Source organism: Paenarthrobacter sp. 4246 (assembly GCF_040546855.1).
Classification (GTDB): domain Bacteria; phylum Actinomycetota; class Actinomycetes; order Actinomycetales; family Micrococcaceae; genus Arthrobacter.
Genome location: NZ_JBEPOP010000008.1, coordinates 1 through 54708, shown reverse-complemented (window position 1 = coordinate 54708; position 54708 = coordinate 1). Strand labels below are relative to the sequence as shown.

General features: G+C 64.0%; 61 protein-coding genes and 2 pseudogenes (1 of these 63 only partly in view). 39 read left to right on the top strand and 24 right to left on the bottom strand.

The window, feature by feature from the left end:
- Positions 1-150, bottom strand: the 5' portion of a protein-coding gene (locus ABIE35_RS15700) for a fumarylacetoacetate hydrolase family protein (RefSeq protein WP_354516320.1). The gene continues 1362 nt to the left of window position 1, outside the view; the window shows 150 of its 1512 coding nt (coding positions 1-150); the start codon lies at positions 148-150; its stop codon lies off the left edge, out of view.
- Positions 151-290: 140 nt separating this feature from the next.
- Between ABIE35_RS15700 and ABIE35_RS15695 the strand changes: the two genes are divergently transcribed.
- Entirely contained in the window at positions 291-1013 is a 723-nt protein-coding gene (locus tag ABIE35_RS15695; RefSeq protein ID WP_354516318.1) for an alpha/beta fold hydrolase, read from the top strand.
- Here ABIE35_RS15695 and ABIE35_RS15690 read toward each other — a convergent pair.
- A complete protein-coding gene (locus ABIE35_RS15690; RefSeq protein WP_354516317.1) occupies positions 1010-1456 on the bottom strand; it encodes a hypothetical protein in 447 nt (148 codons plus the stop codon). The two genes, ABIE35_RS15695 and ABIE35_RS15690, sit on opposite strands and share 4 nt — an antisense overlap.
- A gap of 584 nt (positions 1457-2040) precedes the next feature.
- Here ABIE35_RS15690 and ABIE35_RS15685 point away from each other — a divergent pair.
- From ABIE35_RS15685 to ABIE35_RS15675, 3 genes are all read left to right on the top strand, one after another.
- A complete protein-coding gene (locus tag ABIE35_RS15685; protein ID WP_089596629.1) occupies positions 2041-2310 on the top strand; it encodes a GlsB/YeaQ/YmgE family stress response membrane protein in 270 nt (89 codons plus the stop codon).
- Positions 2303-2563: a hypothetical protein gene (locus ABIE35_RS15680; protein ID WP_354516316.1), complete on the top strand. Its 261-nt coding sequence runs from the start codon at positions 2303-2305 to the stop codon at positions 2561-2563. The genes ABIE35_RS15685 and ABIE35_RS15680 overlap by 8 nt, the downstream gene beginning before the upstream one ends.
- 238 nt (positions 2564-2801) lie before the next feature.
- Positions 2802-3671 (top strand): AraC family transcriptional regulator, encoded by an 870-nt coding sequence (locus ABIE35_RS15675; protein WP_354516315.1) that lies wholly within the window; start codon positions 2802-2804, stop codon positions 3669-3671.
- Here ABIE35_RS15675 and ABIE35_RS15670 read toward each other — a convergent pair.
- From ABIE35_RS15670 to ABIE35_RS15645, 6 genes are all read right to left on the bottom strand, one after another.
- Positions 3668-4237 carry a cysteine hydrolase family protein gene (locus ABIE35_RS15670; protein WP_354516314.1) on the bottom strand — a complete coding sequence of 190 codons (570 nt, stop codon included), beginning with the start codon at positions 4235-4237 and terminating at the stop codon, positions 3668-3670. The genes ABIE35_RS15675 and ABIE35_RS15670 overlap by 4 nt on opposite strands.
- Positions 4238-4259: 22 nt before the next feature.
- Positions 4260-5186, bottom strand: a complete 927-nt coding sequence (locus ABIE35_RS15665) for an SDR family oxidoreductase (protein ID WP_354516312.1) — start codon at positions 5184-5186, stop codon at positions 4260-4262.
- A gap of 97 nt (positions 5187-5283) precedes the next feature.
- Positions 5284-6084 carry a DUF1206 domain-containing protein gene (locus ABIE35_RS15660; RefSeq protein ID WP_354232572.1) on the bottom strand — a complete coding sequence of 267 codons (801 nt, stop codon included), beginning with the start codon at positions 6082-6084 and terminating at the stop codon, positions 5284-5286.
- Positions 6085-6221: 137 nt separating this feature from the next.
- Entirely contained in the window at positions 6222-6410 is a 189-nt protein-coding gene (locus ABIE35_RS15655) for a hypothetical protein (protein WP_354516310.1), read from the bottom strand.
- Positions 6411-6530: 120 nt separating this feature from the next.
- The gene (locus tag ABIE35_RS15650; protein WP_354516308.1) at positions 6531-8432 is read right to left on the bottom strand and encodes a DUF2264 domain-containing protein; all 1902 of its coding nucleotides are present in this window, start codon (positions 8430-8432) and stop codon (positions 6531-6533) included.
- 97 nt (positions 8433-8529) lie between these two features.
- Positions 8530-8808, bottom strand: coding sequence for a hypothetical protein (locus tag ABIE35_RS15645; protein WP_280624472.1), 279 nt, complete (start codon positions 8806-8808; stop codon positions 8530-8532).
- Between the two features lie 185 nt (positions 8809-8993).
- On the opposite strand from ABIE35_RS15645, the gene ABIE35_RS15640 reads away from it, so the two are divergent.
- The 14 genes from ABIE35_RS15640 (at position 8994) to ABIE35_RS15575 (ending at position 18830) form a co-directional block, all read left to right on the top strand.
- Positions 8994-9494: an Asp23/Gls24 family envelope stress response protein gene (locus ABIE35_RS15640; protein ID WP_354516306.1), complete on the top strand. Its 501-nt coding sequence runs from the start codon at positions 8994-8996 to the stop codon at positions 9492-9494.
- Positions 9491-9682 (top strand): DUF2273 domain-containing protein, encoded by a 192-nt coding sequence (locus ABIE35_RS15635; protein WP_207595387.1) that lies wholly within the window; start codon positions 9491-9493, stop codon positions 9680-9682. Before ABIE35_RS15640 ends, ABIE35_RS15635 begins: the two co-directional genes overlap by 4 nt.
- Complete coding sequence (locus ABIE35_RS15630) at positions 9679-10068, top strand: hypothetical protein (RefSeq protein ID WP_354516304.1); 390 nt, start codon at positions 9679-9681, stop codon at positions 10066-10068. The genes ABIE35_RS15635 and ABIE35_RS15630 overlap by 4 nt, the downstream gene beginning before the upstream one ends.
- On the top strand, positions 10065-10646 hold the full coding sequence (locus ABIE35_RS15625; RefSeq protein ID WP_354516302.1) for a hypothetical protein: 582 nt from the start codon (positions 10065-10067) through the stop codon (positions 10644-10646). The genes ABIE35_RS15630 and ABIE35_RS15625 overlap by 4 nt, the downstream gene beginning before the upstream one ends.
- The gene (locus ABIE35_RS15620) at positions 10643-11284 is read left to right on the top strand and encodes a hypothetical protein (RefSeq protein ID WP_354516300.1); all 642 of its coding nucleotides are present in this window, start codon (positions 10643-10645) and stop codon (positions 11282-11284) included. Before ABIE35_RS15625 ends, ABIE35_RS15620 begins: the two co-directional genes overlap by 4 nt.
- Positions 11285-11362: 78 nt before the next feature.
- Positions 11363-11593 carry a CsbD family protein gene (locus ABIE35_RS15615; RefSeq protein WP_354516298.1) on the top strand — a complete coding sequence of 77 codons (231 nt, stop codon included), beginning with the start codon at positions 11363-11365 and terminating at the stop codon, positions 11591-11593.
- Positions 11594-11675: 82 nt separating this feature from the next.
- Positions 11676-12260 carry an RNA polymerase sigma factor gene (locus ABIE35_RS15610; RefSeq protein ID WP_207595392.1) on the top strand — a complete coding sequence of 195 codons (585 nt, stop codon included), beginning with the start codon at positions 11676-11678 and terminating at the stop codon, positions 12258-12260.
- On the top strand, positions 12257-12892 hold the full coding sequence (locus ABIE35_RS15605; protein ID WP_354516296.1) for an anti-sigma factor family protein: 636 nt from the start codon (positions 12257-12259) through the stop codon (positions 12890-12892). The genes ABIE35_RS15610 and ABIE35_RS15605 overlap by 4 nt, the downstream gene beginning before the upstream one ends.
- A complete protein-coding gene (locus ABIE35_RS15600; RefSeq protein ID WP_354516294.1) occupies positions 12889-13251 on the top strand; it encodes a hypothetical protein in 363 nt (120 codons plus the stop codon). Before ABIE35_RS15605 ends, ABIE35_RS15600 begins: the two co-directional genes overlap by 4 nt.
- Positions 13252-13331: 80 nt before the next feature.
- A complete protein-coding gene (locus ABIE35_RS15595; protein ID WP_354516293.1) occupies positions 13332-14435 on the top strand; it encodes a substrate-binding domain-containing protein in 1104 nt (367 codons plus the stop codon).
- Between the two features lie 140 nt (positions 14436-14575).
- On the top strand, positions 14576-15889 hold the full coding sequence (locus ABIE35_RS15590; protein WP_354516291.1) for an ABC transporter substrate-binding protein: 1314 nt from the start codon (positions 14576-14578) through the stop codon (positions 15887-15889).
- A 60-nt stretch (positions 15890-15949) separates the two neighbouring features.
- Positions 15950-16921 (top strand): carbohydrate ABC transporter permease, encoded by a 972-nt coding sequence (locus tag ABIE35_RS15585; protein WP_354516289.1) that lies wholly within the window; start codon positions 15950-15952, stop codon positions 16919-16921.
- Positions 16918-17829 (top strand): carbohydrate ABC transporter permease, encoded by a 912-nt coding sequence (locus tag ABIE35_RS15580; protein WP_354516287.1) that lies wholly within the window; start codon positions 16918-16920, stop codon positions 17827-17829. Before ABIE35_RS15585 ends, ABIE35_RS15580 begins: the two co-directional genes overlap by 4 nt.
- Positions 17826-18830 carry a hydroxyacid dehydrogenase gene (locus tag ABIE35_RS15575; RefSeq protein WP_354516285.1) on the top strand — a complete coding sequence of 335 codons (1005 nt, stop codon included), beginning with the start codon at positions 17826-17828 and terminating at the stop codon, positions 18828-18830. Before ABIE35_RS15580 ends, ABIE35_RS15575 begins: the two co-directional genes overlap by 4 nt.
- 327 nt (positions 18831-19157) lie before the next feature.
- Here the strand turns inward: ABIE35_RS15575 and ABIE35_RS15570 are convergent, their stop codons facing one another.
- From ABIE35_RS15570 to ABIE35_RS15560, 3 genes are all read right to left on the bottom strand, one after another.
- A complete protein-coding gene (locus ABIE35_RS15570; RefSeq protein ID WP_354516283.1) occupies positions 19158-20246 on the bottom strand; it encodes a DUF998 domain-containing protein in 1089 nt (362 codons plus the stop codon).
- Positions 20243-20620: a DUF7793 family protein gene (locus tag ABIE35_RS15565; protein ID WP_354516281.1), complete on the bottom strand. Its 378-nt coding sequence runs from the start codon at positions 20618-20620 to the stop codon at positions 20243-20245. Before ABIE35_RS15565 ends, ABIE35_RS15570 begins: the two co-directional genes overlap by 4 nt.
- Before the next feature lie 152 nt (positions 20621-20772).
- On the bottom strand, positions 20773-22182 hold the full coding sequence (locus ABIE35_RS15560) for an MFS transporter (protein ID WP_354516280.1): 1410 nt from the start codon (positions 22180-22182) through the stop codon (positions 20773-20775).
- 78 nt (positions 22183-22260) lie between these two features.
- On the opposite strand from ABIE35_RS15560, the gene ABIE35_RS15555 reads away from it, so the two are divergent.
- Positions 22261-23490, top strand: a complete 1230-nt coding sequence (locus ABIE35_RS15555) for a GAF domain-containing sensor histidine kinase (RefSeq protein WP_354516279.1) — start codon at positions 22261-22263, stop codon at positions 23488-23490.
- Positions 23491-23540: 50 nt separating this feature from the next.
- Here the strand turns inward: ABIE35_RS15555 and ABIE35_RS15550 are convergent, their stop codons facing one another.
- Together ABIE35_RS15550 and ABIE35_RS15545 are read right to left on the bottom strand one after the other, a co-directional pair.
- Positions 23541-24914 (bottom strand): serine/threonine-protein kinase, encoded by a 1374-nt coding sequence (locus ABIE35_RS15550; protein ID WP_354516277.1) that lies wholly within the window; start codon positions 24912-24914, stop codon positions 23541-23543.
- A gap of 232 nt (positions 24915-25146) precedes the next feature.
- Entirely contained in the window at positions 25147-25788 is a 642-nt protein-coding gene (locus tag ABIE35_RS15545; RefSeq protein WP_354516275.1) for a TetR/AcrR family transcriptional regulator, read from the bottom strand.
- Between the two features lie 112 nt (positions 25789-25900).
- Here ABIE35_RS15545 and ABIE35_RS15540 point away from each other — a divergent pair, with 112 nt between their 5' ends.
- The 5 genes and pseudogenes from ABIE35_RS15540 to ABIE35_RS15520 all read left to right on the top strand — a co-directional run bounded on the left by ABIE35_RS15540 (position 25901) and on the right by ABIE35_RS15520 (position 31850).
- Entirely contained in the window at positions 25901-27355 is a 1455-nt protein-coding gene (locus ABIE35_RS15540; protein ID WP_354516274.1) for a purine-cytosine permease family protein, read from the top strand.
- Positions 27352-28578 carry a serine hydrolase domain-containing protein gene (locus ABIE35_RS15535; protein ID WP_354516272.1) on the top strand — a complete coding sequence of 409 codons (1227 nt, stop codon included), beginning with the start codon at positions 27352-27354 and terminating at the stop codon, positions 28576-28578. The genes ABIE35_RS15540 and ABIE35_RS15535 overlap by 4 nt, the downstream gene beginning before the upstream one ends.
- Complete coding sequence (locus tag ABIE35_RS15530) at positions 28575-30200, top strand: amidohydrolase (RefSeq protein ID WP_354516270.1); 1626 nt, start codon at positions 28575-28577, stop codon at positions 30198-30200. The genes ABIE35_RS15535 and ABIE35_RS15530 overlap by 4 nt, the downstream gene beginning before the upstream one ends.
- A gap of 63 nt (positions 30201-30263) precedes the next feature.
- Positions 30264-31088: pseudogene (locus ABIE35_RS15525) on the top strand (alpha/beta fold hydrolase); the annotation flags it as partial.
- A 168-nt stretch (positions 31089-31256) separates the two neighbouring features.
- Complete coding sequence (locus ABIE35_RS15520) at positions 31257-31850, top strand: histidine phosphatase family protein (protein WP_354516569.1); 594 nt, start codon at positions 31257-31259, stop codon at positions 31848-31850.
- Positions 31851-31939: 89 nt separating this feature from the next.
- Here ABIE35_RS15520 and ABIE35_RS15515 read toward each other — a convergent pair whose 3' ends face one another.
- The 5 genes from ABIE35_RS15515 to ABIE35_RS15495 all read right to left on the bottom strand — a co-directional run bounded on the left by ABIE35_RS15515 (position 31940) and on the right by ABIE35_RS15495 (position 34505).
- Complete coding sequence (locus ABIE35_RS15515; protein WP_354516268.1) at positions 31940-32191, bottom strand: hypothetical protein; 252 nt, start codon at positions 32189-32191, stop codon at positions 31940-31942.
- 17 nt (positions 32192-32208) lie between these two features.
- Positions 32209-32790 (bottom strand): hypothetical protein, encoded by a 582-nt coding sequence (locus ABIE35_RS15510; RefSeq protein WP_354516266.1) that lies wholly within the window; start codon positions 32788-32790, stop codon positions 32209-32211.
- Positions 32787-33353: a hypothetical protein gene (locus tag ABIE35_RS15505; RefSeq protein WP_354516264.1), complete on the bottom strand. Its 567-nt coding sequence runs from the start codon at positions 33351-33353 to the stop codon at positions 32787-32789. The genes ABIE35_RS15510 and ABIE35_RS15505 overlap by 4 nt, the downstream gene beginning before the upstream one ends.
- Before the next feature lie 167 nt (positions 33354-33520).
- Positions 33521-33832, bottom strand: coding sequence for a hypothetical protein (locus ABIE35_RS15500; RefSeq protein WP_354516263.1), 312 nt, complete (start codon positions 33830-33832; stop codon positions 33521-33523).
- A 34-nt stretch (positions 33833-33866) separates the two neighbouring features.
- Positions 33867-34505, bottom strand: a complete 639-nt coding sequence (locus ABIE35_RS15495; RefSeq protein WP_354516261.1) for a TetR family transcriptional regulator — start codon at positions 34503-34505, stop codon at positions 33867-33869.
- A gap of 113 nt (positions 34506-34618) precedes the next feature.
- Here ABIE35_RS15495 and ABIE35_RS15490 point away from each other — a divergent pair, with 113 nt between their 5' ends.
- The 3 genes from ABIE35_RS15490 to ABIE35_RS15480 all read left to right on the top strand — a co-directional run bounded on the left by ABIE35_RS15490 (position 34619) and on the right by ABIE35_RS15480 (position 37996).
- On the top strand, positions 34619-36196 hold the full coding sequence (locus ABIE35_RS15490) for an APC family permease (protein ID WP_354516260.1): 1578 nt from the start codon (positions 34619-34621) through the stop codon (positions 36194-36196).
- Entirely contained in the window at positions 36197-37096 is a 900-nt protein-coding gene (locus tag ABIE35_RS15485; protein WP_354516258.1) for a carbon-nitrogen hydrolase family protein, read from the top strand.
- Positions 37097-37198: 102 nt separating this feature from the next.
- Positions 37199-37996: a ZIP family metal transporter gene (locus ABIE35_RS15480; RefSeq protein WP_354516256.1), complete on the top strand. Its 798-nt coding sequence runs from the start codon at positions 37199-37201 to the stop codon at positions 37994-37996.
- Positions 37997-38110: 114 nt separating this feature from the next.
- Here the strand turns inward: ABIE35_RS15480 and ABIE35_RS15475 are convergent, their stop codons facing one another.
- A complete protein-coding gene (locus ABIE35_RS15475; protein ID WP_354516255.1) occupies positions 38111-38371 on the bottom strand; it encodes a DUF6458 family protein in 261 nt (86 codons plus the stop codon).
- 120 nt (positions 38372-38491) lie between these two features.
- Positions 38492-39388, bottom strand: coding sequence for an SDR family oxidoreductase (locus ABIE35_RS15470; RefSeq protein WP_354516253.1), 897 nt, complete (start codon positions 39386-39388; stop codon positions 38492-38494).
- Positions 39389-39519: 131 nt separating this feature from the next.
- On the opposite strand from ABIE35_RS15470, the gene ABIE35_RS15465 reads away from it, so the two are divergent.
- Positions 39520-40143, top strand: a complete 624-nt coding sequence (locus tag ABIE35_RS15465) for a helix-turn-helix domain-containing protein (protein WP_354516252.1) — start codon at positions 39520-39522, stop codon at positions 40141-40143.
- Positions 40144-40196: 53 nt separating this feature from the next.
- Positions 40197-41069, top strand: coding sequence for an EamA family transporter (locus ABIE35_RS15460; protein ID WP_502921388.1), 873 nt, complete (start codon positions 40197-40199; stop codon positions 41067-41069).
- A 68-nt stretch (positions 41070-41137) separates the two neighbouring features.
- Here ABIE35_RS15460 and ABIE35_RS15455 read toward each other — a convergent pair whose 3' ends face one another.
- Positions 41138-42193: an NAD(P)-dependent alcohol dehydrogenase gene (locus ABIE35_RS15455; protein WP_354516249.1), complete on the bottom strand. Its 1056-nt coding sequence runs from the start codon at positions 42191-42193 to the stop codon at positions 41138-41140.
- Between the two features lie 149 nt (positions 42194-42342).
- Between ABIE35_RS15455 and ABIE35_RS15450 the strand changes: the two genes are divergently transcribed.
- Together ABIE35_RS15450 and ABIE35_RS15445 are read left to right on the top strand one after the other, a co-directional pair.
- A complete protein-coding gene (locus tag ABIE35_RS15450; protein ID WP_354516247.1) occupies positions 42343-43008 on the top strand; it encodes a TetR/AcrR family transcriptional regulator in 666 nt (221 codons plus the stop codon).
- Positions 43009-43018: 10 nt separating this feature from the next.
- Complete coding sequence (locus ABIE35_RS15445) at positions 43019-44878, top strand: glycoside hydrolase family 15 protein (protein WP_354516245.1); 1860 nt, start codon at positions 43019-43021, stop codon at positions 44876-44878.
- On the opposite strand, the gene ABIE35_RS15440 is transcribed toward ABIE35_RS15445, so the two are convergent.
- Positions 44847-45077 (bottom strand): hypothetical protein, encoded by a 231-nt coding sequence (locus ABIE35_RS15440; RefSeq protein WP_354516243.1) that lies wholly within the window; start codon positions 45075-45077, stop codon positions 44847-44849. The two genes, ABIE35_RS15445 and ABIE35_RS15440, sit on opposite strands and share 32 nt — an antisense overlap.
- Positions 45078-45191: 114 nt before the next feature.
- Entirely contained in the window at positions 45192-46064 is an 873-nt protein-coding gene (locus ABIE35_RS15435; protein WP_354516241.1) for a DUF2382 domain-containing protein, read from the bottom strand.
- 386 nt (positions 46065-46450) lie between these two features.
- On the opposite strand from ABIE35_RS15435, the gene ABIE35_RS15430 reads away from it, so the two are divergent.
- The 6 genes from ABIE35_RS15430 to ABIE35_RS15405 are packed head-to-tail and all read left to right on the top strand — an operon-like array spanning position 46451 to position 52307.
- Entirely contained in the window at positions 46451-47803 is a 1353-nt protein-coding gene (locus tag ABIE35_RS15430) for an MFS transporter (RefSeq protein WP_354516239.1), read from the top strand.
- On the top strand, positions 47803-48831 hold the full coding sequence (locus ABIE35_RS15425; RefSeq protein WP_354516238.1) for a C-terminal binding protein: 1029 nt from the start codon (positions 47803-47805) through the stop codon (positions 48829-48831). Before ABIE35_RS15430 ends, ABIE35_RS15425 begins: the two co-directional genes overlap by 1 nt.
- Positions 48828-49904, top strand: a complete 1077-nt coding sequence (locus tag ABIE35_RS15420; RefSeq protein WP_354516236.1) for a zinc-dependent alcohol dehydrogenase — start codon at positions 48828-48830, stop codon at positions 49902-49904. Before ABIE35_RS15425 ends, ABIE35_RS15420 begins: the two co-directional genes overlap by 4 nt.
- The gene (locus ABIE35_RS15415; RefSeq protein WP_354516235.1) at positions 49901-50677 is read left to right on the top strand and encodes an SDR family oxidoreductase; all 777 of its coding nucleotides are present in this window, start codon (positions 49901-49903) and stop codon (positions 50675-50677) included. The genes ABIE35_RS15420 and ABIE35_RS15415 overlap by 4 nt, the downstream gene beginning before the upstream one ends.
- Positions 50674-51357, top strand: coding sequence for a bifunctional 4-hydroxy-2-oxoglutarate aldolase/2-dehydro-3-deoxy-phosphogluconate aldolase (locus ABIE35_RS15410; RefSeq protein WP_354516233.1), 684 nt, complete (start codon positions 50674-50676; stop codon positions 51355-51357). Before ABIE35_RS15415 ends, ABIE35_RS15410 begins: the two co-directional genes overlap by 4 nt.
- A complete protein-coding gene (locus ABIE35_RS15405; RefSeq protein ID WP_354516231.1) occupies positions 51354-52307 on the top strand; it encodes a sugar kinase in 954 nt (317 codons plus the stop codon). The genes ABIE35_RS15410 and ABIE35_RS15405 overlap by 4 nt, the downstream gene beginning before the upstream one ends.
- 42 nt (positions 52308-52349) lie before the next feature.
- On the opposite strand, the gene ABIE35_RS15400 is transcribed toward ABIE35_RS15405, so the two are convergent.
- Positions 52350-53120, bottom strand: coding sequence for an IclR family transcriptional regulator (locus ABIE35_RS15400; protein WP_354516229.1), 771 nt, complete (start codon positions 53118-53120; stop codon positions 52350-52352).
- A 157-nt stretch (positions 53121-53277) separates the two neighbouring features.
- Between ABIE35_RS15400 and ABIE35_RS15395 the strand changes: the two genes are divergently transcribed.
- Positions 53278-53901 carry a hypothetical protein gene (locus ABIE35_RS15395; RefSeq protein WP_354516227.1) on the top strand — a complete coding sequence of 208 codons (624 nt, stop codon included), beginning with the start codon at positions 53278-53280 and terminating at the stop codon, positions 53899-53901.
- A gap of 529 nt (positions 53902-54430) precedes the next feature.
- A pseudogene (locus tag ABIE35_RS15390) lies at positions 54431-54708 on the top strand (HNH endonuclease signature motif containing protein); the annotation flags it as partial.

The window sequence follows — 54708 nt, the reverse complement described above, 5'->3', positions numbered from 1 at the left end:
CGAGGACGGCTTCAGGAAGTACGACGGCTGCCCCGGAGTACGCCCACGCTGCGCCGCACGGCTCGGGTAGTTGATGTGGACGGCAATGACCTTGCGCGTCCGGGCCAGCATGTCCTGGCTGACTTCCTGGGACCGGAACTCCAATGTCACGGCGCCTCCTCTTCCTCGAGCTGCATCAAGTACGAAATCGTATACGATAACTATCAGCCGTCGAGGTGACCCACGTCAACCCCTTCTTTCGAACCCGGCCACCCTTACATAGCGTCGGGGGCCTCCCGTAGGGTACCGGCATGGACATCATCCTTGTACCCGGCTTCTGGTTGGACGCGTCGTCATGGGAGGAGGTGACTCCCCCGCTGGTTGCGGCCGGACACACAGTTCACCCACTGACCCTGCCTGGCTTGGAATCTGCCGATGCACCACGCGCCGGCATCGGTCTTCGGACTCATATCGAGGCCGTGGTGGCGAAAGTGGACTCACTGGAGGGCAACGTCATCCTGGTGGGCCACTCAGGTGGCGGCGCCATCATCCACGGCGCAGCCGACGCCCGCCCCGACCGCGTGGCCCGCGCCATCTACGTGGACAGCGGACCACTTGGCGAGGGTGGGGTCATCAATGACGAGCTGCCCGACGACGGCGACGACATCCCGCTGCCGCCGTGGGAAGCGTTCGAAGACGAAGACCTGGTTGACCTCACCGATGACCTGAAGGAAGCCTTCCGCGCCCGCGCCGTCCCCGAGCCCAAGGGAGTGGCACTCGACCAGCAGCACCTGAGCGACGTCCGCCGATACGACGTTCCGGCCACGATCATCGCGTGCCAGTTCCCGTCGTCGCTCCTCAAGGAATGGATGGACGCCGGGCACCCGTTCACCGCCGAACTCGCACGGATCCGGGACGTGGACTACATCGACCTTCCCACGGGCCACTGGCCGCAATTCACCAAGCCGAAGGAACTGGGAGAGGCGATCTTGACCGCGGCAGAGCGTGAGGGGTACTACGCTCGAGGGCTTTAGGCCTTGGGCGGCGTGCTCGTGGCGGGCCCCTCCGGCACGGCGCCACCCTCATCCGCCCAGTCACTTCCGGTGGTGTCATCCCGGGCCGGGTCCGACACGACGTCGGACGTGACCGTCGGGACGGTGGTGACAGTAGGGCCAGTAGAAGAGCTGCTGGCATATGGGGGACCAGACCTCTGGTCCGCCTTGGGCGAGGTAATGCCGGGGAACATGGCCTCGGCCTTCTCCATCAGCTTCTTGCCAGCCTCGTAGAGGTTGTCCAGGATGTCCGGAACCGACTCCTGGACAGCTTCAGTTGCATGGTGGACGTTCTCCTGGACTTCTGGATTCTTCCAGACCTTTTCAGTGCCTCCGCGGAGCCGCCGATACACCTCCGGCCAGGACTTGGATCCCCAGACGTAGCCGACGGCCACTCCAACGGCGAACAATGCTTTCCCTTTCACAGGAATCACTCCTTTCGAGGCGGTATTCTTCGACACTAGTCCCGGCGGGCATGAACTGTCACCTGCCCATTGATTACGACAAGCTCAATGGTGATTTGCCGAAATACAAAATTTGGAATAACCGCAAAGCCAACCAGCGGGTAACCGCGGGAAGTAAAGCCGCTGACAGGAACCTCCGGACCGGTGGCACGGCGAGCCATCTGAGGCAAATCTTCGGCAGTCAGGTGGGAAAATCAAGGACACCGCCAAGGGCGTAGTGGACTCACTCAAGGGCCGCTGGAGCGCGGATCCCCGGCATTCCAGGCCCGCAAGCAAGGTTGAGCTAATAGTCAGGTTACTTGCTACTAGCCCCGGGAGCCGCTAGCGTTACTGGTGTAGTACCGAGACCGACCCAATCGGCAGGAGTGCTTTATTGGCTGCATTTCATAAATTCATCGGGGTTGCATAAACAGTTCCGTTCCCCACATTCCATAGGGCCTCCAGGGGCCCCATTACGGTGCCTAGACCTCGGAAGAGGCACCCGGTGAACTTACTCGCTTCATCACGTTCATGGAATTTCCATCAACAAGAAAGTAGGACCAAAAATGGGTTTCTTTGGTTTTCTTCTGCTCGGCCTTCTGGCCGGCGCTATCGCTAAACTTATCCTTCCGGGCCGCCAGGGTGGTGGCTGGCTGATCACCCTCCTGTTGGGCGTCGTCGGCGCTCTCTTGGGCGGCTGGATCGGTGGCCTGATCTTCGGTACGGGCCTGCAGGAATTCTTCTCCCTGACCACATGGCTCCTGGCTATCGGCGGCTCCATCATCGTGCTGCTGATCTACGGCCTGGTCACCAGCCGCAGGACCCACCATGGCTAACAACCAGAACCGCGACGCCAACGGCGACGAACTCGAAGGCCAGTACTCCGAGGGCGACTACGGCGATTCCGGGGTATCTCCGGAGACCCTTAAAGATGACGCCGGCGGCGACTACACCGCAGGGGACTACGCCGAGAAGACGGTACCCTCGGCCGACGCTGAACTGGACGAGCACAACACGGAAGACACCCCTGAGGACCGGCCCTTCTCATCCGAACCGGATGAAGAAGCATCTGGCTCAAGTCGCCCGTAAGCAGGAACCGGTTTTCATGGAACCGGCAGTAACTGAATAACACCAAGGACCCGGAGTGCTGCAGCCGCAGCCTCCGGGTCTTTTGCGTTGCCTCGGATTCCGGCAGCGGACGCGGTCCCGTTTTCGAGGCCTGATATTTTCGGGCAAGGATAGGTGGGGCATCGGTCCCAAGCCCTCCGTAGTGTCGAGGGCAGGGGTGAAGACACGGCAGGGAAACAAGGCGAGGAAACAGGTCAGCATGCAGGAGTGGAACCGGGCAATAGAGGCAATTGAGCAGGACCTCACGGCAGACATCGACGTGGGGACTTTGGCCAGGATCGCCTTGACGTCCGAATATCACTTCCGGCGGATGTTCTCCTCCTTGGCCGGACTGCCGGTTTCGGAGTACATCCGGAGGCGTCGCCTGACAGCGGCCACGGCGGAAATCATCGACGGCGGCACAGTCCTGGGCGTCGCTGTCCGCTACGGCTACGCCTCTGCTGAGGCGTTCACCCGTGCGTTCAAAGCCATGCACGGCCTCACGCCGTCTGAAGCGAGGCAAGCCGGCGCCGTGCTTCATTCCCAACCTCAGCTGAGGTTCCACCTGCGAGTCGAAGGGAATACCGACATGAAACACCGCATAGAAGACAAACCCACTTTCCGCCTTATTGGCCTGAAAGCCCGCGTCCCCCTGGTCCACGAAGGACCCAACCAGGCCATCATCGATTTTCAACGGGGCCTGGATCATGCTGTCACCCGGCGCCTGCTGGGACTGTCAGACATGGAGCCGGCGGGCCCGCTGTCCGTCACCGACAACATTGATGAGCAACGGAGCGAGGGGAGCGAACTGGACTACTGGCATGCCGTGGCGTCCAGCCAGCCGGCACCGGAGGGCTTTGACGTCCTGGACGTTCCAGCGGGCTTGTGGGTGGTCTTCGAAACCGAAGGGAATTTCCCGGAGGTCCTGCAAAGCATGTGGGCCGACGCAGCTACTGAATGGTTTCCGGCCAACCCTTACAGGTGGGCACCGGGGCCGGAATTGCTCAGCGTCCAGGTGGAGGCAGGGGGCACCCACGGCCGCGGGCAGCTCTGGATTCCGGTGGAACGGGAGGAATCCGGCGATCGCTAAGACCAGGCTGGGGGCCCGGATTCGAGGAACCGCAGGATCTCCTCCAGCGGCAGGACGGCTTGCCGGTATTCGCGGGTGAAGACCCGCAGCACCGACTCGGCGGCCTCGGCGTTCTCCGTGCCGGTTGCCTCGGCAGCATAGATCACCCTGATGTTGTGGGCGAAGGCGTCGGCCGCAGTCTGCGCGATGCAGTTATGGGCGGAGATTCCGGCCAGGATCACGGTGTCCACTCCCCAGTTCCTGAGCCGCATGGCGAGGTCTGTCCCGAAGAAGGCGCTGTCCCGGGTCTTGGTGAGCCGGGGAAGGTCGGCAGTGAGCAGGCCGGGCACGAACTCTGCCTGCTCACTGCCCCGGAAGATAAAGCCTTGATCGTCGTCCAGCATGTTCAGGCTCCACGTGGATTTGTCCCGTTCATGCACGGTTCCCACCAAGAGCACGTATGCCCCCGCTTCACGCGCTGCGCTGGTCAGGGAATTGCAGGCAGCAACAATTTCTTCCTGGCGCGCCTTCAACGCGGGCTCCTCGAAGTAAGCGTTCTGCATGTCGATGACCAGCACGGCGATCATGGGCGTCCTCCGGCCAAGCAGTTCACAGCCCCTTGCCTCCCGTCACGGGCAGCACGGCTCCGGAAATGTAGGAGCCTTCATCCGAGGCGAGCAACACGTAGGCCGGAGCCAACTCAGCAGGCTGCCCGGCCCTGCCCAGCGGCGTGTCCTGGCCGAATGTGGGAAGCTTGTCCGGCCATTCCGTGGCGGGAATCAGCGGGGTCCAGATGGGTCCCGGGGCCACCGCGTTGACCCGGATACCTTTAGGTCCCAACTCTTCGGCCATGGCCTTGGTGAAGGCCACCTGGGCGGCCTTGGTCATGGCGTAGTCCACCAACTGAGCGGAGGGGTTGAACGCCTGGATGGAGGCCGTGACAATAATCGATGCACCTGGCCGGAGGTGCGGAATGGCCGCCTGAGCGGTCCAGATGAGCGAGTACAGGTTGGTCTTGAAGACGCGGTCGAACTCTTCCGTGGGGATGGTTTCCAGACCTTCACGGTTCTTTTGGTAGGCGGCGTTCAACACCACCACGTTGAGCCCGCCGAGTTCCTGCACGGTCCGCTCCACAATCTCCGCCGCGAACGACTCGTCCCGCGCGTCGCCGGGCAAGAGGAGCACCTGCGAGCCGCACTCGCGGATCCATTCCGCCGTCGACCTTGCGTCTTCTTCTTCCTCCGGCAGGTAGCTGATGGCTACCTTCGCGCCTTCGCGGGCGTAGGCGATAGCCACAGCCGCGCCGATCCCGGAGTCTCCGCCCGTGATGAGTGCGGTTTTGCCTTGCAGCCGGCCGTGTCCCACATAACTCTTCTCGCCGTGGTCCGGCTGGGGATCAAGAGGCCGGGTCAGGCCCGGTTGTTCCTGCTCCTGTTGCGGGAACTCGCCGGAGTGGTATCCGCGACGGGGGTCCGCCGGGGGCGACGTGAGACGGTTCTGTGGCTGGCCGGAGTTGTCCGGATCATGATGAGTCATGGTTGTTCCTTACCCGCATTCGGCGCCGCCTAACCGCGCTGACCGCTAATCGCACTAACCGCGCAATCCGTCCTACCCGCCACAACAGTCCGGAAGACTACGTCCGCAGGGTCCGCGCCTTGACCATCAGGAACAGACCGTACGCGATCAGCCCCACTGCCACGGCAGCCAGCAGGTACACCCCATAGGGCTGCTCCCTGAGCGCCTTCAAACCGCCGTCCAGCCCGGTTGACTGCTCGGGTTGGGCCCGCACCGAGGCGATGACCACCAGCAGGCCCACCAGGAAGAGGGCGATCCCCTTGGCGATGTACCCCACCACGCCTACCCCCATTTGAAACTTCCGCACCGAACTGTTGGAGGACAACGTGAGGTCCTTGGTGAACTTCCGGCGAAATCCCCGCACGGCGAAAACGATCCCCGTGATGGCGATGCCGGCACCCACGGCGACCAGCAGAAACACGCCAAACGGCGCCTTGAGGAGCGCGACGGTGAAGTCGCTGCTGGACTCCCGGCTGTTCTGGCCCTTGCCTGCAATGAAGGAGACGATGGTGGTGGCGAGGGCGGCGAAGACGATCGCCTGCCCAATGGCGGACAGCTTCTTGGTGATCTTGTCAGAACCGTTCCGGTGGCCAAGGATGGCGTTTCCCAGTTGCCACAGTGCCAGCGCGGCGCAGGCCGCGAAACAGGCCCAGAGCAGCAGCGGCCCATAGGGCTGGCTGGCGAGGGACGTCACGGCCCCGCTGACATCGGCTTCGCCGCTGCTTCCGAACGCCAGTTGGAGGGCGATGACGCCAATGAGCACGTGCAGGATTCCGCTGACCACGTACCCGCCGCGCGCAACAGCGGCGAAGGCCTGCGAATTCGACGCTTCCTCGGCCACATCGGCGGCCTTCCTCATCTCTTCCTTGATGACAAGCCTCCTTATTTATTGAGCTGCATCCATCGTCCCTTAAATGACGCCGGGCAGGATACCTCCCCAATGAGGGAGGCGCCTGCCCGCTTTCAAGTTCCAGGGCGCCTGGGTCCGGACGACCCCTAGAAACCAACCACCGACTGCGGCCAGATACTGCGCAGTCCCACACCCAGCGGGTTGAATTGCTCACGGACGGCCACACGCGTCTGGCCGAGAACCTCGCCGGCATGCCGGACGGCCTCTGCGGTGCCTGACAGGGCGTCGTGGACGACGGTGGCGTTCGAGGACTGGGTGGAGATCTGGTCAGTCATTTGGGTGGTCCTTCCTGGAAGCTCCATCAGCGGTTTGGCTGATGTTTCAACCATCGGACGGAGCCCTCAAGAAGGGCGCCGGGACATCTCAAGATTCGCTCAAGATTCCGGGCCACCACCTCAGGGGGCGAACACCACTTCCAGCACCTGGCCTGTGCCCAAGGTGAGGCGGGCGCTGACGCTGGCGCCGTCGTCGAACAGTTCAAAAGCGGAGGAAGGCCCGACGGCGGGAGGAACCCAGGCAGGCGGCTCGCCGCCGAGGTACACCAGGGAGGCGAAACAGCTGCGCTCCCCGGACAGCCTGCCCTCCAGATAGCGGCAGCTGGCAAAGGCGCCAAAAGGGGACACCCCCTGGGCCTGATACGTGCCGCTGTCCGTGTAGCCGTGGAGCGGCCAGATGGCTGTGTGCAGCCGGCCGTCAGCAAGGACGCCGCTGCTTGGCATCGGCTGATCACCCGCGAGCGCGTATCCGCCGTCCCGGACCGCGAGGATGGAGCTGTCCGGCGCCTCCACTGCGTGCACCCGCAGTTCGTATCCGCCTGCAGCGGCGGTCGCCGTCGCGGCGCGCCAGTCCGAATCAGCGGGATCCTCGGCATCGTTCCACACCGGGGCGTGCCAACTGGCTGCTTGCCCCGGCCCCGCAGGCAGCCGGTGGATCCGCGAGCGCCGGCTTGGCGTCCCAGCATCGTTGAGGAGGGCGAAATGGTTGTCGACGGGGTGCTCCGTGAACAGCGGCGCCGTATGGCTTGAATAGGCGAGGCGGCGGTAGAGGGGATCATCCGGGCCGGGCGCATAGTACTTGTCGCTGCCATGGTTGAGGAGGCGGGCGATGCCGTCCGCAGCAGTGGAGTGGAGCAGGTAGTTGGGGGCCTCGGCATGCTTTAAGCCGTCTGCGGCTTCCAGGGGCGATGGCTCCTCAACAGCGGTCCACACCGGGTGGTCGGCGGGGAGGAGCAGTCCGACGAAGGCTTTGGACGTCCAGTACGGCGAGGCCGGCCCGGAGTATTCCTGGGTCATGGGTTCAAAAGCGCCGAACCATCCCAGTGACGGCAGGCCGTCGTCGTAGGCTCCGCCGTCGAGGAAGTACTTGGCTGCACCGCTGGCGATCCTGCGGGTCTGGCCGGGGGCGAGCGGCGTTGCGCAGATCGCCTCTCCCATGAAGAGGGGCGCGACGGCGGCGTAACGGTAGATCAGGGAGCGGCCTTGGAACACCGGGGCACCGTTCGCGCCGAAGAACCTGACGTGGTCCTCCAGGAATGCGGAGAGGCGACGGCGGGAGATTTCAAGCCGGTGATCGGCTTGTGGATGCCGGCTGGCAGCAAACTCGGCCCACAGGATGGGGTACAAGTGCATGGCCCAACCGCAGTAGTAGTCGAAGAAGTCGCCGGTGCCGTCGTTGTCTCCGTCCCGGTACCAACCTCCGCCCGCGTACCAGTCGTCCAGCCTGTCCAGGCCATGCCCTATCTGGGCTGCGTTGTACTCAAAGCCCGCACCGGCCAGGAATTCAGCGATCATCACTTGGAAGAGCACCCAGTTGTTGTCCACACAGGTACTGCGCGAGGAACCCCGCAGCCAGGCAGCCACCTGCTCTTGCTGCCCCGCGGACAGCGTGTCCCACAGCCAGGGCTTGGTGAGCTGGAGCCCCAGGACCACGGACGCGGCTTCCACCATGGGCTGGGAGCGGTCAGTGATGGGCAGCCATGCTTCCGGCCCGTGCTTCTGCGTGCCGTGAAGAAGGCCCTCGCGGTAAAGGTCCAGATGACCGAAGGGATCGCTGCCCTTCTCCCCCGCCACCCGGAAAGCCGCCAGCAGGAAAGTCCGCGCGAAGCCCTCCAGGCCGTCGGACACAGCGCCCGACGACGACGGGCGGCCGCCCAGCCGGATGGCCGCCTTCAGCGGGGAGAAGTGGGGGCGCACCGCGAGGAGCTGCTGATCCGCGAAGGAAACCCAGTGCTCCCGCGTCCAACCGGTGATGGGGCTGAGGTCAAAATCCGGGGCGGGCATGGTGAAGCCGGTGGCCATGAGTCTCCTGCAGGGGCACGTAGTAGTAGCCCCACCACAGTAGGAGTTCCATCCTTCGCATGACGCGAGTTGAACAATAGTGAACCCGACGCCAGGCCTACTGCATGAGGCGCTCGATGTCGGCAAAGCCCAGGCCCGAGGCAATCGCAAGGTCCGGAAGGCCCGCTCCCGCCGCCGTCGCGTTTCGCATGGCCCGTACCAGGCAATCCTCAGCCTCGTCCATTTCCCACTGCAACCCCTCCACCCGGGCGGCAGCTGTCCACACTTCGTCCAACACTCCGGTTCTTCGGGCCGTAGCGGCCTCGGTGATCAGTACTGGGGGCGTTACTTCGAGGGAAGCTCCACCTTGCGATTCCCTCACAACTACTGCAGTCACTTGGTGCCTTCCGTGTGAGAATGTGTCTCGACAAACTAGTTATATGTCAATCTAGCTAAATTGGCGAGTTGCGGTGTGGGTGATGCGCATCACTAAAACTCGAGCGTGAGGAATCCCTGCATCGGCACGTCTTATCCATGACGGCGCACAACAAGCGCTGCAACCAACGGACAGGAGCAATCGCCATGACGATCCAGACGCACACCCCCGCAGATGTCCCGGCCAGGAACACCACGGCGGGCGACAACCCCACAGCGGCCCATGACACCACCACTCCTGCACTGAATAAGGGCAAGGATGGCCGCGGGGCCACCACGGTAGCCGACGGCGTGGTCGCCAAAATCGCCGGCATCGCCATCCAGGAAATCCCGGGCGTCCATGCCCTTGGGGGCGGCGCTGCCCGCGCCATCGGCAACCTGCGCGAAAAGGTGGGACAAAAGGACCTCACGCAGGGCGTCAGTGTAGAAGTGGGCCAAACCCAAGTGGCCGTGGACGTCACCTTGGTAGTTGAGTACCCGCACCCGCTCCAGGAAGTAGCGGACAACGCCCGCGACACCGTCTACAACGCCATCGAGGACCTGGTGGGAATGGAAGTCACCGAGGTCAACATCACCATCACGGACATTCACGTCCCCTCCGAGGACGCAGAGACCGACGATGCCGGCCGCGAGCCGAGGGTCGCATGAACCCCACCATCGCCGGCATAGCCATCGGGGCTGTCCTGGCCCTGGCAGGGTTGGCCTTTGGTTTCTGGGGCCTCCTGCTGACGGCTCTGTTCATGGGTGCCGGGGCTGTGCTGGGCCGTTCCGCCGAGGGAAAGCTTGACCTGCGTGGCGTGCTGGATGCACTGCGGGGCAAGCGCTCCTCATCATGAACCGCGCCGGAACGAATTGCGCCGGCCACACGCGCATCACCCAGCACGCTCTCCGGAAAACCCTGGAGGCCGTCACCGCCCAGGCGTTCCGGGTGGGAGCGGGAAACGTGGCGGCCGAATTGGAGGACGACGCCGGCAAACTCGGGGTCAGACTCTCCGTCAAGCTGGCGCTCCCGCCGCTTCTGGGACCGCGGAAAACCACAGCCACCGTCTTTCAGCAGGCTCAAACAGCACGAACACAACTGGTGTCCCGCGGCCTGGAGCTGACCGGGCTCGAGATCGGCCGGGTGGATATCCGCCTCGCCGGAGCCAAGGAGCAGCCCCGGAGCAAGCAGCAATCCAAGAAAAAATCCATTCAACGACTCAAGGAAAGGAGCGTGATGTGAACCAGGACCGAACCCAACGGCGGATGATCCGTCGGGAAACGCACTCTTCGCGGGCTCTTCCGTCCATCCTTTCCGCCTGCGTCCTCATGGTCGTCTTCCTCTGGCTCGCAGTGGAAGCCGTGCTGTGGATCCTCAAGGACCAGCCACTGCTGGCAAGCCCCGCGCAGATGCTCCAGTGGCTCGTGGACCTTCCGGTCACCACGCTCCCGGCGGGAATGGCGGCGGCCGGAGCGGGCCTTGGAATACTGGGGCTGCTGCTTCTGGGACTTGCCGTGGGCAGGGGCCGGAAGGCCCGACGCTCCTTGGCAAGCCAGCGCACCGCCGTGGTGGTGGACGACGACGTGATCGCCGCAGCTCTCTCCAACACCACCCGGCTCGCCGCCGGCCTGGCCCCAGGGCAGGTGACCACCACCGTCGGCGGACGGTCCGTACGCGTCCAGGTGCGTCCGACGTCGGGCATTCCATTGGACCTTGAGGCGGTGAGAACAGTGGTCGACGGCGAACTGGCCGCCTTTGCGCTGGACCGCCGGGCCTCATCGAGTGTCCGGGTATTGAGCCAAGGAGCAGTGGGGCAATGAGGCAAACAAACCGTGCACTGAACCGTATCCTGCTTGCCCTCTTGGGCCTTGCACTGCTGGGAGCCGGCGCCGCAGTCATCGCGGCCGGAACCCAGCCGGGAGCAGCGGATACCTGGACAGCAGTGGCATCGTCCATCCGGGATTCCGCCAGGAACCTCGTGGGCACCGCACCCCTGCCAGACCCCGTCCGGAGTTGGTGGCTGGTGGCAGGAACCGCGGTGTTGCTGGTGGGGGTCGCCCTCAACGCAGCCTGGCTCGCCTCCCAAGGCGGAGGACGCACTCCTCGCCTCGCCGAGCAACTGGACGGGACTGTCGTGCGCAACGGAGCCCCGGGGACAGGCGGGGCCCGGGGCCAGACAGTGGTGGATGTCAGCCTGGTCTCCACAGCCCTCCGGGAAGCCCTCAGCGGGAACCGCGACGTCCTGGCCACGTCCGTTTCGGCGTGGGAGTCACGGCGGGGAACCGCCCTCCGGCTCCGCGTGGAAGCCCGCAAGGGAAGCTCGCCACGCGAACTTGCCGACACCGCCGAAGAACTCATCAGCGAAATAGATGCCCTGCTGGGACATCCCATCCCCGTCCTGATCCGAATTACCAGCGGCGCCCGAACCCAGGTGTCAGCATCCCGACGTGCAGGGTAACCGCTGGAACGCACTTCTCTCCACTCAAACCATGCGCGGCACCACAGAGCACGCGCACTGAAAAGAAAAGGGAACACCATGGGAATCAACGACAAAATCAACAACGCTGCCACCGAACACCTCGGCGCTGCCAAGGAAGGTGCCGGAAAACTGACCGGCGACCAGTCACTGGAACGCGAAGGCCAGCACGATCAGGCCCAAGCAAAGCTCCAGCAGGCAGGCGAGAAGGTCAAGGACGCTGCCGCCGACATCGGAGACAACATCAAAGATGCGGCCCGGAAACTCAAAGAGGGTTTCACCGGGAATTAGGCCCCTCCCGGGCCGGCCCCTTACCGATGGCGGGGCCGGCCCCTTTCCTCCACTAACCTCGACCCCACTGGGAAGGCAGAACGTGACTGGTTCACCCGTGGCGCAGCACCAACTGGACCTCGTTCCGGATGCCTTGCTGGCCGGCCGGGCAGCAGACGGTGACACGGCAGCGTTCGAAGCGCTTGCCCGTCGCCACGGCCCTCTGATGCGGGCCACCGCCCGCCGGTTGACCGGCAGCCTGGCGGACGCCGATGACGTGGTCCAGGAAACACTGGTGCAGGCCTGGAAACAGCTGGACACCCTCCGGGAGCCTGCCGCCGTCAAAGGCTGGCTGTTGAGGATCCTTGGCAGCCGCAGCATCGACCACCTCAGGAAACGACGCCACCACATGGATCTGGACGACGTGGAAAACCAGCGCGATGACAGCCCCCGGACGAGAACCCAGGATCCGGAAAACAACGCAGTCAATGCCTCCCGGGTGGAAGCCCTCAAGGCCGCACTGGCCGCACTCCCCGAGGAACAACGACGCTGTTGGGTACTCAAGGAGTTCAATGACCAGAGCTACGAAGAGATTGCGCTGACGTTGAACATCAGTCCAGCAAGTGTCCGCGGCCGGTTGGCCCGGGCACGGATCACGCTCGCACGCACCATGGAGGAATGGCGATGAACACCCCCAACGACACCCTCGAATGCGGGCATAGCCTTGCGGATCTCAGTGCATACCTGGACACGGGTCAGATTGATGATCCCGCGCACCTGGAGAGGTGCCCCGAATGCCAGGCCGCGTTGGCCTCCCTGCGCCACCTCTCCACACTCGGCGGAGATTTGCTCCGGTCCGATGTAGCAGATGCGGGCTCAGGCAACGACGACTGGATGCAGTCCATCCTTGATAACCTGCGCCTGGAACTGCGGCCCGGACGGAGCATTCCATTGCAGGCGGAACACCCGGATGACACGCTTTGGGAATCCGAAGGAGCCATCTCCGCCCTGATCCGGTCCGTGGCCGATGCACTCCCTGGAACAGCCGCCGGCAAGTGCCGGCTGCTGGGAGAGGTGACCACCGTGGGAGCCCCCGTCACCGTGGAGGTGGAAGTGGCGGTGGTGTACGGACATCCCATGGAAGAACGCGCAGCCACCCTCCGGGACGAGCTGGCGAGGACCCTGGCAGCCCAGACAGAACTGAACATCCAAGCCATCAATATCACCGTGACGGACGTCCTCGAGCCGCCGGTACCACCGGTCCAGCCCACAGATACACCCGCCACCACCGAACCGCTGAACACGGAGGACCAGCCATGACGGAGTTTCTGGAAGCCGCGAACACTTCCCCTGCAGGCGGGCCGGCAACCGCGTCAACCGCACTGGCTGAGGAACTGCTCGGGCTCGTCCAGGCCGTAGAGGGGGTCCACTCGGTCTATCCCGCCCAGGCGTTGTGGCAGTCCATAGCCGGCGCCGCCCTGGCCGCGGTCACCGGAGAGACCCTTCCCCTGGTCGGCCTGACCGAGACCGCCGGCACACTGGCAGTAAAAGTCAGGATTGGAGTGAATGCTTCCCGTCCTGCTCCGGCAGTGACGCGCGAAGCAGCCGGGGCGATCCGCAGGCACCTTCTCCCCCGGGCCGCCGTCGTCGAGATATCCGTGGTGAAGCTGGGCAGTTAGGCAACAGCGGTCCAAGCCGCCGGGTTCTGGTTCATAATGAACAAACTGAACACAAGTGAACTTGATAGGCGGACACCTGCATGCTGACCGAGGATCGTCAACAGCTCATCCTGAGGGAACTCGCCCTGAACGGCTCCCTCAATGCCAGTGAATTCGCGGCGAAACTAGGCACCTCGGGAATGACCATACGGCGGGACCTCGCAGTGCTCGCTGAGCAGGGACTGCTGGAACGGGTCCACGGCGGCGCCATCCCGGTGGGCGGCAAGCCGTCGACAGGACCCGCGACGCAGCCGTCCACGTCCTGGCGACCTGGCGGGAGGCGGCCTCTGGCCACCATCGGGATGATCGTGCCGTCGGCGTCGTACTACTTCCCGGGCGTCATTCGCGGCGCTGAAGCCGCCGCGCAGGAAGCGGGCGTCCGCTTGGTGCTGGGCGTCACCAACTATTCAGACGCGGAAGAGCGGCGGCAGCTGCGGCGGCTCTACGAACACGGCGTGGATGGAATCCTCATCACGCCCAGCGGGCAGTCGTTGGCGGGTACCGAAACGCTGGACCTGCTGGCCGAGGCGAAGGTGCCGGTGGTAGTGGTGGAACGGTCCATCGACGACGCCCTGGACCACGGCCGGCTCGAAGCCGTACGGAGCGACCATGTCCGCGGCTCGGAGATCGCCGTGAACCACTTGCTGGGTCTTGGGCACCGGAAGATCGCCATTTGCCTCCGTGAAAACAGCCCCACCGCCCCGCAACTCATCGATGGCTTCCACCTGGCCATGCAGCGTGCCGGACAGGCCCGCGATGACTCGATGGTGCGTGCCATGTCCCGCGCCCAAAACGATCCCCAAGCCCACCGTGAACTGGTGGACCGGATCCTGGATTGGTGCGGATCGGCGGAGGTGACGGCCGCTGTTGTCCACACCGACGAGGACGCACTCCAGTTCGTCAGTGCCTGCCTGGAACGGCAGATCCGCGTGCCGGAGGACTTCGCTATCGTTTCCTACGACGACGAGATCGCCGCCCTCGGCGCCGTCCCGCTTACCGCTGTGGCACCGCCAAAATACGACGTCGGCCGCCAGGCTTTGGTGATGTGCCTGAGCCGCATCGGGGCGCGGCGCGGAAGTACGTCCGCGCTGCAACGGGTGAACCTGTCCCCGTCTCTGGAAGTGCGCGGCTCCACGCAGGTGTAACCCGCGGGCTACCCCCGCAAGCTGTTCACTTCTGTTCATTGTATTGATGATGTTCACTTTTGTGGATTTCATGGTGCCTAGTCCAAAAGTGCCCCCAGAGCACCACGACTTTCGCATCGTGAACTTCAAAGGAGAACAGAATGAAGCGTCGCCAGCTTCTGCTTGGAGCAGCCAGCCTCATGGCCAGTGCTGCACTCGTCACCGGCTGTGGCAGCACCCCGGCCGCCACGCCAACACCCACCCCTGTACAAGACCCCAGCGGTAACATCACGTTCTGGTCCTCCATGGCCGGTATGGACAAGGTGGCGGAAGCGTTCAACGCCAGCCAGGACAAGATCAAAGTCACGTTCGAAACCATCCCCAACGGCGGAGCCGGCGGTTACGCCAAGCTCTCCACCGCCATCACCGCAGGCAACGGCCCGGACGTTGCCACCATCGAATATCCACAGCTGCCCCAGTTTGTCAGCAACGGCCAACTGCAGCCTCTGGACGGCTACATCAACAAGGCTGAAACCGTGGACAAACTCACGGATGAAACCAAGGCCCTGGTGCAGTTCGGCGAGCAAACCTACGCACTCCCCTACGATGCCGCGCCGATGATCATGTGGTACCGCGAAGACATGCTGGACAAGGCCGGAGTCTCCACACCCAAGACCTGGCAGGAGTTCGAGGAGGCCGGCAAGAAGCTCAAGGCCGTTGCCCCCGAAGCGCACTTGGCCAGCTTCAACCCTAACGAGGCTGCGCTGACTGCTGCGCTGTCCTGGCAGGCGGGCGGCAAGTGGTTCGGCACCGAAGGCGACAGTTGGAAGGTGGGTGTCAACGACGAAGCCACCCGGAAAGTCGCCACGTACTGGCAGAAGCTGATCGACCAGAAGATCGTCAAAGTCCAGCAGTCCTTCAGTGACGAATGGTCCGCAGACCTGGCGAGCGGCGCCGTTGTCGGAGTCCTGGGTGCCAACTGGAGTGCCACCGGTATCCAGAAGCGGACGGAGGCCAGCGGCCAAAAAGGCCAGTGGATTGCTGCCGAGGTGCCTAACTGGGGCACACCGGCGGACGCGTTCTACGGCGGCTCCAGCTTCAACATCACCAAGAGCAGCAAGAATCCGGCTGCTGCGGCGAAGTTCATCGAATTCCTTGCCACAAGCAAAGAGGCCATCACTGCCCGCGGCAACACCGGCTCCGCCTTCCTCGCCTACCCGGGCCTGACCCCCGTGGCACAAAAGGCCTTCGACGCCAGCTACTTCGGCAACGACATCTACGAGGTCTTCGACAAGGCATATTCCACCATTACGCCGGGCTGGCAGTGGGGTCCCAACTGGGACATCACCAACACCGCACTCAAGGACGCCTACGGCACGCTGACCAGCGGCGGCAAGGTCCTGGACGCCGTGGATACCGCCCAGGACGCCACAGTGGCCGGACTCAAGCAGAACGGCCTCTCCGTCAAGGAGTAGGCCCGCACGGTGTGGCGGCTCCGAGCTTACGGAGCCGCCCTGCCAGCGAGGAGAATCATCATGGCAGACCATGCCACAGCATCCACTTCACCCACACTGCCCAAGCAAGCCACCGCCGTCGAACCCCGAAACCCGCGCAAACCCCGGGCAATGTCCGGAACCGGCGGCCGCACGGCCGCACTCTTCCTGACCCCGTTCTTCACGATTTTCGCCATCGCCATGGTTGCACCAGTGATCTACGCGATGGTGCTCAGCTTCTTTGCCCAGCAGAAGTCCGGACTCGGCTTCGGCGAGGCAAAGACTGCGTTCGTCGGCTTGGAAAACTACGTCCAGGTCCTGCAATCCGAGAGTTTCGTTGGCGGGATAGGGCGCCTGGCGCTCTATTGCCTGCTCTACATCCCCTTCATGGTGGGCGGCGCCCTTGCGTTTGCGTTGCTGCTTGATGCAGCTGTAGCGCGGGCCCGGAAGCTGTTCCAGCTCCTGGTCTTCCTCCCCCACGCAGTGCCCGGCGTCATCGCCGCATTGATCTGGGCCTATCTCTACACACCCGGCGTCAGCCCGATCGTCTCAGTCCTGGAAACCGGCGGAATCTCGCTGAACTTCCTGGACAACCAGATGATCCTGCCGTCCATCGTGAACATCGCCGTCTGGGAGTGGACGGGCTACAACGTCATTGTGCTCTTCACCGCGCTGCAGGCTGTGCCCAGGGAAATCCTGGAAGCCGCCCGGGTGGACGGCGCCGGCGAGATCCGTGCTGCCATCAGCATCAAGCTGCCCCTGATCCTCCCGGCGCTGAGCGTCATCATGCTCTTCACCGTGATCGGCACGCTTCAGCTCTTCACCGAGCCGAACATCATCTCCAAGGCCACGGCATCAGTGACCAGCACGTGGGTGCCCAACATGTGGGCCTACGACGCCGCGTTCAACCGCCACAACCTCAACCAGGCCGCGGCTGCCTCCATCATCATCGCGCTCATGGCCGCAGTCCTGTCCTGGGCCGTGACCCGCTTCAGTTCAAGGAACAAAGCATGAGCACCTCCACGATGTCCCGCACCCCAACTGCAGTTCCCGCGCCGGCACAGGGCAGGCGCCGGCGTGCCCGAAACGGCGGCTTCGCCAGTACGTTCACCGTGAATGCCCTGCTCATCCTGGGCTGCGCCTACATGGTGCTTCCCGTGGTGTGGCTGTTCTTCGCCTCCACCAAGAACACCTCGGATCTTTACGGAACCGCTGCGTACGCTTTTGGTGAACCAGCCTTCTTCGAGAACGTCATGGCGGTCCTGAACCAGGATGGCGGCTTGTTCCTCCGTTGGATGGCCAACTCGATGTTCTACGCCGCCTTCGGAGCAATCCTTGGCGGTCTCATCTCCGTGATGGCCGGTTACGCGTTCGATAAATTCCAGTTCCGCGGGAAGGATTCGTTCTTCGGGATCGTCCTGGTGGGCGTCTTGATTCCCAACACGGCCACCGTGCTGCCCATGTATCTGTTGGCCTCCGTTTTCGGCATCACCAACACCATCTGGGCCATCCTCATCCCTGTGCTCTGCAATCCGTTCGGGGTGTACCTGGCCAGGGTGTACTCGGCGGCCTACGTTCCTGCCGAGACTCTGGAGGCAGCCCGCGTTGACGGAGCCGGTCCCATCCGGTCCTTCTTCTCCCTGGGCCTTCCCATGATGATGCCCGGCTACATCACCATCGCACTGTTCCAATTTGTGGGCGTCTGGAACAACTTCATGCTCCCGCTGGTGATGCTCCAGGACCAGAAGCTGCTGCCCGTCAGCGTCGGCATCTCCATCTGGCAGGGTTATTCCATCCCCCAGCCCGAATTCACTCCCATGGTCATCACCGGTTCCTTGCTCTCGATCATCCCGTTGCTGCTCGCATTCATCATGTTGCAGCGGTTCTGGAAGTCCGGCCTCACGGCAGGGAGTGTCAAGTGACCTTGAACGTTGCCTTGGCCATGCCGGCCCACACGGCACGGGCGGTGTTTCCGCCCAGGAGCCTGGATCCCCTGGAGCCCGCGCTGACACTGCTGAGCCGTGAGCCCATTCAGGACTTCACCACTCCGGAAGGCCGCGCCGTATTGGCGGAGTCCGACATCCTCATCACCGGTTGGGGGTGTCCAATGATCGACCACACCGTCCTGGATGCCGCACCCCGGCTGCGCTATGTCCTGCATGCCGCCGGCAGCGTCAAACACCACATCGGCGACGCCTGCTGGGAACGCGGCGTCCAGGTCAGCTCAGCCGCGGACGCCAACGCAATCCCGGTGGCCGAGTACACCGTGGCCATGATCATCCTCGCCAACAAGCGCGTCCTCCAGATCGCCCGCGCCCTGCACACCACCCGGACCGACGTCCTGGCGGAGCAACTCTTCCCGGACATGGGCAATTACCGGAAGCGCGTGGGCATCATTGGGGCCTCGAAGATTGGCCGGCACGTGATCAGGCTGCTGGCTCCTTACGAGCTGGAGGTAGTGGTGGCCGATCCTTACCTCTCCCCCGACGAAGCGGCTGTCCTCGGGGTCAGGCTCGTGGATTTGGAGGAGCTCGTGACGGGCAGCGACGTTGTCAGCCTCCACGCGCCGTCGTTGCCGTCCACCAGGAACCTCATGGACGCCGGGTTGATCGAACGGATGCAGCCGGGCACCACGTTCATCAACACCTCGCGCGGCGAACTGGTGGACCAGGACGCGTTGCTTGCGCGGGTGGAACGGGGCGACCTCTACGCGGTGCTGGACGTGACCACCCCGTGGGTGCTGCCCGCGGGTTCCCCCTTCTACACGCATCCCAACGTGCTGCTCACGCCGCATGTAGCGGGATCACTGGGCAACGAGCTGGAGCGCATGGCAGCCAGCGCAGTAGATGAGGCCCTGCGGCTGTCCCGCGGCGAACCGCTGCGGTTCCCGGTGAGGCTGGAGGACCTGGCGTTTACGGCCTGAGGCGCCGTTCGGAGGACCGCAAAGGCAACAAGCGCACGACGGCGGCCTCCCGCCGTCGTGCGCTTGCCGCTCTAGCCGGTGGCCGGTTTAGCGGGCGTCCTTCCTGGCTTGGCGTTGGGCGCCTTGGGACCGGCTGGAGGCGTCGCGCTCCAGTTCAGTGCTCACGAACGAGAGTGCTTCCTCGAACACGAACGCCCGTGCCCGGGCTTTGTCGGATTTGTTGGACGCAGCTCCGCGGCCGGCGGCCTTGCCGATACTTCCATACCTCCCTGATGGGGGGTAGGGGTTATCGACTTCTCATCCGAAGCAGGGGATGGGCCGCCGTCATCAGTCGTTCCCGGTGGCGAGGGCATCCAGCAGGCGGATGAAGACAGCGATCCAGCCGTAGATGATCACGAACGCAATGAGCTCGAACGCCGTGAGGTTGAAGTAGCCCACCGGGTAGAACAGCGCCAGCGACACGATCAAGGCGGTGAGGAAGCTGCCGCACACCAGGAAGAACCGGCGGGGAAGTCCCCGGAGAATGAACGGCGAAGCAAGCAGCAAAAGGATGAACACCACGGCCATCCCGGAGGCGAACAACGTGTGGATCAGAAAACTGACGGACAACGGGACCACGCCCACCCCTGCCAGCAGCAACCCCATGACTACAAAAGCACCCGAGCAAAGCCCCGCACTCCAGGGGTTGACCAGCACGCCTTGGTCGATGAGGGTGCGGAGATCACGGTCCAGGTACACAGCGAAGGTGGTGATGAAGAAGCCGGCAACAATCAGCGACAGGTTGAACAGGCCGCTGGATGCGCCGCCCAAAGTGCCGAGCTGGCTGAAGTGGTACTCCCACCATTTGGGGTCCTGCGACGTCGCCATGCTGGCCACGATGCTCATCACCATGAAGAGCACCAGAAGGCCGGACAGCTTACGGGTGCTGATGTCGTATACCGAGAGGTAGATCCAGTACACGGCCAGTCCGGATGCAACGGCCATCCCCACGGTGGCCGCATAGATGTCCACAGTGAGTCCCTGGAAACTGCGCTGCAACAGCAGGAAGACAGCGATGGTGGCGATCGCCGAAATCAGTGCGTGGACCAGGGCCACTGTTGACGCGTCCACAATGAACTTCCACGGCGGAAGTCCGAGCCGCCATTGCTGGTCCGGCAGATAGCGTGAGCGCCAGTAGCCGATGTACGCCGCCACCAACCCAAGCACCAGAACCGCGGCTGCCGTCACCAGCCCCAGGGAGACGCCGCCCCACAGCGGTGGAGTTCGGCCGGAAAAGATGAGCAAAGCTGTCATTCCGGCGACAACCGCGGCGGAGGAAGCAGCCACAAGCGCCTCGGACTCGTTCGCCAGGCGGCGTGGCGAATCTGCTGGAACAGTCACCGAAACGGCGGGGGTGTCCGAAGCTTGTTCCGTCACGGCGCGGTTCTTCCGAGCCGAAGCCAGGCGATCGCTTCACTTTCGGAGGTGAAGAAGCGCGTGGGGCATGGCGGCTCTTGGACGGCCAACTGGTAGTCGGCGAGCATGCGGTCCACGGGGTTGTTTCCCAAGAGGGCTATCCTCGAGGCAGCGCAGGGTTCAACAAAGACATCGCGGGCTGCGCGGCTGAGATGCGCGGTCTCGGCCATGGTCACCAAGAGGGGATACCTGCTGCCCGCGGCGAGGTCGTTTACAGCCTCGACGGCGGCCCGCGCGTTGGCAGCTTCGATACGGACCCCGGAATTCCACACCAAGAACATCACATCGTCCGGCGCGAATCCAATGACGTAGTCGCAGGGATCCTTCTCAGCCATGGAAGTATCTCCCTCTCTGTGGCGCTGCCCCCGGCGCCACGATCTGACTCAACCCTGCACCCAAGGACAATCACCCCGTCTCATCCGAAAAGAGTGATCTTTGGGTGCTCATATGCTCTGGTTCCGGGTCCAGCAGGCCAGGGATCAACAGCTCAACCCGCCGCTGAAGAGTCCGCGTTCTCGGGTTCCTCCGCAGCTGTCTGCGCATACGAGGCCGAGACACGCCGGTAGACCGGGGTCAGGAAGGCAAGCAGCGCCACGGCAATCATGATGAGGCCGGCCACCAGGAATACCAAGGCAATACCACGGGATATGCCCTCACCCAGCAGCGGTTCCAGTTGTGCTGCCCCTTCGGACGAACGGGCGTACGGGATGATCCAGAACTGGGCGATCGGGGCAATGAGGAAGGCGGTGATGGGTGCGGCCGCCGACTCGAATGCCATGGCGAAGCCGAACACCCTTCCTTGGCGGGGCAGCGGAACCACCTTCTGGATAACTGTCTGCTCGGCTGCTTCCACTACCGGAACCAACGCCATGTACAGCCAGATCCCCACAATGTAGAGCCAGGCCCATTCCCGCAGCGTAAACACGGCACCGATGAGGCCCATCAGCCCCACTGCGATGAGCATGGTCCGCAAGGGGTTGGGTCCCAGGCCAAACTTGCCGATCAGCGCGCCGCCCACCACAAACCCGGTGGCTCCTATCGCGAAGACGGTTCCCCACATCTCCACGGAGAACATTTCCAGGCCGTAGGGGTCCATGAGAGCCATGTAAACGCCGCCGATGAAGTTGTTGAACGTGGAGAAAAGAATCAGTGCGAACAGACCGGAAATTGCCATGACGGCGGCCCAGGAGCCCCGCAGGTCGAATCCACCTTCGGCGTCGGAGGCGGCTGCCCGTACTTCCTCCGGCAGGCGCAGCGTCAGCAGGTGTCCGAAGGCCAACGCAGTAAGCACCAGGGCGACAACCACGGTCCACCCCATGCCAAGCAGACCCACGGACAACCCCGAAAGCACCGAGGTAACAATGAACATGAGCCCCTGCACCATCCCCACCAGCCCGTTGGCGTTGGCCCGGCGGTCAGGCTCTATCAGGATGGTGACCGTGGTGGACAACGCGATGTTGCGCATGTTCTCCACCACTGCGCCGATCAGGATGATCATGGTGAAGATCCAGAACCAGGGCTGTGTCAGGTCAAGCAGCGCTTCCTCCGGGGTCAGCAGGAACATCACGCCGGACAGCACGAACATCACCAAGGTGAAGGCAGCGGCGAACCGCATCACGGCCAATTTCCTGTAACGGTCCACGAATGTTCCGAAGCTGATGCTGGAGAGGGCAATCAACAGCATGTAGGCACCGCCGATCACCCCTGTGGCAATCACGTTGCGGGTCTCCAGGTACACCCAAAAGGTCAGCGCGAACCAGAGATAGCTCGTGGTGATGTTGGCCATGGCTGTATTGACCAGGATCCCTGTGAAGGTGCGGGATCTTTGGGCCGGGGTTCGCAGGGAGAGATCGATACTGTCAGTAGACGCGGCGGTGGCCGGTTCCTGCTCGGTCATGCGTCCCAGTAAACCACCGGGTCCAAGCTCCCGGTAGTATCGGCAGGGAATTCACGAGACTCTTGGGGGATTGTTTTTATGACGGAAATTCAGGGGCAGATGTCCTTCACGAAGGACGCCGGCAGGGACTTGGAACTTCAGGAATATGGGCTTGATCCCGCCGTGGATTCGACCCTCCTGCCCAATGCCGCCGTCATGAGTGCCTTGCAGAACCTCGTGAGGCTGGCCACGGAGCTGTGCGGCGCACCGTTTGGCGTGGTCAACATCATCAGCGCCGAGTACCAGCACCAGATCGGCGCCTGGGGCGTGGACCCGGGGGTCTGCTCCCGCGAAGACTCCATGTGTGCCAAGGTTTTCCTCTCCCGCGAGAGGACGGTGGTGGCGGACGCATCCAAGGATCCACGCTTCGCGGACAATCCTTTTGTCACCGGGGAAATCGGCAAAGTCCGCTTTTACGCCTCTGTTCCCTTGCAAACAGAGTCCGGGTTCGTCCCCGGGACCCTGTGTGTCTTCTCCGATAAGACCCAGGAGCTACGCCCCGAACAGGTCAGCATGCTGGAGGTCCTGGCCAAGCAAGTAGTGGAGTTGCTCGAGCTGCAGCACCGCACCGTCCAGTTGGACCGCACGTACACCGAGCTGAGGGACAGCAACGCCAAACTCGCTGGATTTGCGGGGCGCGTCAGCCATGATCTCCGCATCCCGTTGACCACCATCCTGGGCTACGTGGAACTGGTGGAGGACGATCCCGACGTGGAACCTCAGAGCACCGCCGCAAAGTACCTGGACCGGATCGGTGCCAGCGGCCGCCGGATGCTCGGGATGCTGGAAGATGTCCTGAGCTACTCCCGCGTGGGCGGTGGCATTCAGCCCGCCCACGTTTCCCTGCGCGAGGTCACCGAGGAGGTTGCCCGGGACCTTGGCATCGAGAACGATGGCATCGTGGAGGCCCAGGAGCTCAGGCTCTACGCGGACCGCGGCCAGCTCCGCACCCTGCTGCAGAACCTCCTGTCCAACGCCATGAACTACCGCAGCCCGAATCGCGACCTCCGGATCCGGATCAGCGGCGTTTCCAATTACCATGGGGCCACCATTTACGTTGCGGACAACGGCAAGGGCATCGCGCCCGAGGACCGCGCCAAGGTCCTGGAACCGTTGGTGCGCCTACGGAGGCAGGGCGATGGTCCGGGTTCCGGTCTGGGACTGGCCACCTGCAGCAGCATCGCCAAAGCCCATGGAGGCGACCTCACCCTCGCGGAAACTCCGGGCGGCGGAACCACCGTGGCAGTGAGCTTTCCCTCCGGAAGTTGACGCACGACGGGCGGCAGGTCGCCGTGGTGCGTTGGTCACCAGAGCTTGGACTACTTCCCGTTGCCCTTGCCGTTCTCGGACTTCTTGTCGTTCTTGCCCTCGCTTTTCTGGCCTGCGACGTCCTTGCCCGTGAGGGGCGCCTGCTGAACGACGGGCTGGTCGGCGGGCGCTGGCGCCTGCTCCGGGCGGGTTGCCTCCGAGAGATCAACCACTTCCGCCTGCACGGTCCCGCCTTGCACAGTGTCTGCTGGCGCAGTCTCTGAAGGGACCGGATCCACGGGCGCGGCCGGGACGTCAGGCACGCTGGGCTGCGGTTCGGCCTGGGACACGCCAGGATCGGCGGGCTGTGACGGATCGGCCGTGTTGTTGCCTGTCGGATTGATGCCCTGCGAGAAGATCAGCAGCGCAAGCGGAATGGTCACGGCGGCTGCTGCGACGCCCTTGGCCGTCTTGGGTCGACGCCTGCCAAAGTCAAGGATGCTGGTAACCGTCGCCTGCTTCCGGGTCGACGAACGCAGCGGGCGCTTCGGAAGCACAGTCGGCAGCAACGCAGTCCTGCGGCCGGACTGGATGCCTTCTTCGGCCAGTGACTGTTCCACATGGTGGGCGCTGGGACGCTTGTCGGGATCCATGTCCGTCATGGCTTCCAGGAGCTCCCTCAGCGGGCCGGGCAGTTCCATGGGAACCTGTGGCGCGCGATGCAGGCGCGCTGATGCCGTTTCAATGGGCGTCCCCGGGTATTCTGCCTTGCCTGTGAGGCATTCAAGGAGCACCAGGCCCAGCGAGTAGATGTCGCTCGCCGGGGTCAGGTGCAGACCCTGGGCTTGTTCGGGACTCAGATACTGTGCCGTGCCCACGGTGAACCCGGTGGCGGTCAGGCGGTTGTCGTTCATCACCAGCGCTACGCCGAAGTCCGCCAACTTCACCGACGCCCCCAGCCCGTCGTCGTCGGATACCAGAATGTTGGCCGGCTTGATGTCGCGGTGGATGACGCCCTGCGCGTGAACCTGGGACAGTGCCCCGGCCAGCCGGATCCCTATGCGCGCGGTCTCGGGAACGGTGAGCGGGCCATCCGACAGCACGGCCCGCAGGTCCCTGCCTTCCGCCAGTTCCATGACCAGATAAGCGCGCTCTTCGTCGTTTCTGGTGTCCACGCCGGCATCGAATGCGGCCACGAGCCCTGGGTGGTCAAAGGCGGCGAGGAGCCGCATCTCGTTTTCCTGGCGGGCCCGGAATGACTCGTCGCCTGAGCCGGGCAGGAAGATCTTGATGGCCACCTCGCGGCCCAGCAGCAGATCTGTCGCACGGTAGACAGCCGACATGGCGCCCCTGCCAAGGACGGGCCCCAGCTGGTAGCGGCCGTCAAGTGTGTCGTCAATGGAATCAGGGACGGGGGAGTCCACAGCCTCGTCAATGGTGCCCACGAATGTCACGTCCTTCAGGCATACCTGGAGCCACGGACCCAACCGCTGTCCTTGCGTCACCAAGCAATGCCGTCAATCAAACTTTCACGATGGCCGCGCGGCCGAGCTGCTTCAGCCACGTGCGGCCCAGGCAAGGAGCCCGAACAGCATCATCCGGTTTCACCAGATAAGTCATCAGGATACTGATTAAGGAGCGGGAAGAACAATGCGGAGTGCTGCGTTACGGCGGGAATCAGGCCTCGCGCAATCGATCCACTGCCGCCCGCAACATGCCTGTGGGCACTCCCAGGGACCATTCGGCAACGTCGGTGACGAACCGCGTGAACGCTTCATAGTCGAAGGTTCCGGGGTTGTTGACGTAGGCGCCGACGCCGTCGATCGCCACCCAGATCCGGATGCAGGCCGCAAAGGGGTCACCCACGGCGAAGTCACCGGACGTCACGCCCTGCTCAATGAGGGTTGTGAGCCGGGTCCGGTCCAGGTGTTCCTGCGCCAGCATGGCATCCGCCAACGCGGGCGTGAAGCGGCAGAGGTGCCTCGCATTGAGCCACAGCCGGGTGAGTTCTGAGGCGCTGCCGCCCTCGATGCGCGAAATCAGGTGGGCCATCCGCGCGAGTGGCGCTCCGTCGTCGGGAAACAACTCTTCCCGCTCTTCCGATACCGCTAGAACAAAGGCCGCGACCACCAGATCCTCGGCGGCCGGGTAGTAGTGGCTGATCAGGCCTGGTCGCACACCCAGTCGGTCCGCGACGGCGCGGAGGGTTATCCGTTCGAGCCCCTCGCCTAAGGCAATGGACGCGGCCTCGGCGAGGATTTCGGCACGGCGCTCGCCAGGTAATTTTCGAACGCGTTGGGATGTGGGGCTTGACACCATGCTGTCCAGTCTATTGGATTAGTGACCAATAGCACGTTGGTCGCATGACCAATAGCATCAACGGCCCGGTATCCCATCGTCGTGAGCCGGACCTTGCCCGAGAGGAACAGCGTTGTCCCAGCCCCATGTCACCGATCCGGTCAGCTACCCGGAACCCCTTGCCCATCCCGAAACCCGCGGCATCGAACTCATCGAAGCCTCTGAACGGCACGGCCGCGCCCGCGACCTCTTCCCCGTGTGGGCGGCCCCCAACGTCAGCGTCCTGAATTTCACCGTGGGCGCCTCGCTGATCCTGCTCGGCCTGGAACTGTGGCAGGCCCTTCTGGTCATTGTTGCCGGCAGTCTCCCATGGATCCTCACCGGGATCGTGGCCACCAGCGGCCCGGCCGCAGGAACATCCGGCTCCGTCATCACCCGCGCCATTTACGGAATCCGCGGCAACAGGGTTGTCGTGGCTTTCTTCGGCTGGTTCATTTCCGCCGTCTTCCTGGCGCTTAACTGGCTCGCGTCCTCCTTCATGGGCGCTGAACTCCTGGCACAGCTTGGCTTCACGGATCCCGTAGCCGGCCCGGTGATCGTCACCATCGTCGTTGCCGCGGTTACCGTGCTGGTGGCTGTTTTCGGCCACAGCCTGATCCTTCGCAGCTACCCCGTAGTGGCCGCCGTGCTGCTGGCCATCTTCCTGCTGGTGACGGCATTCGTCCTGCCCCACGTGCAGTGGGGATACTCGGCCCCCGCGCCATTGGAAGGCGCGCCGTTGTGGTCCGCCGTCACCATCGGATTCGCCATCCTGGCCTCCACACCCCTGTCCTACTCAAACAGCCCGGACTTGGCCCGCTACCTCCCGGAGACCACAAAGCGCTCACACATCATTGCGGCCACGGCCTTTGGCGGCGCCTTGCCCTGCATGTTCTTCACGGCCGTGGGAGCGTTGCTGGCCACCGGCATCAGCCCATCAGCCATGGACCTCGGCATCGAGTCGGCACTCCTGGCCCTGCTCCCTGCCTGGTTGGGACCAATCTTCGTGGTGGGGGTGATCATCAACACGATCTCGCTCAACGGCATGACCACGTACACCGCCAGCATGGCGTTTCAGTCCATCGGCGTCCCCATCCGGCGCATCCCGTCCGCAGTGGTGGTTGGAGCGATCGGCACCGCACTGACCATCTACCTCGTGATGTCCACCAGCCTCCTCGACGCCGTCAACCTGATGCTGCAACTGCTGGTCCTGATCTCCGGCCCCACCATGACCATCTTCGCCGTGGACGTCATCCTTCGCCGCAATCGCTACAAAGGCGAAGACCTCTTCAACGAAAAACCGGGTGGTCCGTTCTGGTACAGCCGCGGCTGGCATATCCCCGGCTTGCTCGCGGTGGTCCTCGGCGCTGCCGTGGCTTCACTCTTCCTCACCAACGCCGTATTCACCGGAGCAATCTCGGCAGCCATGGGCTTCCTGGATCTGTCCGTGCCCGTTTCCATGATCGTCACCGCCGGCGTGTACGTCGCCTTGAACCCCTCCCTGCGCCGCAGCACCACACCATCCGTCATCCAAGGAGCACACGCATGACCGCCCCCACCGGCCGCCACCCTTCCCGCTATCCCGGCGCCACCGGCCAGCCGACGCTGGACACCTGGCAGGAAGGACCGCACAACCGTTGGACGTTCGCGCACCTTGGCGAGATAGTCCCGACGGCGGCAGTTTCCCGCCGCCTCCCAGACAACTCCGCTGCGGCTGCTGGCAGCTTGAACGGCCTGGGTCTCCCGGGCCTGAAGCGCCGGCTCGACGAGACCTATACCGATGCCTTCCTGGTCCTGCACCGCAACCAGGTCATCGCAGAGTACTACCGCCCCGGTTTCGCGCCGGATGACCTGCACCTGGTGATGAGCGTTTCCAAGTCCATGTGCGGCCTGGTGGTGGGGGCCTTGATTGATGCCGGCGGGATCGTCCCGTCCGCCCGCGTGGTGGACTACGTCCCCGAACTTGCCGGCTCTGCCTACGACGGTCCCACCATCCAGCACGTGCTGGATATGGCCATCCACCTCAACTACAGCGAGGACTATGTGGATCCAGCCTCCGAGGTTCAGACCCATGACCGCTCCGCAGGGTGGCGCACCCGCCGCCCCGAGGACCCCCAGGACACCTACGCGTTCCTGACCACAATCACCGGCAACGGTACAGTGTCCGAATTCCAGTACTGCTCGGCCAACACCGACGTCCTGGCCTGGGTCATCGAGCGCGTCACAGGGCTGCGCTACTCCGAGGCGCTGTCCACGTATCTGTGGTCCAAGCTTGACGCAGACCAGGATGCCACCATCACCGTGGATTCCGCCGGGTTCGGCTTCGCGAACGGCGGGGTCTCCTGCACCGCCCGGGACCTCGCCCGGGTGGGGCAGTTAATGCTCGACGACGGCAAAGGCCCGCTTGGCAGGGTGGTTTCCCCGGAGTGGGTGGGGAGCATCCTCAACGGCGGGGACCGTGAAGCCATGGCAGACTCCTCTTTCACCGCCATCCACCCGCACGGCTCCTACACCCGTCAGTGGTGGTGCACGGGCAACGAGCGCGGCAACGTCACTGGCATCGGAATCTACGGCCAATACCTCTGGATCGATCCGGGCACCGATACCGTGATCGTGAAGATGTCCACCTGGCCGGAGCCGGACAGCGAGCACCTCCACAAACTCCAAAACCAGTTGTTCATGGACGTGAGCCGCTCCCTGGACAGCCGGATTGCGGCCGAAGCAGCCGCCGCGGAAGAAACAGCACCCGAAAGCAAGGACAACGCAGCGTGACCACCCAGCTCTACACCAACGCCCGCATCTTCACCTCCGATACCCGCCGCTGGGCCGAGGCCCTCCTCGTCCAGGGCGAGCGCATCCTGTACGTCGGCGACGTCGATACCGCCGAGCGCCTTTGCCCGAATGCCGAGCGGGTCGACCTCGAGGGCCGCTTGGTGGTCCCAGGTTTCGTCGACGGCCACGCGCACGTGGTCGGCACTGGAGAGGCCCTGGGACAGGTCAGCCTGTGGGGCGCCAAGTCCGTGGAGGAGATCCAGCACCGCATCAAGGCAAGGGCCACCGAGCGCCCGGACGCTGACCGGATCCTGGCCACCGGCTGGCTGCACGGCGCCATTCCGGGCGGCGTGCCGGATGCGGCGATGCTGGATGCCGTAGTTCCAGACAAGCCCGTGTACGCCTTCGCCTACGACTTCCACTCCGTGTGGGTGAACACCGCGGCGCTGGCCGAACTCGGCATTGACCACCACACCGAGAACCCGCACGGCGGCACCATCAAGCGCGATTCCCGCGGGCACGCCACCGGCTACATCGACGAGAACGCTTTCTACGACATCGTGCTCCCCTATCTCGATGCCCAGCTCAGCGAAAACGAACACGAGGCCAGCATCGCCGCAGTCCAGCAGGCCTACCGCGAAACAGGCGTGACTACCGCCTGCGACATGGGCTTCAACGAGACCGACCTTGAGGCCTTTAAGCGTGCGGACAAAGACGGCACCCTGAGCAGCCGGCTCATCGCCTACTGGAGGGTGAACAACGCGGGATCGGCCGAGGAGAACATCGCCCAGGTCCAGCGGGCGGCCGCGCTCGCCGTCGAGCATGAATCTCCTTTCCTGAGCGTGGTGGGCATCAAGGTGATCATCGACGGCACCATCGATGGCTGCACTGCCACCCTCGGGATGCCCTACGCCGATGGTTCGAATGCGGAACCGATCTGGAGCCTTGCAGAACTCGCGCCTGTGGTTGCCGCGGCAGACGCTGCCGGTTTGAAAGTTGCCATGCACGCGATCGGCGATGAATCCGTGCGGATCGCCATCGGCGCCGTGGAACACGCAGTGGCGGAGAACGGCCCACGCGAACGCCGTCACCGCATTGAGCATCTGGAGTTGGTGGACAGGGCCGACGTCGATCGCCTCGCCGCACTGGGTATTACCGCGAGCATGCAACCGGTCCATGCTGATCCCGCCATCAGCGAAAACTGGTGCGCCAAGCTGGGCGATGACCGCGTGGAACGCGGCTTCCCGTGGCCTTGGATCACCGCTGCCGGCGCCCGGCTGGCTTTTGGCACGGACTCGCCCACCTCCCCGCACGCGCCGCTGCCCAACATGTACGTGGCCACCACGCGGGCCTCAGCCTTGGATGCCACGGCCGGAACCAACGTCCCGGACTTCGCCCTGCCACTGGCCGAATCGATCGAACACGCCACCCGTGATTCGGCCTGGACGTGCGGGGCGGAACACAACATCGGCCGCCTGGCTGCTGGGTTGTACGCGGACTTCGTGGTCTTGGACACCGACGTTTTCACTGCAGAAGCCCCGCGTGCGCTCCTGGACGCAAAGGTCCTGCGGACAGTGGTGGGCGGGCGCACGGTTTACGAACAGGACCCATCACTCGCCTGAAACCACCGCGCCGATCCAGAACGCCCGCTGCTCCGAATCACTGGCAAAGACCAGGAGCAGCGGGTGACCACGGAAGTTCAACAGGAAGCGTCCCTACCGGGCAGCGCAGTTTTTAGGCGGGAGGTGATTCCCACCCAACTGGGTCCGTGCGCTGTTCGCGTTCAGGAAGCCCCGAGGAGGCGTGACCACATCGCCGACGTCTACCTCCACGGCGCCGCGGGATCGTGGACAACCTTCCAACCACTGCTCCCCGGCTCCCCTGAACGCGACCAAATCCTCCTGGACCTGCCCGGCTGGGGTGACTCCACCGTAAATGCGCGGCTGGAGTCCGCTACCGTCGAGGCCATGGCGGGTGCCGTGGTCGAGGTTCTGGACAGCCTCGGTTACCGCACGTGGAACCTGGTGGGCCACTCCATGGGTGGCGTCATTGCCTTGCATCTTGCTTCGGCGTGGCCTGAACGAACACGCGGCGTTGCGGCGATTTCGCCCACGGCTTCCGGCGTTGCCCACTCTGTCCGGCATCCGTGGCGCGGGCTCGCGACGCTGCCGTGGTTCGTTGGAATGCTCCTCCTCATGCGCTCCACGGCAGCGCTGGGAAATTTCGGCGCGACCCTGATCCGCTGGGTGGGAAACACACCACTGATGCGGCTGCTGTTGTCGCCCCTCTTCGCGGACCCCGCGGCCATTCCGGCGGACGTCATCCGCGGGTTGGGACACAACGCCCGCCCACGTGCCTTCTGCGCAGCAACGCGGGCCGTGGCGCAGTACGACTTTGCCCAGTGGAACGGCATCAGGTGTCCCATCCTGGCAATCCGCGGGGACAGCGATGCGTTCACTCCCCCATCCGATCTTGATCAGCTGGCCTCCGCTGGGCTGCATGTCAGGACCATGACAGTGCCGGACTGCGGTCACTTCGCCATCGTCGAACAGCCCGCAGCCGTCAGGGAACTGCTGGACGAACTGCGGCAACGCTGGACGCCCGACGGCGACCTGCCGCCGTCGGGCGCCGCCCTACGTGACCTAGCGAACTGCGGTCGAGTGTGCCCGCAAGGCACAATGGAAGGCATGACCCTCACAACTTTCGCCCTCGTCCGCCATGGCCAGACCGACTGGAACGCGGAGCGCCGGTTGCAGGGGTCCACCGATATTCCGCTTAACGACGTCGGTCGCGGCCAGGCGCGCGAAGCCGTCGCCTTCCTGTCGGACCAGCCATGGGACGCCGTGGTGTCCTCGCCGTTGGGCCGCGCCGCCGAAACTGCGGAGATCATCGCCGCAGGGCTTGGTTTGAAGGTTGCCCGGCTGGTTCCTGAGCTCACGGAGCGCAGCTTTGGACCCGCCGAAGGGCTGCAGGCCGGCCCGGAGCTGGAGGCCCTGCGCATCCCGGGCGGTTTCCGCGGCGGCGAAAGCGACGAAGCCGCCGCCAATCGAGGAATCGCAGCGTTGGAAGAGCTTGCTCAAGAATTCGCCGGCAAGCGCGTCCTGGTGGTCGCGCACGGCACGTTGATCCGACTGACCCTCAGCCGCGCGATCGGGCGCACCCTGGACAGCGTCCAGAACGCGGTGCTTAACCTGGCCCACCACCACGTCACCGACGGCTGGCAGCTGGAGTACTTCAACGGCGAGCGCATCACGGCCGATATCGACGCCTGATTCCCAGCGTCCTGTCCAAGGAAAGGCGGCCGCCGGTGTCGGCGACCGCCTTCAACCTGCCGACGGCTGAACCCTCGGCAGTGTGCAGCTTAGTAGTTGTAGCCGAAGCTGCCGATGTACATCCGCTGGTATTTGTTCCAGTGGCACGGAGTAACCGCAGTTACCGACCCCCCATAAGCCTGAACCGCTGCACGGAGTTCTGCTGAACACGCAGCGTTGGTGGCCCTGACCACTTGGTAGGTGTTGTAATCAGCATGCGCCGGCGCGGCCATCACCAGCGCCCCTGCACTGAGGGAAATTCCCGCCACAGCTGTTGCAAGGACCGTATTGAGCTTTTTCATCGCTACCCCCTGTTGGATTACCTTGAACCTCCCACATTAGGGTCGCCTTCGATGCGACGGGAATGGGCAGAAGTCCCCTGCCCGCCGCTCAGCGCGGCTTCGAGCAGGCGGTCAAAGCTGGACAGTCCGTTGCGGGGAGCGACTGCCGTGATCATTGCGCGCCACGCCGCCGGAGCGTCTTCTTCGCGTGCCAGGACCCGCTGAACCTGCAGCCGCAGCCCCGGCACCCCGCTGACCGTGAGCGGCCACGACCCGCCGTTCCTGATGAGCCGGTTGAGTTGCTTCACCGAAAGCCCGCAGCGGGAGCTGCCCGTCACCTCATCGATGGTGTCATTGACCCTCTTGGCGACTTCCCGCATGAAGTTCCGCTGAGCCGCGATGACGGGAATCGTGAGGATACCCGCGAAGACCAGCGTGAACAGGGCGAGGGCTCCGATGCTTCTGAACGCCGGCATGAAGATCATCAGAAGCAGCCCCAACAGCACCCCCAGCACGCTGAAGATCACAAACTTGATGACTGGCTCGTCGCCCGATTTAATTTCCCACTGAACCACTGTGACCGTGTCCTTGGGGGATGGTGGTTGCGCTGTATCTTTCATGGTCGGGGTCCCTTCACTTCCATGAGCGCTTCGGCCAGGACGACCGCTTGGCGGGCTTGCCTCAGATCGCTGAGCAATCCAGGATCCGGGGTTGTTGCGCCGGCGCCGCTTGCGCCGGCAAGCTCATAGAGGGCGCTCTTCAGGTTGTGTCGGTCTTGCGACGCTGCACGGGACGCTTTCAGTTTTGCCCTGCCGGCCTCCAGCTCACCCAATGACTGGTGGATGGCGTCGCGGTGGTCTTGCAGCAGGTGCAGCTTTTCGGTGATGCGCGCTGTCTGTGCGTGGTGAAGTGCCACCATTTTTACAGCTGTAGCGTGGAGTTCACGCAGAGCGGTGTATGTCTCCGGTTCGCCTGTCCAGCGGTCAAGTTCCAGGGCGACCCTGGTCCGGCGTTGCTCCCATTTCAAGGAAGCACCCTGGTACTTCTCCACGAGCAACGAGACCGCACCGAGTGCCCGAATGACGGATCGGAGCCGGGTCTTCAGACGGGCCGCTGCGTCGTCCAACCTCTCGATGAAGGCAGCGTAATTGTCCGGGGGCGGAAATTTGTCCTCTGGGTTCATGGGCTACCCGCCCAGCCCATCCATGATGCTGCGTCTTCCCGCAGGAAGGCCCGGTCCCGCCCACTGAAGCGGGAGCCCGGAAAGGAAAACGCTCCCCAAACGCCCATGTCATGAGGATAGAGGCTTCAGGCCGACTGTCATAGGCCCCCGCTGGCGTTTATCCAGGCCTACGCCTGTGGCTGGCCGGAGCCTTCCTGCTTGGCGCCAAGCCGCGCCTTCAGCCGCTCAGCGAAATCAGCATAGGCGGCGGCGATCTCTTCGAGGTCCACTGTTTGGGGGAAGTCGATCACAGGCTGGTGCTCGGCCAAGTACGACGTGGTTTCTTCAACAATGAGCTGCTCGTCGAAGCCTCCCAGACCAGCCTCAGCAAGGAACTCCGGGTTGGTGTGGACCAACGACTCCCCGGTTTGGCCCTCCGAGGCCCAGCGCACCAAGTATTCGTTCTGATTGACCAATTCAATTTCGAATGACTTCTCCATGGCAGCAGCCTAACGCCGGAATCACCGTTCGCCGTTACGTGGCCGGTGCCGACCGGGCGCCCATGTGCTCCAGCAGCGCCTCAGCCGGCAGGCCCAGGAGTGCGGCTGCGAGGCACCCCATCAGGTCCAACACGTACTCACTGCCGGCACTCCCTGCCAGGACATCCATCACCAGCCCGTCTTCCTGGGCAACCAGGGTCCGGGCGATCTTGGCCGGGTCCAGAAGGGGAGAGAACTCGCCGGAGCGGGTTCCGGCGTCGATGATGTCGCGGTAGATGCGTTCCTGGGCGCTGGTGAGCTCGTCCTGAATGCGCCGCTGCTCGGGGTCGCGAAGCATGTGTGGCCAGTATTCGTAGAGGATCCGGGAGACGTCGTCGTCCAGCCCGGCAGTAGTGCCCGCACACATGATGGCGGCGAGCCGCGCTGTCTGGCTCATGTCAGGGTCAACAGATTCGGCGAGTTTCTCAAGAAATCTGCCAGAGGAAGCCCGCACGGCAGCAGCGATGATCTCGGCATGGCTGCCGAAGTAGTAAAGCACAGCGTTCGCGGCCATGCCGGCTTCGGCTGCGATGGCGCGCAGGGTAGCCCCTTCAGCGCCGTCGCGCGCAGCTACGGCCTGGGCAGCGGCCACGATTTCCTGACGGCGGATTTCCTTCTTGTCTACCTTGGCCACTACTGCTCCCCCGTGAGCTTGTGAAGATACCTGTTGACATTGACTCTAGACGGGTATTGAATGGCATTCAAATTTGAATGTGATTCAAATTACTGATTCAACGAGGAGTCTCCGTGTCACTTCCCCCAACCCCGCCCATAGCCACCCAAGAACCAATCCCCACGAACCAGTCCTCCAAAGGCCTCAAAGCCGGGTCCATCGGCATCGGCCCCACAGTGGCCCTTGGCCTGGCCGCCGTCGCCCCTGCCTACAGCTTGGCTGTGACGCTGGGCTTCGTGGTTCTTGCCGTAGGACAGAGCACCCCGGCCGCCTTCCTGCTGGGATTTGTGCCGATCCTTTTCACCGCACTCGCCTTCCGGGACCTCAACCGGGAAATGCCCGACTGCGGTGGCGTTTTCGTCTGGATCACCCGCGTCTTCGGGCCTGCTGCCGGATGGTTCCTCGGAGGCTGGGTACCGCAGATGGCCACCTTTATTGCGGGTGCCGCCGTGGCCCAAGTCGCCACCACCTACCTGCTCACCTTCTTCGGGTTGGCAGCGATCGCCGCAGAACCCCTGGCCGTAGCGGCCATCGCGTGCGGGCTGATCATCCTGAGTGCATGGATCGCCGCAAGGGGAATCGAACTCTCCGCCTGGGTCCAGTACGCGCTGATTGGCCTCCAGTTGGTGGCACTCGGCGGATTCTGCGTCGCGGCCTTCACCGCCATGGCCACGGGAACCTCCCCCGGAACGGCAGAAGGGGGCGCAGACAAGCCAAGCCTGGAGTGGTTCAACCCCTTTGCCTCGGGCGACATGTCCGGGCTCGTGTCCGGCGTCATCCTGTGCCTGTTCATTTACTGGGGCTGGGATGCCTTGATAGCCGTGAACGAAGAGACCACCGACCGCAAGGGAACGCCCGGAAAGGCGGTTGTCATCACTACCGTCATCCTGCTGTTCTCCTACGTCGTGACAGCCACCGCCGCCGTCGGATTTGCAGGAACGGCCAGCATCACTGATCCCGAAACCGTCTCCGACGTCCTCTCGGTCCTCGGCCCGCAGGCGACAGGCGACGTGTTTGGCCAGGTCATCGTCCTTGCAGTGGGCCTGTCCGCGTTGGCGGCGTTGTTGACAGTAGCCGTCAGCACGCCCCGGACGTGGCTCAGCATGGGCAGCTATGGAGCGCTCCCCAAGGCGACCACGAAGATGCACCCCAAGCGGGGCACTCCCACCACCTCCATCGCTTGGTGGGCGGCCATCACCATGACCATTACTTTGGGATTGACAGCAATCAGCGCCGATTTCATCGGCTTGGCCATCCTCTCGGTGGGCCTGATGATCGCTGCGTACTATGCGGCCACAGCCCTGGCCTCCGTGGTGTACTTCGCCCCGCAGATGCGCGCTTCTGTATCGGCGCTCATCCTGAAGGGCATCCTCCCCGGTCTCGGCGCACTCTTGATGATCGGAGCGTTCGCGTACAGCGCCGTGGACATGCTGTCCCCTGAGTACGCGGGACTGTCCTGGCTTGGCATCGGCTCGGTGTTCTGGATCGGGATCGGCGCCCTGTCCTTGGGCTTGATGGTTACCGCGATCCTGAGGACCAGACCGGGCCTCTTCTTTTCCGGCAAATCCATCCCGCGCGGAAACGTCACTACCCGCAACCAACTTCCATCCATTCTCAGCAACGAAACCCACAGCAACGAAACCGAGGCATAAATGCGCATCCTGTCCATTGCAGCAATCCAGACCAACCCCGTCCCCCACGACCTCGAGGCCACATGGACCCGGTTCGAAGCCCAGGCCGCGTCAGCCAAGAAGCTCGGCCCTGATGTGGACGTCATCGTGGTTCCAGAATTGCTGCTTTCCGCTCCAGGCGAGTTCCTGCTCCCGGATCCAGAGGGCGAGACCCGTTCCGCCGCGCCCATCCCCAGCCCACTCACGGACCGCATTTCAGCATTGGCCCGCAGGCTTAACGTGTGGCTCATACCCGGCTCACTGCTGGAAACGGAGAACGGAAACACCTATAACACCGCCATCGCAGTGTCCCCGCAGGGCGAAATCGTGGCACGCTACCGGAAGCTCTTCCCTTGGCGCCCCTTCGAGACCACCACGCCCGGCGATTCCTTCGTCACGTTCGACATCCCGGGCTGCGGACGCATCGGCCTCGCGATCTGTTTCGACGGCAGCTTCCCCGAAGTTGCGCGGCAGTTGGCCTGGTTGGGTGCGGAGGTCATCATCCAGCCCACCCTCACCACTACCCGGGACCGGGCCATGGAAATCGTCATGTCCCAGGCCAACGCCTTTGCCAACCAGGTGTTCGTGGTGAACGTCAACGGAGCATCACCGTCGGGTGTGGGCGAGAGCGTCATCGTGGACCCCGAGGGCACCATCATGCAGCACGCCCAAGGCGGCGAAGAGACTCTGTTCGCCGTGCTGGACCTGGACCGCGTCACGCAGCTCCGCCGCTATGGAACCCACGGCATCAACCGCCCCTGGGCCCAGCTTCGGGACCAGGAAGGTTTGCTGTCCTTCCCTATGTTCGGCGGCGCCCACTTCCAGTCGCCGGCCTGGAGCGAGGATTCGCTGGGTGCGCGGCAGGGCAGCGGGACGGCCTGACCGCCCGCCCAAGGCAAGCAGCGTTCGACGGCGGGCTGCCGCCGTCGAACGCTGCTTTCCCACCCTGGAAAAGATCAGGTTACTTACTTATATAATGGCGTTGTGATGGCATCACTGTGGTTCGGATTGATTGCCTCCAGCGCCTTGGTGATAGGCGCACTGATCGGCGTGCGTTTCGAGCTGCCGAAGCGGCTCCTTGCCATCCTGCTGTCCTTCGCGGCGGGCTCCCTCATTACCGCCCTGGCGTTCGAGCTGTTCGAGGACGCCTACCAACAAGGCGGAATTGTGCGTGCGGCAGTGGGACTCCTCGCCGGGGCCATAGTGTTTACCGCACTCAGCGCCTTCCTGGATCGCCTGGCCCAACCCGGCCGCACATCGAAATCCAAACCTGCGGACGAAGTACAGGGCAGCACGAAGCTGGACACCGACGCCGCCGCGTCGGACAGGGCAGCCACCTCCGCCTCAACACGCGGAGCTGCCGGCATGGCATTGCTGGCCGCCGTAACCTTGGACGGAGTGCCGGAAAACGTGGCACTGGGCATCTCCCTGGAAGAAGGATCCGGCGGCCTGGCACTGCTGGCGGCCATCTTTGTGTCCAACCTCCCCGAAGCCTTGGTTGGCGCCTCGTCCATGCGCAGCCAGGGCCGAAAAGCCGGATCGGTCATGCTGCTCTGGAGTGTGTGCGCTGTGCTGCTGGTGGCAGCCGTGGTCCTCGGCGCCGGGCCACTCTCCTCCGCCGAACCCGCCACCATCTCCCTGCCGTTGGCGTTCGCCGCGGGCGCGGTGATCGCGTCGCTGGCGGACACCCTCATGCCCGAGGCCTACGAGCATGGCGGCCCAGCAGTGGCACTGAGCACGGCAGCGGGCTTCGTCCTTTCCTTCACTCTCTCACTTGTGTGAGCGGTGAGCGGCCGGACCGACGGCCGGCTGCCGACCGGACGGCCACGCAAGAAGCGCACGACGGCGGCAGTCCGTCGTCGTGCGCTTCTTCGTGTCCTGCCAGTACAGCGGCTGCTAAACCTCCGGGCGACGCTCGACAACTGTGTCAGGGGCGGCGCGCCGCTCGACCACTGTTTCAGGGGCAGTGCGGCGCTCGACGACCGTCCGGCGGGTCCTGTTGGACATGGCGATGGAGATGATGAGGCCGATGACGCCGACCACCATCAGAATGTAGCCCACCAGGACTTGGTCCAGGAAGGGAATGAGTCCAGGGGCGAGCGCGAAGGCCAAAATAGCGCCAATGGCAATCAGGGCAATGGAAGAACCAATTCTCATAGCGTGCTCCTCGTGTCCGTTCGGCGCGTGGTCAGGGATCGTCGGCCGAATCTATACAGTCAGCATACTTATGAACCACGGCTCCCACCAGCCATGTGCATGCCCCGGGCGGGCCCTGCTTCAGTGGCCGTAGCGTGCGGCCACCCGGGCAATGGCGTCCTCGGGAGTCGGCGCGGGCCCGAACACCTGCTCCTGGCGGGTGGTGTCCGCAACGTATTTGCCGGTCTCGAACCACGCCACCATGCTGGCCATATCGCCTACCAGCGGAAGGACTTTCGAGGTCGCCTTGCCGAGCCCGGCGATCGCGCCGGCGGGAATGGACATCACCTTGATCTGCCTGCCGGCCCGCTGCCCGGCAATGTCGGCGGCGTCCTGAATGCTGACGGGGCGGCTCCAGCCAACATCAATGTGCTCCCCCTCAACAATGTCCGCGTCAACGGCCTCCGCGAGGTACCGTGCGACGTCGCTGGCCAGGACAAAAGTGAGCCTGGCGTCTTTGGAGCCGAGCCATACAAAGCGGCCCTTGGCGAAGGGGTCGCCGCCCATCCCCACTGCCTGGTCAAAGAAAGCACCCGGGCGGAGGGCCACAAAGGGAACGCCGAGCTCACGGAACTTGTCCTCAGCCAGCTTCTTGTTCCAAAAATGCGGGATCTGTGGTGTTTGGTCGCTGGTGACAATGCTGATCAGCACAAAGCGGGGCACGCCGGAATACTTGGCGGCGACGGCCAGGTTGCTGTTGCCAAAGGTATCGATCGCCTGGGCGTTCTTGTCGTTGCGCGTATAGCCGGCCGCCGTCGAGACAACCGCCGAAACGCCCGTCATCGCGCCGATCAAGGAAGCTGCGTCCAACATGTCCCCCCGCACGATCTCAACTCCTTTGGCCTCGACCTTGGCGGCGTTGGACTTGGGCCTCACCAGGGCCCGGACTTTCTTGCCGAGCTTCAGAAGCTCATCCACCACTTGGCCACCAAGGAATCCCGTGGCACCAATAACAAGGACAGGAAGGTCTTCGGCCACGATTTCTCCTTTGGGTTTTGTTCCTAGGGTCAGTGGTAGCACGAGCGTCGGACGGCGACCAGTCCCCAGTTAGCGCCGCTCCGGACCCCGCGGATAAAGTTAGTGCACTGGAAGTGCAGTATGCTGCACTTATGGATGACAGCACCACCACCCTCTCTCTGGCCATCGGCATCCGGGTCAAGCAGGAGCGCCAAGCCCGCGGATGGACCCTGGACCAACTGGCCGAGGCTGCCGGGGTGAGCCGCCGGATGATCGTCAACGTGGAGCAAGGAGCAGCAAACCCCAGCATCGGAACACTGCTGCGGATCAGCGACACCCTGGGAGTTGGGCTCCCGGCCCTGGTGGAGTCCCCGCGCCCCAAGCCCGTCAAGATCACCCGCAGCGGCGAAGGCGCAACACTGTGGAGCAGCGAACAGGGCGGCCAGGGCATCCTGGTGGCCGGGACCGAATCACCGGACGTAGTGGAACTCTGGGACTGGAGCCTGGGCCCCGGCGACAGCCACGCCAGCGAGGCCCACACCGCGGGCACCAAGGAACTCCTGCAGGTTCAAGCCGGTGCGGTAACCGTAGATGCAGGGGAGCAGTCAGTCACCCTCGAGGTTGGCGACGCCATGACCTTCCCAGGCGACATCGCCCACTCCTATGCCAACCTTGGCGCGACGCCGGCCAGATTCATCCTTGCTGTTTTTGAGCCCGGCGTTGGATCAGGGCACCGGCAGAACACGGATCCCAGCGGCATGGAAATCAGCCAGTGAGCACCCGCAAAGGTGGCGGCCCCATTCCGCCCTGGGGCCTTACTGTTGCAGCCATGTTCTCGGTGCAGCTCAGCTCCGCCCTATCGGTGGGGCTCATCGCGGAGGTAGGTGCGGCTGGAACAGCTTGGTTGCGGCTCAGCCTGGGTGCCATCATCTTCCTTGCCATCGCCCGCCCACCCCTGCGATCGGTTCGCCGCCCCGATATCCTGCCGCTCTTGGGTCTCGGGATCGCTACCGGGCTCATGACCATCATGTTCCTCGCTGCCGTGGAGCGGATCCCGTTGGGCACCACGGTAGCCATCGAATTCCTTGGCCCACTGACGGTAGCGGCGATCCGCAGCCATACCCGTCGGGCCTTGGCATGGCCGGTGCTGGCGCTGCTGGGAGTGGTCCTGCTGACCGAACCCTGGCATGGCAGCGTCGACCTCCTGGGAATCATGTTCGCGGCCATCGCCGCCGCCGGGTGGGGTGCCTATATCCTGCTGACGCAGCTGGTCGGCGACCGTTTCACCGGCATCGGAGCGCTCTCGCTGACGGTCCCCATCGCCGCCGCGACGGCCGCCGTCGTCGGCATTCCGCAGGCTGCTGGGCACCTCAACTGGGGCATCCTCGCAGGTGCTTTGGGCGTAGCCATCCTGATGCCGGTTCTGCCGTTCGTGTTGGAGCTGAAAGCCCTGCGCCGGATGACGTCAACGGCTTTCGGCACGCTGATGTCGTTGGAACCTGCCTTCGCCGTTCTCCTGGGACTGCTGGTACTGCACCAGCAACCCACCATCGTCCAATTCGTCGGGATCGCTCTGGTTGTGGTTGCCGGCGCTGCCTCCCAGCGCGGGGGCGACAGGAAACCGCCTCCCCTGGCCGAGCCCGCCACCATGGGACCTGCGTCTGAGCCCTTGTCAGTCAACGGACCCGGCCAAGAGGCGTGACGCACGACGGCGACCTCCCGCCGTCGCGCGTTAGTTGCTTTTTGCTTTTGGTCGTCTACCCGCCCGGCTTAGAGGGTGATGGCGACCTTGCCGCGGACCTTGCCGCCATCGAAGTAGCGCATGGCGTCGGGGACCTGGGCCAGCGGGTAGGTCCGGTCGATGACGGGAGCGATGGTTCCCGCCTCCAGGAGTCCGGCCAGGTACTCAAGATCCGCGGCGTTTTGGGTACCCACGATCATGGTGAGGCGCTGCCGGATGAAGGGCGAGAGGGCCACTGCCCGCAGTTGCCTGTCCATGCTCCCCGTCCACGAGCCTCCCTCCTCGCCGCCGGTGATCACGGCAGTCCCGGACGGGGTGAGGGACCGGCGCAAACGTGTAACCGACGGGTTGCCAGCGATGTCTATGATGACGTCATACTGCTCAGTGCCCTCAAGGAAGTCCTGGGTGGTGTAATCGATCACGTGGTCGGCACCGAGGGCCCTCACCATCGCAACTTTCGCAGCACTGGCCACTCCGGTAACCTCAGCCCCGGCGACTTTGGCGAACTGCACCACATAGCTGCCTACGCCGCCTGAAGCTCCGGTGACCAGGACCTTGAGCCCTTGTGCCGGCTGATCCTGGCTGGGATCGATGCCACCCGAACGCAGGGCGATCAGGGCCGTGCACGCGGACACCGGCACCACCGCGGCCTGCTCGAAGGTGATGTTCGCCGGCTTGTGGGCCAACTGGTTTTCGCGGGCCGCGGCATACTCGGCGAACGTTCCCCTGCCCGAACCGAACACGTGGTCACCCACCGCGAAGCGGGTCACCTTTGCTCCCACCGCTTCAACGGTTCCCGCGAGGTCCAGCCCGGGGACGGGTTTCCGGGGAGCCTTGAATCCATAGACCAAGCGCAGCGCATAGGGCAGGCCGGTGGCTATGTGCCATGTGCCGCGATCCAGCCCGGCCGCCTGGACTTTCACGAGCACTTCGTTCTCCGCGATGACAGGACGCGGGACCCGGGCCTCATGCAGAACGTCGGCGGCGGAACCGTAGCCCTCCTGCACGATGGCACGCATGCTGGGACCCGGCAACGCCCGATCCTTGTGGCGACGCGATTCCTTGGCTTGCTGACCAGTGGTCATGACCGGACCTTTCAGTGCTTGTGCGGTGGGGGCGTGATGTGGGGGCTGGGTGGTGCAGCGTGGGCTTTTATGAGTTTCGTACGCTGTACCAATGACATTACCGTACACTGTACTAAACCGCTAGAGCCCAGCAACCAGTAGGAGTTCCCGTGCCAGCCGCAGCTTCTCAGCGACCCCCGCTGAGCCGGGAGCGGGTCCTTGAATGCGCCGTCACCCTCGCCGACGAGTCCGGAATCGACGCCCTGACCATCCGCACCCTCGCCCACAGCATGGGAACCAAACCCATGTCCCTCTACTACTACGTTGCCAATAAGGACGAGATCCTGGACGGCATCGTGGACATGGTGTTTAGTGAGATCGAACTGCCCGCACCCGAAGGGGACTGGCGCGAGGAGATGCAGCTGAGGGCCAACCGAATGCGTTCGGCACTCAGGCGCCACCCCTGGGCAGTCGGGTTGCTGGAGAGTCGGTCCGCGCCGGGCCCTGCAACCCTCCGGCATCATGAAGCGACGCTCGGAACACTGAGAGCTGCAGGATTCTCCGTGCAGCTCACTGCCCACGCCTACGCCCTTCTGGACAGCTACATTTACGGTTTTGCCGTGCAGGAAGCGGCCCTCCCGTTCGAGGGGCGGGACACCGCAGCCGCGATCACCAGCCCCATCCTGGAGCGCTTCACCACCGGGGAGTATCCCCGGATGGTGGAGATCGCCGTCGAGCATGTCCTTAAACCCGGCTACGACTTTGGCGACGAATTCCAGTTCGGCCTGGACCTTATTCTGGACGGCCTGAGCCGTCTGGTGGGAGACGCGGTCTAGGATCTGATCCATGGCCAGGATTGAGGACTACGCGATCATCGGGGACCTGAACACCGCTGCCTTGGTAGGGCGGAGCGGGTCCATTGACTGGATGTGCCTGCCACGGTTCGACTCCCCCGCCTGCTTCGCGTCACTGCTGCACACGCCCGAAGCCGGTCGCTGGCTTTTAGCACCCGCCGGCACACCCGACGGCGGCAACTGCACCCGACGCCGCTACCGCGAGGACACCCTCATCCTGGAGACAGAGTGGGAAGTGGACGGCGGCAAGGTCCGGGTGATCGACTTCATGCCGGTCCGGGACGACGCCGTGGACTTGGTGCGGATTGTGGAGGGCATCTCCGGCGAGGTCACCATGCAGATGGAGTTGGTCCTGCGCTTCGACTATGGCCGGGTAGTGCCGTGGGTCCGGCACAGCAAGCACGGCATCAGCGCGGTAGCGGGTCCCGACTCGGCCTACCTCACCACGCATGTCCCGCTTGAGGGGCGCGACAAGCGCACGTACAGCGAATTCACGGTCCGCGCGGGTGACCGGGTCCCGTTCGTGCTGCGCTGGGCGCCGAGCCACGAGCGGGAGCCCCGCCGGATCGACCCCTTCCGTGCACTCACTGTCACCGAGTCGTTCTGGCTGGAATGGATCGGCCGCAGCGAAATGGCCGGGAAGTACAAGGAGCCGGTGGAGCGGTCCCTCATTACACTCAAGGCACTGACCTATGCGCCCACTGGAGGCATCGTGGCGGCGGCAACCACGTCGCTGCCCGAGCAGATCGGCGGCCCCAGGAACTGGGACTACCGCTACTGCTGGTTGCGCGACGCTACCCTGACCCTGCAATCACTGCTCGCCGCAGGGTACACGGAGGAGGCCTCCGCATGGCGGGACTGGCTGCTGCGCGCTATCGCCGGCGACCCGTCGGAGCTGCAGATTGTGTACGGGCTCGACGGCGCGCGGAGACTTCCCGAGGCAGACATCCCGTGGCTCTCCGGTTATGAAGGTTCACTGCCCGTCCGCACCGGAAACGCCGCAGCCCCGCAGCTGCAACTGGATGTGTGGGGCGAGGTCCTGGACGGTCTTTCCTTGACCCGGGCCGCCTTCCAGGACGGCACCGTGGACAGTTCCTGGGACATCCAGGTAGCCCTGATGGAGTACCTCGAAGGAGCCTGGGACCAGCCGGACAACGGGCTCTGGGAAATGCGCGGACCGAGGCAGCATTTCACCCATTCCAAGGTCATGGCGTGGGTGGCCGCGGACCGCATGGTCAAAGGCGTCCGGACCTCCGGGCTACCCGGTCCACATGACCGCTGGGCAGCACTCCGCAGCGAAATCCATAACGATGTCATGACCAAAGGGTTCGACGAGGAACTCAACACCTTCGTCCAGTCTTACGGAAGCAAGGAACTGGACGCGAGCTTGCTTCTGGTCCCCCGCGTCGGCTTCCTCCCGCACAGGCATCCACGCGTCGCGGGGACGGTGGAAGCCATCCAAAAAGGACTCACGGATGACGGCTTGGTCCTCCGCTACAGAACCCAGTCCGGGCACGACGGCCTGCCTGGCGACGAAGGGGTCTTCCTTGCCTGTTCGTTCTGGCTGGTGGATGCACTGCTGGGCATCGGCCGCTCCGCTGAGGCAACCGAACTCTTTGAGCGGCTGCTCACCCTGCGCAACGATGTTGGCATGTTGAGCGAAGAGTGGGACCCCCGCGCCCAACGGCAGCTGGGCAACACACCCCAGGCCTTCAGCCATTTCCCCCTCATACACAGCGCGTTACAACTCCACCAGGGAGAAGCGCACAAGAGCGACACCCCGCTGGGTCACCCGAAACATCCGGGGCACTCCAGCGGTTCTACCCTTCGGAATGACCCTCGCCTGCGTTAGCCGGGGTTTCGCCTTTATGGCTCGCTTCTTCCAGGTGGATGTCCAACTTGCGTTCGGCCTCACGCCGCCGCTGGCCGACGGTCCTCAACTGCTGGGTGGTGGGGTCTCCCCTGTCCTCCGGCGCCGTGGCTGATGACGCGGCGTCTGTTTGCGCTGCGTCCGAGCGCGCAGCAGTCCGGTCCTTCTCATGTTCGCCCATAAGGAGATCGTCCCATCGCACGCGCTTTTGCGATAGCGAAATTCGCGATGCGGGGCCCGCTCTGCGCCCATACCCGGGCACTTGGGGCGTAGAGCGGGCCTCACACCATGCGTTTTAGCGGCGGGGGTCGTCCGGGCTGGTTCCCTCGGTTTCGATGCGCTCCTTACGGACTTCTTCGTCCACCCGAACATCCTCGGTCACTGTGTCCTTTTCGAGGCGTACACGCTCCACCGGGACGGTCTCCTTGTCCACCACGGGCCTCTCCTCATGCAGGGTGACCTCGTGCTCGCTCTCCGTCAGGTCGGCACCGGACATGGCATCGACTGCGTTCGCGTCCGTAATGGGCTCCCGCTCCACACGGACTTCCTCGCGCTGCACGGGGACGGTGGTGGTGACGTTCTCAGTGGTGATGTATTTCCTGAGGCGTGCCCGACCAGTGGCTTGCTTCTCCGTGCCGACGTTCAGCCTTTCTTCGGAGCGGGTCATGGCGTCGTCGTTCCTGTCAGCCTCCGGACGATAGGCGCCGCCTGTGTCCATCGCATCCCTGGTACCGAGCGTGTCCTGGGTTCCTACCGGGTCCCGCGTACCCACTGTGCCGGCGAAATGTGCATCGCGATCAGTTGTTGAGTCGGCGCGCAGATCATCGCCGTGACCGCTGAAGCCGCGCTCGCCCTCGAGTCCGTAGTGGTTGTACAGGCGACTCTCTTCGCCCGGATCCAAGTGCCCGTCTTCGGCCACCCGGGGAGCGTCCTTGATGTGGTCCTTGCTGTAGGGAACCACTACGTCGTCGCCTTCCACGGCGGCGTCCTGGAGCGGTACAAATGACTCCGAACTGCCAAAAAGGCCGGTCTTGACGGTGACCCAGGTGGGTTCGCCGGTGTCATCATCGGTGTAAAAAGTGCCGATGGAGCCCACCTTGTCACCTTCAGTGGTACGGACGTGTCCGTTGAGGCCCATCAACCGGTCAATGTTTTCCCTCGCGAGCATGATGTCTCCTTGGAATGCGGTTCTCTTATGTGGTTGCCAAGCGGGCTGCATCACCAGGCATGGTTTCCGAACGCCGGAGCGGGGAAAAGATTCAACCCGGCGGCTTTAAGGAACACCAATACAGTAAGCATGCTTAGCGTTTGCTTGGCAAGGCCCAATGTGGGAACCGCCGGCTGTGGACTGCCGTGCCGGCCGGTGAGAGGACCCGCGGCAGCGGGCTGTGCCGTCGTGCGCCTCTTTTCAACCTTTCCAGAAATCGCTTTCTTCCAGGCTTGGGATGCACTACATTTATCTCCAGTGGTTTTCGGGATGCTATCCCGATAATCGGAATCTAGAGCGAACGTCCTCATCCACGGCTACCAGCCACCACCCGCTTGGAGACAAGATTGACTGAGAACAGCGTTGTTCAGAATGCCGGCCGGCCAGGTACCGGCACCCCGTCCGAGGTGAAAAACGTCCGTCGGGCCGCTTGGGCCGGGCTGATCGGAACTGCCTTGGAGCAGTACGACTTTGTGATCTACGGGACCGCCTCCGCGATCATCTTCAATACGATCTTCTTCCCCAACGTCGACCCTGCGATCGGCATCCTCGCCGCTTTCGGCGCCTACGCCGTCGGCTTCGGCGCCAGGCCCTTGGGCGGACTCTTCTTCTCCAAGTACGGCGACCGCTTGGGACGCAAATGGGTACTGGTGGCCACCCTCTTCCTCATGGGCATTGCCACCTTCGCCATCGGACTCTTGCCTACCTACGAGCAAGCCGGACTGTGGGCGCCGGCTCTCCTGGTGGCCTGCCGATTCCTGCAAGGCTTCGGCGCAGGAGCTGAACAGGCCGGCGGCGTGGTCCTCATCGCGGAAACAGCCCCCAAGGGTCAGCGCGGCAAGTACTCCTCACTGGTGTTCGTCGGGGCAGCCGCGGGGACGGCACTTGGAGCGGTGGTCTGGATCCTGGTGCAGATGATGCCCAAGGAAGCGCTGGAATCCTACGGCTGGCGGCTGGTCTTCTTCTCATCGATCTTCGTGACAATTGCCGCCTATGTCATCCGACGCAAACTTAAGGAGTCCCCGGTCTTCCAGGAGCTCCAGGAAGAAGGCGGCATCGGCAAGCGGGACACCCCTGTGGCAGATGTCGTCAAGAATGGCCGCACCAACCTCTTCCGCGTGTTCTTCATGAACGTCGGCGCCAACGCCCATTCCTACCTCTTCCAGGTGTTCCTGGGCTCCTACCTCATCAGCCAGCTCAAGATCGACGCGACGTTCATTCCCAAGGTCCTGCTGGTTGGCGCCCTGTTCGCCTGCGTGTCCGCCTACGTGTTCGGAAACCTCTCGGACAGGTTCGGCCGGCGCTCCATGTACCTGGTGGTGACCACGTTCCTGTTCATCTTCCCCATCCCGGCCTTCCTGCTGATCAACACGGGCAACCTGTTCCTGATTTCGCTGGTCATTGTCCTGGGCTTCATTTTTGCCGCCCAAGGGTCCGTCGGGGTCCAGGCCGCGTACTTCCCCGAGCTCTTCGGCGCACGCTACCGCTACGCCGGGGTGGCACTCGGCCGCGAATTCTCCTCCGTTTTCGGCGGTGGCATCGCCCCGCTGATCTGCTCCGCACTGGTCACGGCCTTCAGCGGATCCTGGATCCCGGTGGCCATCTACATGATGGCCATCATGGGCATCAGTTTGTTCACCACCATCAAATCCCCGGAGACGGTCGATCGTGACCTTCTCCTTGAAGAGGACGCCAAGTAATGTCAGAACCCATCACCACCTCCGCTAACCCCGCCAACCCCGCCAACCCCACCAAAATTGTCATCACCGATTGCGATCACGATTCCATCGATATCGAACGTGCTGTCGCTGAGGCTGCCGGCGCCGAGCTTGTGTTGGCTCAGTGCCGCACTGAAGAGGAAGTCGTCACTGCAGCGGCCGGGGCGGACGCGATCGTTGTCCAGTACGCGCCCATCACCGCCAAGGTTTTGGACGCGTTGCAGGGGTTGAAAGCGATTGGCCGTTATGGCGTCGGGGTTGACACGCTCGACGTCGGAGCTGCCACCGCGCGCGGCGTCGCCGTTTGTAACGTCCCCGATTACGGTACCGAGGACGTCAGCGACCACGCGATTGCGTTGGCCGTGAGCCTGGCCCGCGGTATCACTCAGCTGGACCGCGGTGTACGCCGTGGCGATTATTCGCTGGGGCCGGTGCAACCGTTGCACCGGATCAGCGGGCGCGTGTTCGGGGTGGTGGGCCTGGGCTTGATCGGTGCGGCCACGGGCCGGAAAGCAAAGGGGCTGGGCTACGAGGTCATCGGTTCGGATCCGCTACTGACCCCCGGCTCTGTTACTGCGGACGGGATCACCGTAGTTGGCTTCGAGGAGCTCATTGCCCGTGCTGACGTGATCTCCCTGCATGTGCCGCTCAACCAGTACACGCATCACCTGATCAACAGCGAGGTACTGGGCAAGGTGAAGCCAGGGGCTGTGCTGGTCAATACCTGCCGCGGTGGGGTGGTGGACACGGATGCGGTGGCGGCGGCCCTGAAGGACGGGCGCCTTCACGCTGCGGGTTTGGATGTCTTCGAAGTCGAACCCCTGCCCAGGACCAGCCCGCTGCTGGGACTGGAGAACGCGGTCCTCACACCCCATGCGGCCTGGTACAGCGAGGAGTCTTACGCGGAGCTCAAGCGGCGCACGGTGGAGAACGTGGTGGAGGTCTGTGCCGGTCGGACGCCCCGCAACATCCTCAACAGCGAAGTGCTGAACGGGAGCGTGCCGGCATGAGCGTCGAAACAGCAGCTGAATCCACGTCGCTGACAATGCGCGCAGCGGTCTGGACGGGTCCGGACACCATTGAGTACCGGACCGTGCCGCTTCCCGAGGTACCGGAGGGCTGGGCCTTGGTCCGGTCTGAGCTCACCGGGATTTGCGGCACGGACTTCTCCATCCTGCACGGAAGCCACCCCCGGGCTGAAGCGCCCGTGGTGATGGGCCATGAAATCACAGGCATCGTGGAAATCGCTGCCGCGGGAGGCCCTGCGGCGGGCACCCGTGTGACGGTGGAGCCCTTGATCCATTGCGGGAAGTGCCACCCCTGCAGGGAGGGGGACACTCATGTTTGTCGCAGCCTGAAGCTGTACGGGATCGACGTCGCAGGGTCCTTGGCGGAGTATGTGGCGTTGCCGGTGGAAACGCTGATTCCCATCACCCCCGAGGTTCCGCTGCAGGAAGCCGCACTGGCTGAGCCGCTGGCCGTGGCAGTACACGCCGTCTCCCGCTCCGGCCTCAAGGGCGGTGAGCGGGTGGTGGTGTTCGGCGCCGGCCCTATCGGCATCCTCACCGCTCTTGTTGCCCGGCATGAAGGTGCCGGCAGCGTGCTGATTTCCGAGCCCTCCGAGGAACGCCGCAAGGTGGCTGAGGAGCTCGGCTTCGACACTGTTGCTTCGGGTGCCGACCCGGTACACACGATCCTGGGGGCAACGGGCAGGGACGGCGCGGACATCGTGTTCGATTCGGCCGCCCACCCCTCCGTGGCGGCACTGCTGCCGAAGGCAGTTCGCGTCCTGGGCACCATCGTGCTGGTGGGTGTCTACAAGAAGCCGGTCGAGGTGGATTTGCAGGCCCTGACCTTCGCGGAAAACACGGTGGTGGGCGTCCGCGTCTACACGCGGGCCGATGTCGAACGGGCCGTCAAGCTCATCGAGGGCGGCGAGCTTGGGCTCGGACGGATCCCTGTGGAGGTCTTCCCACTCGAAGACACCGCGGCCGCGTTCACCAAGGCCATGACCGCTGGAGCGGTCCTGAAAGTATTCGTTGGGCCGGCTACGGCAGCCGTCCCCGGCAAGGGAGAAGCATGACAGACACAGCAGCGGCGCCGCGCGCGCCTTTTGACCTGACAGGGTCGACGGCGGCCATCACCGGAGCTTCCCGCGGCATCGGCTTGGGTATTGCCCTGGGCCTGATCCGGGCGGGCGCGAACCTTGTTGCGCTGCAACGTGGTCCACTCGCTCCGGAACTGGCCCAGGCTGCGGCCCAGGCAGGCGTTACTGCCAAGGCCGTGGCTGTTGATCTGTCGAGCCAGGACTCGGTGGCCCACGCGATCGAATCGACCCTGGCAACGCACAGGATCGACATTCTGGTCAACAATGCCGGTACGCAGATCCGCCATAACTCCGTGGAGTTCCCGCTGGAGGACTTCGATGCGGTCATGAACATCAACACCCGGGCAGTGTTCCAGCTCTGCCAGGGCTTCGGTAAGGCCATGGTGGAGCGCGGAAACGGCAAAATCATCAATCTGGCCTCATTGCTGAGCTTCCAAGGCGGGTTGCGGGTTCCGGCCTACGCAGCGTCCAAGGGAGCGGTGGCCCAACTGACCAAAGCCCTGTGCAACGAATGGGCCCCGCAAGGCGTCAACGTCAACGCCGTGGCCCCGGGGTACATAGCCACGGACATGAACCAGGCCCTGCTGGCCGACTCCGTCCGGCATGAGCAGATCTCCAGCCGTATCCCCGCCGCCCGGTGGGGATCAGGCCACGACCTCGCCGGTGCGGTGGTGTTCCTGGCTTCCCCTGCCGCAGATTACGTGCACGGCGTTGTCCTTCCGGTCGACGGCGGGTGGCTGGCCCGATGAACAGCACCCAACCAGCGGGCAACCCGCACCGGCCTGCCCCTTCAGCGGTCCTGGCAGCGAATCCTGTGGTGGCGGTCATGCGGGCACACCACGCCCGCGAGTACGCCCCCGTGATTGAGGCCCTGGTGCGCGGAGGCGTCCGTTCCATCGAGTTGACCCTCAGCACCCAAGGAGTCTTCGAGGAACTGCCTCGACTCAAGGAACGCTTCGGCCCGGACGCTGAGATCGGCGTCGGAACCATCACCACCATGGACCAAGCCCTGCAGGCCCTCGACGGCGGAGCGGACTATCTGGTCACCCCGGCGATGGTTACCGCAGTGGTGAGTGCCGCCGTCGTCCGTGACATCCCGGTGTTTCCGGGCGGGCTGACGCCTACCGAACTGCTGGCCGGCTGGAACGCGGGTGCCACGGCGGTGAAGCTCTTCCCCGCCTCGGCCGTGGGCATTGGGTACGTCGACCAACTCCGCGGGCCGTTCCCGGAGATGCGGATTGTGCCCTCCGGAGGCATCGGGATCGACGACGCACCGGCGTGGATTGCGGCCGGCGCCCTGGCCGTCAGCCTCGGCGGGCCTCTGCTGCGCGATGCTTTCTCAGGCGGAAGCCTGACGGAGCTGACCGCGCGGGCATCGAAGCTCAGCCACCTTGTAGCCGACGCCGTGGAAGCGCGGGCAGCCAAGTGACTACCTACACCGACGTAGTGACCATGGGCGAAACCATGGCGCTCATGAGAGCCGAGACACCCGGGCCCTTGGCCCATGCCGGCTCGTTGGGGCTGGGCATGGGCGGGGCCGAGACCAACGTCGCCATCGCATTGAAGCGCCTGGGCACCAGCGTGACCTGGCTCGGACGCGTGGGGCAGGACAGCCTCGGCGATTTGGTGCTCCGCGAGGTGTCTGCCGAAGGAGTCGCAACCATGGGGATTCGTGATCCTGGGGCACCCACAGGCCTGATGATCAAGGAACGCCGCACCTTGGAACACCTCAAGGTCTGGTACTACCGTTCAGGCAGTGCCGGCTCGAGATTGGCTCCGGAGGACATCCCGACGGACACCATCCGGAATGCGAAGCTCCTGCACCTGACCGGAATCACGCCCGCCCTTTCCACATCAGCGTGTGAAGCCGCGCTGTACGCGGTCTCCGTGGCGCGGGAAGCCGGGGTGACCGTCTCCTTCGACCTGAACTACCGCGCTGCGCTGTGGACAGAGGGCCAGGCCGGGCCGGTCTTCCGCACGTTCATTGAACTGGCAGACCTTGTTTTCGCCGGCGACGACGAGGCGGGCATCGCAGTGGGCAGCGGGCCGGACTCCCTCGAACTCGCACGCAAGATCGCAGCAATGGGACCACAGCAGGTAGTCATCAAGAACGGCCCGCTCGGTTGCGTCGGTGTGATCGACGGCGCCGAATACCGTCAAGACGCGGTACGCATCAACGCCGTGGACACTGTCGGTGCCGGAGACGCATTTGTGGCCGGGTACATCTCCGACCTCCTTGCCGGAGCCTCCGTGGAAGACCGGCTACGCACCGCGGTGAGGACAGGAGCCTTCGCATGCCTGGTGCCCGGCGACTGGGAAGGCATGCCGCGACGCGGTGAGTTGGGTTTGCTGGATTCTTCGGAACCCGTGGCGCGGTAGCGTGGATCTGGTCCGGTTCTTCCCTGCGCGGATCAACGGGCGCTAAATCCAGGCCCTTTCGAATCCCGGCGGCAGGCAACTGGTGAGCTCCGGCTGGAACTTCTGCAGCAACGCCACGAGGGATTGGATGCGCTCGGGATTCATGTGGACACTGGGGGCTGAGACTGAAACGGCGGCAGCCATGGCCCCGCTCAAGTCAGGTATCCCGATGGCAAGGCACGTGATTCCGAGTTCGTTCTCCTGGTTGTCCATGGCATAGCCGTTGTGCTTGGCCTCATGCAGCGCGGCCAGGAATTCTTCGGCCGTCCTGATGGAGAGCGGCGTTGGCGTGATGGTGTGGTTGAAGGCCGTGATCGCCTCGGCGTCGCTTTTCTCGGCCAGCAGCACTTTGCCCAAGGCCGTGGTCTGGGCCTTCCGGCGAACGCCCGGATATGAAGTCATCTCGAAGCCTCGGTGGCCGCGGGCCTTGGCCAGATAGACCACTTCATCGCCGGACAAAATCCCCAGATGGGTCGCGTCCAGGGTGATACGGGCAATATCGGACAGGACTTGCTGCACGGCCCCCGGCAAATCGATGCTGGTTTGAGCTTGCGTGCCCAACTCCAGGAGTTTCACGCCCAGGTGGTAACTCCGGTCCTCCGACTGGCTCAGATACTTGGCTCCCACCAAGGAGGTCAGCATACGGTGGGTGGCCGATCGGCTGAGCCCTGCGGCTTTGGTGATGTCCTCAAGCCGGTGATTGCCAGCCGCTACGCAGTCAATCAGGCTGAGCCCGCGTTCGAGTGTCCGGGCTCCGGCGGTAGTGGCTTCCATATCTCCGATTCTCCCACGAAACAGCAACCCGTCCCTATATGCGGAAAGTCTTAAGGGTTCGTGGGCAATGGAAATTTAGTAAGCATCCTTGCTTTCTTGTTGGAGGTGGTGTTTTGCTTGGTTTACCAAGGTTCAGGCAACCGGATCAGGAGCTGACATGGTTGATGGATATGACTCGGGATCAAGCACTCCCAAAGCCCGCAGGGACGAGGTCGTCCGGGCGGAAAAGGACCGTTTTGGCGGCATTAAATGGGGCTCAGCATTCTTTGGCTGGCTAACGGCCATCGGGATGACCGTCCTTCTCAGCGCCTTGGCTACGGCCATCGGGGTTGGCGTAAGAGCGGCGAACCCTTCCGGCGCCGAACAGGCAGCGGATCAGGCCCGGCAGAACGCAGAAACCCTGGGGATCGTCGGTGGAATCGTGCTGGCGGTGGTGCTGTTTCTGGCCTACTACTGTGGCGGCTACGTTGCTGGGCGCATGGCACGCTTCGACGGTGCGAAGCAAGGGCTTGCTGTGTGGTTGTGGGGCATCATTGTCGCCATCCTCGTGGCGATCCTCGCTGCATTGGCAGGCAACCAGTTCAACATCCTCGACGATCTCAACGGTGCACCCCAGATACCCCTCGACGGAAGCCTGATGACCGCCAGCGGCATCATTGGCCTCGTCATCGCCTTGATCGTCCCCCTTCTCGGCGCAATCCTCGGAGGAAAGGCCGGCATGCGTTTCCACCGGAAGGTCGACCAAGCGGGCATCGATCACCAAACCGGAGTCGCCGGATAAGAGCCTTCTAACGGTGGCCTGCAGCTACTGCAGGAGCCTTCGAGGGGAGTTTTCCACATAGCGCAGATGAGGGCTTATAGCTGTCAAGCCATCCTGACAGGCTTGGTTTATGGATGGCATAGGGCAGATCGTGGCGCGGCGGGCAGGTTTGTCCGGCGCCAGTGACGTCCCCCCTCACATGTCATCCCTCTCTCTGGACTTGCCTCCCGGACCCGCCGTCCGCACGTGCCCGACGCCGGCAGTCGGCGATGCTGTTACCGACCGGAATTCCGGGCTGCTTCCTCGACTCGATTCGTTGCCCGCTCCCGGTGAACCTCTGCCTGAGGCATTGCTGGAGGCGGCGGTGTCCGCGGGCTCGCGCGAAGACCGGGGATCTGCGCCCCCAAAGGTGCCTGAGGCGTGGCCCAAACCCGGGGCATCCGCGCCAGAGGCGCCACGAAGGGCGGCGCTGTCCGCGGGCTCGAAATCCGCGCCAGGGGAAGGTCGGGGTCCGTTGTCCGCCGAGCCGTCATTACCTGACGCCCCTTCATTGGAAGCGGCGCTATTTGAGGGTGCCGCCGCAGCCGACGCGTTGCGATCGATAGCCGCCGGTGAGGCGCGGCTGTTTGGGTTTGTTGAAGCGGCTGATTTTGCCGGCAAGGTCGAGGAGATCGCCCGGTCGGTGGAGTACTTGCAGGTTGTCGCGGCGCAGGCTGTGGAACGGACCCGGACTGAAGCACTACAGGCCGGTCCGGGGTCCTCGGCAGCAGCACCGCAATGGCGGACCGGCTGGACGGAACCGGAGCCAGGCACCGACACCGCTGCAGC

What these genes read in the sequence shown, in the direction of transcription:
- ABIE35_RS15695 (WP_354516318.1), top strand. Translation starts at nt 291, where the DNA reads ATGGACATCATCCTTGTACCCGGCTTCTGGTTGGACGCGTCGTCATGG.
- ABIE35_RS15685 (WP_089596629.1), top strand. Translation starts at nt 2,041, where the DNA reads ATGGGTTTCTTTGGTTTTCTTCTGCTCGGCCTTCTGGCCGGCGCTATC.
- ABIE35_RS15680 (WP_354516316.1), top strand. Translation starts at nt 2,303, where the DNA reads ATGGCTAACAACCAGAACCGCGACGCCAACGGCGACGAACTCGAAGGC.
- ABIE35_RS15675 (WP_354516315.1), top strand. Translation starts at nt 2,802, where the DNA reads ATGCAGGAGTGGAACCGGGCAATAGAGGCAATTGAGCAGGACCTCACG.
- ABIE35_RS15670 (WP_354516314.1), bottom strand. Translation starts at nt 4,237, where the DNA reads ATGATCGCCGTGCTGGTCATCGACATGCAGAACGCTTACTTCGAGGAG.
- ABIE35_RS15665 (WP_354516312.1), bottom strand. Translation starts at nt 5,186, where the DNA reads ATGACTCATCATGATCCGGACAACTCCGGCCAGCCACAGAACCGTCTC.
- ABIE35_RS15660 (WP_354232572.1), bottom strand. Translation starts at nt 6,084, where the DNA reads ATGAGGAAGGCCGCCGATGTGGCCGAGGAAGCGTCGAATTCGCAGGCC.
- ABIE35_RS15655 (WP_354516310.1), bottom strand. Translation starts at nt 6,410, where the DNA reads ATGACTGACCAGATCTCCACCCAGTCCTCGAACGCCACCGTCGTCCAC.
- ABIE35_RS15650 (WP_354516308.1), bottom strand. Translation starts at nt 8,432, where the DNA reads ATGGCCACCGGCTTCACCATGCCCGCCCCGGATTTTGACCTCAGCCCC.
- ABIE35_RS15640 (WP_354516306.1), top strand. Translation starts at nt 8,994, where the DNA reads ATGACGATCCAGACGCACACCCCCGCAGATGTCCCGGCCAGGAACACC.
- ABIE35_RS15635 (WP_207595387.1), top strand. Translation starts at nt 9,491, where the DNA reads ATGAACCCCACCATCGCCGGCATAGCCATCGGGGCTGTCCTGGCCCTG.
- ABIE35_RS15630 (WP_354516304.1), top strand. Translation starts at nt 9,679, where the DNA reads ATGAACCGCGCCGGAACGAATTGCGCCGGCCACACGCGCATCACCCAG.
- ABIE35_RS15620 (WP_354516300.1), top strand. Translation starts at nt 10,643, where the DNA reads ATGAGGCAAACAAACCGTGCACTGAACCGTATCCTGCTTGCCCTCTTG.
- ABIE35_RS15615 (WP_354516298.1), top strand. Translation starts at nt 11,363, where the DNA reads ATGGGAATCAACGACAAAATCAACAACGCTGCCACCGAACACCTCGGC.
- ABIE35_RS15605 (WP_354516296.1), top strand. Translation starts at nt 12,257, where the DNA reads ATGAACACCCCCAACGACACCCTCGAATGCGGGCATAGCCTTGCGGAT.
- ABIE35_RS15600 (WP_354516294.1), top strand. Translation starts at nt 12,889, where the DNA reads ATGACGGAGTTTCTGGAAGCCGCGAACACTTCCCCTGCAGGCGGGCCG.
- ABIE35_RS15595 (WP_354516293.1), top strand. Translation starts at nt 13,332, where the DNA reads ATGCTGACCGAGGATCGTCAACAGCTCATCCTGAGGGAACTCGCCCTG.
- ABIE35_RS15590 (WP_354516291.1), top strand. Translation starts at nt 14,576, where the DNA reads ATGAAGCGTCGCCAGCTTCTGCTTGGAGCAGCCAGCCTCATGGCCAGT.
- ABIE35_RS15585 (WP_354516289.1), top strand. Translation starts at nt 15,950, where the DNA reads ATGGCAGACCATGCCACAGCATCCACTTCACCCACACTGCCCAAGCAA.
- ABIE35_RS15580 (WP_354516287.1), top strand. Translation starts at nt 16,918, where the DNA reads ATGAGCACCTCCACGATGTCCCGCACCCCAACTGCAGTTCCCGCGCCG.
- ABIE35_RS15565 (WP_354516281.1), bottom strand. Translation starts at nt 20,620, where the DNA reads ATGGCTGAGAAGGATCCCTGCGACTACGTCATTGGATTCGCGCCGGAC.
- ABIE35_RS15560 (WP_354516280.1), bottom strand. Translation starts at nt 22,182, where the DNA reads ATGACCGAGCAGGAACCGGCCACCGCCGCGTCTACTGACAGTATCGAT.
- ABIE35_RS15555 (WP_354516279.1), top strand. Translation starts at nt 22,261, where the DNA reads ATGACGGAAATTCAGGGGCAGATGTCCTTCACGAAGGACGCCGGCAGG.
- ABIE35_RS15545 (WP_354516275.1), bottom strand. Translation starts at nt 25,788, where the DNA reads ATGGTGTCAAGCCCCACATCCCAACGCGTTCGAAAATTACCTGGCGAG.
- ABIE35_RS15535 (WP_354516272.1), top strand. Translation starts at nt 27,352, where the DNA reads ATGACCGCCCCCACCGGCCGCCACCCTTCCCGCTATCCCGGCGCCACC.
- ABIE35_RS15520 (WP_354516569.1), top strand. Translation starts at nt 31,257, where the DNA reads ATGGAAGGCATGACCCTCACAACTTTCGCCCTCGTCCGCCATGGCCAG.
- ABIE35_RS15515 (WP_354516268.1), bottom strand. Translation starts at nt 32,191, where the DNA reads ATGAAAAAGCTCAATACGGTCCTTGCAACAGCTGTGGCGGGAATTTCC.
- ABIE35_RS15510 (WP_354516266.1), bottom strand. Translation starts at nt 32,790, where the DNA reads ATGAAAGATACAGCGCAACCACCATCCCCCAAGGACACGGTCACAGTG.
- ABIE35_RS15505 (WP_354516264.1), bottom strand. Translation starts at nt 33,353, where the DNA reads ATGAACCCAGAGGACAAATTTCCGCCCCCGGACAATTACGCTGCCTTC.
- ABIE35_RS15500 (WP_354516263.1), bottom strand. Translation starts at nt 33,832, where the DNA reads ATGGAGAAGTCATTCGAAATTGAATTGGTCAATCAGAACGAATACTTG.
- ABIE35_RS15485 (WP_354516258.1), top strand. Translation starts at nt 36,197, where the DNA reads ATGCGCATCCTGTCCATTGCAGCAATCCAGACCAACCCCGTCCCCCAC.
- ABIE35_RS15475 (WP_354516255.1), bottom strand. Translation starts at nt 38,371, where the DNA reads ATGAGAATTGGTTCTTCCATTGCCCTGATTGCCATTGGCGCTATTTTG.
- ABIE35_RS15465 (WP_354516252.1), top strand. Translation starts at nt 39,520, where the DNA reads ATGGATGACAGCACCACCACCCTCTCTCTGGCCATCGGCATCCGGGTC.
- ABIE35_RS15460 (WP_502921388.1), top strand. Translation starts at nt 40,197, where the DNA reads ATGTTCTCGGTGCAGCTCAGCTCCGCCCTATCGGTGGGGCTCATCGCG.
- ABIE35_RS15455 (WP_354516249.1), bottom strand. Translation starts at nt 42,193, where the DNA reads ATGACCACTGGTCAGCAAGCCAAGGAATCGCGTCGCCACAAGGATCGG.
- ABIE35_RS15445 (WP_354516245.1), top strand. Translation starts at nt 43,019, where the DNA reads ATGGCCAGGATTGAGGACTACGCGATCATCGGGGACCTGAACACCGCT.
- ABIE35_RS15440 (WP_354516243.1), bottom strand. Translation starts at nt 45,077, where the DNA reads ATGGGCGAACATGAGAAGGACCGGACTGCTGCGCGCTCGGACGCAGCG.
- ABIE35_RS15435 (WP_354516241.1), bottom strand. Translation starts at nt 46,064, where the DNA reads ATGCTCGCGAGGGAAAACATTGACCGGTTGATGGGCCTCAACGGACAC.
- ABIE35_RS15425 (WP_354516238.1), top strand. Translation starts at nt 47,803, where the DNA reads ATGTCAGAACCCATCACCACCTCCGCTAACCCCGCCAACCCCGCCAAC.
- ABIE35_RS15420 (WP_354516236.1), top strand. Translation starts at nt 48,828, where the DNA reads ATGAGCGTCGAAACAGCAGCTGAATCCACGTCGCTGACAATGCGCGCA.
- ABIE35_RS15415 (WP_354516235.1), top strand. Translation starts at nt 49,901, where the DNA reads ATGACAGACACAGCAGCGGCGCCGCGCGCGCCTTTTGACCTGACAGGG.
- ABIE35_RS15410 (WP_354516233.1), top strand. Translation starts at nt 50,674, where the DNA reads ATGAACAGCACCCAACCAGCGGGCAACCCGCACCGGCCTGCCCCTTCA.
- ABIE35_RS15400 (WP_354516229.1), bottom strand. Translation starts at nt 53,120, where the DNA reads ATGGAAGCCACTACCGCCGGAGCCCGGACACTCGAACGCGGGCTCAGC.
- ABIE35_RS15395 (WP_354516227.1), top strand. Translation starts at nt 53,278, where the DNA reads ATGGTTGATGGATATGACTCGGGATCAAGCACTCCCAAAGCCCGCAGG.